Annotated in this window: 51 protein-coding genes, 2 tRNA genes, 2 rRNA genes and 2 pseudogenes; 30 read left to right on the forward strand and 27 right to left on the reverse strand. The window is 70.4% G+C overall.

What is annotated here, in order from left to right:
* Window positions 1-124 precede the first annotated feature (124 nt).
* The 13 genes from H563_RS17105 to H563_RS17770 all read left to right on the forward strand — a co-directional run bounded on the left by H563_RS17105 (window position 125) and on the right by H563_RS17770 (window position 12,159).
* Window positions 125-1,477: an ISL3 family transposase gene (locus H563_RS17105; protein WP_027479097.1), complete on the forward strand. Its 1,353-nt coding sequence runs from the start codon at window positions 125-127 to the stop codon at window positions 1,475-1,477.
* Between the two features lie 175 nt (window positions 1,478-1,652).
* Window positions 1,653-2,654, forward strand: a complete 1,002-nt coding sequence (locus H563_RS16775) for a carbon-nitrogen hydrolase family protein (protein ID WP_022883054.1) — start codon at window positions 1,653-1,655, stop codon at window positions 2,652-2,654.
* Between the two features lie 196 nt (window positions 2,655-2,850).
* Window positions 2,851-3,759 (forward strand): helix-turn-helix domain-containing protein, encoded by a 909-nt coding sequence (locus H563_RS17495; RefSeq protein ID WP_022883055.1) that lies wholly within the window; start codon window positions 2,851-2,853, stop codon window positions 3,757-3,759.
* 256 nt (window positions 3,760-4,015) lie between these two features.
* Window positions 4,016-5,095, forward strand: coding sequence for an ArdC-like ssDNA-binding domain-containing protein (locus tag H563_RS16785; protein WP_081416306.1), 1,080 nt, complete (start codon window positions 4,016-4,018; stop codon window positions 5,093-5,095).
* On the forward strand, window positions 5,095-5,991 hold the full coding sequence (locus H563_RS16790) for a bifunctional DNA primase/polymerase (protein ID WP_033210901.1): 897 nt from the start codon (window positions 5,095-5,097) through the stop codon (window positions 5,989-5,991). Before H563_RS16785 ends, H563_RS16790 begins: the two co-directional genes overlap by 1 nt.
* On the forward strand, window positions 5,988-6,665 hold the full coding sequence (locus H563_RS16795) for a DUF2637 domain-containing protein (RefSeq protein WP_051142758.1): 678 nt from the start codon (window positions 5,988-5,990) through the stop codon (window positions 6,663-6,665). Before H563_RS16790 ends, H563_RS16795 begins: the two co-directional genes overlap by 4 nt.
* Complete coding sequence (locus H563_RS17500) at window positions 6,662-7,102, forward strand: hypothetical protein (protein WP_022883059.1); 441 nt, start codon at window positions 6,662-6,664, stop codon at window positions 7,100-7,102. Before H563_RS16795 ends, H563_RS17500 begins: the two co-directional genes overlap by 4 nt.
* A gap of 80 nt (window positions 7,103-7,182) precedes the next feature.
* Window positions 7,183-8,046 carry a hypothetical protein gene (locus H563_RS0113175; protein WP_022883060.1) on the forward strand — a complete coding sequence of 288 codons (864 nt, stop codon included), beginning with the start codon at window positions 7,183-7,185 and terminating at the stop codon, window positions 8,044-8,046.
* Window positions 8,043-9,122: a ParB/RepB/Spo0J family partition protein gene (locus H563_RS0113180; RefSeq protein WP_022883061.1), complete on the forward strand. Its 1,080-nt coding sequence runs from the start codon at window positions 8,043-8,045 to the stop codon at window positions 9,120-9,122. Before H563_RS0113175 ends, H563_RS0113180 begins: the two co-directional genes overlap by 4 nt.
* Before the next feature lie 73 nt (window positions 9,123-9,195).
* Window positions 9,196-9,894 carry a hypothetical protein gene (locus tag H563_RS0113185; protein ID WP_033210915.1) on the forward strand — a complete coding sequence of 233 codons (699 nt, stop codon included), beginning with the start codon at window positions 9,196-9,198 and terminating at the stop codon, window positions 9,892-9,894.
* Between the two features lie 12 nt (window positions 9,895-9,906).
* Window positions 9,907-11,085 (forward strand): M23 family metallopeptidase, encoded by a 1,179-nt coding sequence (locus H563_RS0113190; protein ID WP_022883063.1) that lies wholly within the window; start codon window positions 9,907-9,909, stop codon window positions 11,083-11,085.
* Window positions 11,085-11,351 (forward strand): DUF6112 family protein, encoded by a 267-nt coding sequence (locus H563_RS0113195; RefSeq protein ID WP_022883064.1) that lies wholly within the window; start codon window positions 11,085-11,087, stop codon window positions 11,349-11,351. The genes H563_RS0113190 and H563_RS0113195 overlap by 1 nt, the downstream gene beginning before the upstream one ends.
* Window positions 11,352-11,445: 94 nt before the next feature.
* Window positions 11,446-12,159, forward strand: coding sequence for an amidase family protein (locus tag H563_RS17770; protein WP_081416307.1), 714 nt, complete (start codon window positions 11,446-11,448; stop codon window positions 12,157-12,159).
* A gap of 22 nt (window positions 12,160-12,181) precedes the next feature.
* Here H563_RS17770 and H563_RS0113205 read toward each other — a convergent pair whose 3' ends face one another.
* The gene (locus H563_RS0113205; protein ID WP_211212396.1) at window positions 12,182-12,592 is read right to left on the reverse strand and encodes a MarR family winged helix-turn-helix transcriptional regulator; all 411 of its coding nucleotides are present in this window, start codon (window positions 12,590-12,592) and stop codon (window positions 12,182-12,184) included.
* A gap of 105 nt (window positions 12,593-12,697) precedes the next feature.
* Here H563_RS0113205 and H563_RS0113210 point away from each other — a divergent pair, with 105 nt between their 5' ends.
* The gene (locus tag H563_RS0113210; RefSeq protein WP_022883067.1) at window positions 12,698-13,072 is read left to right on the forward strand and encodes a VOC family protein; all 375 of its coding nucleotides are present in this window, start codon (window positions 12,698-12,700) and stop codon (window positions 13,070-13,072) included.
* Here the strand turns inward: H563_RS0113210 and H563_RS17110 are convergent.
* The 3 genes and pseudogenes from H563_RS17110 to H563_RS17775 all read right to left on the reverse strand — a co-directional run bounded on the left by H563_RS17110 (window position 13,050) and on the right by H563_RS17775 (window position 14,880).
* A pseudogene (locus tag H563_RS17110) lies at window positions 13,050-13,688 on the reverse strand (MmyB family transcriptional regulator). The gene H563_RS0113210 and the pseudogene H563_RS17110 overlap by 23 nt on opposite strands.
* Window positions 13,689-13,728: 40 nt before the next feature.
* Window positions 13,729-13,944 carry a helix-turn-helix domain-containing protein gene (locus tag H563_RS18345; RefSeq protein ID WP_245556858.1) on the reverse strand — a complete coding sequence of 72 codons (216 nt, stop codon included), beginning with the start codon at window positions 13,942-13,944 and terminating at the stop codon, window positions 13,729-13,731.
* Window positions 13,945-14,015: 71 nt separating this feature from the next.
* Window positions 14,016-14,880 (reverse strand): annotated as a pseudogene (locus tag H563_RS17775) (IS5 family transposase).
* Window positions 14,881-15,360: 480 nt separating this feature from the next.
* Here H563_RS17775 and H563_RS17780 point away from each other — a divergent pair.
* Window positions 15,361-16,291, forward strand: a protein-coding gene (locus H563_RS17780) for an IS5 family transposase (RefSeq protein WP_135012748.1) whose coding sequence is annotated in 2 segments (ribosomal slippage) — window positions 15,361-15,735 and window positions 15,737-16,291 — 930 coding nt in all. Because the reading frame shifts where the segments join, the coding sequence is not laid out codon by codon here.
* On the opposite strand, the gene H563_RS0113240 is transcribed toward H563_RS17780, so the two are convergent.
* Window positions 16,288-16,581, reverse strand: coding sequence for a hypothetical protein (locus H563_RS0113240; RefSeq protein WP_022883068.1), 294 nt, complete (start codon window positions 16,579-16,581; stop codon window positions 16,288-16,290). The genes H563_RS17780 and H563_RS0113240 overlap by 4 nt on opposite strands.
* A gap of 108 nt (window positions 16,582-16,689) precedes the next feature.
* Here H563_RS0113240 and H563_RS0113245 point away from each other — a divergent pair, with 108 nt between their 5' ends.
* The 11 genes from H563_RS0113245 (at window position 16,690) to H563_RS16815 (ending at window position 27,256) form a co-directional block, all read left to right on the forward strand.
* The gene (locus tag H563_RS0113245) at window positions 16,690-16,959 is read left to right on the forward strand and encodes a DUF6112 family protein (protein WP_022883069.1); all 270 of its coding nucleotides are present in this window, start codon (window positions 16,690-16,692) and stop codon (window positions 16,957-16,959) included.
* Window positions 16,960-16,999: 40 nt separating this feature from the next.
* Window positions 17,000-18,490 (forward strand): conjugal transfer protein TrbL, encoded by a 1,491-nt coding sequence (locus H563_RS0113250; protein WP_022883070.1) that lies wholly within the window; start codon window positions 17,000-17,002, stop codon window positions 18,488-18,490.
* 7 nt (window positions 18,491-18,497) lie between these two features.
* Window positions 18,498-19,964 carry an SCO6880 family protein gene (locus H563_RS0113255; protein ID WP_051142759.1) on the forward strand — a complete coding sequence of 489 codons (1,467 nt, stop codon included), beginning with the start codon at window positions 18,498-18,500 and terminating at the stop codon, window positions 19,962-19,964.
* 53 nt (window positions 19,965-20,017) lie between these two features.
* Window positions 20,018-20,845, forward strand: coding sequence for a hypothetical protein (locus tag H563_RS0113260; RefSeq protein ID WP_022883072.1), 828 nt, complete (start codon window positions 20,018-20,020; stop codon window positions 20,843-20,845).
* A 32-nt stretch (window positions 20,846-20,877) separates the two neighbouring features.
* Entirely contained in the window at window positions 20,878-22,389 is a 1,512-nt protein-coding gene (locus H563_RS0113265; RefSeq protein ID WP_022883073.1) for an ATP-binding protein, read from the forward strand.
* Window positions 22,389-22,940: a hypothetical protein gene (locus tag H563_RS0113270; RefSeq protein WP_022883074.1), complete on the forward strand. Its 552-nt coding sequence runs from the start codon at window positions 22,389-22,391 to the stop codon at window positions 22,938-22,940. The genes H563_RS0113265 and H563_RS0113270 overlap by 1 nt, the downstream gene beginning before the upstream one ends.
* Window positions 22,937-24,733 carry a type IV secretory system conjugative DNA transfer family protein gene (locus H563_RS0113275; protein WP_022883075.1) on the forward strand — a complete coding sequence of 599 codons (1,797 nt, stop codon included), beginning with the start codon at window positions 22,937-22,939 and terminating at the stop codon, window positions 24,731-24,733. The genes H563_RS0113270 and H563_RS0113275 overlap by 4 nt, the downstream gene beginning before the upstream one ends.
* A gap of 57 nt (window positions 24,734-24,790) precedes the next feature.
* Window positions 24,791-25,246 carry a single-stranded DNA-binding protein gene (locus tag H563_RS0113280; RefSeq protein WP_022883076.1) on the forward strand — a complete coding sequence of 152 codons (456 nt, stop codon included), beginning with the start codon at window positions 24,791-24,793 and terminating at the stop codon, window positions 25,244-25,246.
* Between the two features lie 15 nt (window positions 25,247-25,261).
* Window positions 25,262-25,834, forward strand: a complete 573-nt coding sequence (locus tag H563_RS0113285) for a hypothetical protein (RefSeq protein ID WP_022883077.1) — start codon at window positions 25,262-25,264, stop codon at window positions 25,832-25,834.
* On the forward strand, window positions 25,831-26,046 hold the full coding sequence (locus tag H563_RS0113290) for a helix-turn-helix transcriptional regulator (protein ID WP_022883078.1): 216 nt from the start codon (window positions 25,831-25,833) through the stop codon (window positions 26,044-26,046). The genes H563_RS0113285 and H563_RS0113290 overlap by 4 nt, the downstream gene beginning before the upstream one ends.
* Before the next feature lie 220 nt (window positions 26,047-26,266).
* Window positions 26,267-27,256, forward strand: coding sequence for a tyrosine-type recombinase/integrase (locus H563_RS16815; RefSeq protein WP_322785842.1), 990 nt, complete (start codon window positions 26,267-26,269; stop codon window positions 27,254-27,256).
* 209 nt (window positions 27,257-27,465) lie between these two features.
* On the opposite strand, the gene H563_RS0113300 is transcribed toward H563_RS16815, so the two are convergent.
* The 4 genes from H563_RS0113300 to H563_RS16820 all read right to left on the reverse strand — a co-directional run bounded on the left by H563_RS0113300 (window position 27,466) and on the right by H563_RS16820 (window position 29,305).
* A tRNA-Pro gene (locus tag H563_RS0113300) sits at window positions 27,466-27,539 on the reverse strand.
* A 20-nt stretch (window positions 27,540-27,559) separates the two neighbouring features.
* Window positions 27,560-27,629 (reverse strand) — tRNA-Pro (locus H563_RS0113305).
* Window positions 27,630-27,723: 94 nt separating this feature from the next.
* Window positions 27,724-28,218 carry a GNAT family N-acetyltransferase gene (locus H563_RS0113310; RefSeq protein WP_027479453.1) on the reverse strand — a complete coding sequence of 165 codons (495 nt, stop codon included), beginning with the start codon at window positions 28,216-28,218 and terminating at the stop codon, window positions 27,724-27,726.
* 40 nt (window positions 28,219-28,258) lie between these two features.
* Complete coding sequence (locus H563_RS16820; protein ID WP_022883081.1) at window positions 28,259-29,305, reverse strand: LacI family DNA-binding transcriptional regulator; 1,047 nt, start codon at window positions 29,303-29,305, stop codon at window positions 28,259-28,261.
* Window positions 29,306-29,405: 100 nt separating this feature from the next.
* Here H563_RS16820 and H563_RS16825 point away from each other — a divergent pair, with 100 nt between their 5' ends.
* The 4 genes from H563_RS16825 to H563_RS0113340 all read left to right on the forward strand — a co-directional run bounded on the left by H563_RS16825 (window position 29,406) and on the right by H563_RS0113340 (window position 33,915).
* A complete protein-coding gene (locus tag H563_RS16825) occupies window positions 29,406-30,416 on the forward strand; it encodes an alpha/beta hydrolase (RefSeq protein ID WP_022883082.1) in 1,011 nt (336 codons plus the stop codon).
* A gap of 109 nt (window positions 30,417-30,525) precedes the next feature.
* On the forward strand, window positions 30,526-31,563 hold the full coding sequence (locus H563_RS16830; protein WP_022883083.1) for an alpha/beta hydrolase fold domain-containing protein: 1,038 nt from the start codon (window positions 30,526-30,528) through the stop codon (window positions 31,561-31,563).
* Window positions 31,553-32,536 carry an alpha/beta hydrolase gene (locus H563_RS16835; RefSeq protein ID WP_022883084.1) on the forward strand — a complete coding sequence of 328 codons (984 nt, stop codon included), beginning with the start codon at window positions 31,553-31,555 and terminating at the stop codon, window positions 32,534-32,536. The genes H563_RS16830 and H563_RS16835 overlap by 11 nt, the downstream gene beginning before the upstream one ends.
* A 32-nt stretch (window positions 32,537-32,568) precedes the next feature.
* Window positions 32,569-33,915, forward strand: a complete 1,347-nt coding sequence (locus H563_RS0113340) for an MFS transporter (protein WP_022883085.1) — start codon at window positions 32,569-32,571, stop codon at window positions 33,913-33,915.
* 44 nt (window positions 33,916-33,959) lie between these two features.
* Here the strand turns inward: H563_RS0113340 and der are convergent, their stop codons facing one another.
* The 18 genes from der to H563_RS0113430 all read right to left on the reverse strand — a co-directional run.
* A complete protein-coding gene (gene der / locus H563_RS0113345; RefSeq protein ID WP_022883086.1) occupies window positions 33,960-35,474 on the reverse strand; it encodes a ribosome biogenesis GTPase Der in 1,515 nt (504 codons plus the stop codon).
* A 14-nt stretch (window positions 35,475-35,488) separates the two neighbouring features.
* The gene (gene cmk, locus H563_RS0113350) at window positions 35,489-36,151 is read right to left on the reverse strand and encodes a (d)CMP kinase (protein WP_022883087.1); all 663 of its coding nucleotides are present in this window, start codon (window positions 36,149-36,151) and stop codon (window positions 35,489-35,491) included.
* Window positions 36,148-37,233, reverse strand: a complete 1,086-nt coding sequence (locus H563_RS0113355; protein WP_022883088.1) for a prephenate dehydrogenase — start codon at window positions 37,231-37,233, stop codon at window positions 36,148-36,150. The genes cmk and H563_RS0113355 overlap by 4 nt, the downstream gene beginning before the upstream one ends.
* Window positions 37,230-38,024 carry a pseudouridine synthase gene (locus H563_RS0113360; RefSeq protein WP_051142761.1) on the reverse strand — a complete coding sequence of 265 codons (795 nt, stop codon included), beginning with the start codon at window positions 38,022-38,024 and terminating at the stop codon, window positions 37,230-37,232. Before H563_RS0113360 ends, H563_RS0113355 begins: the two co-directional genes overlap by 4 nt.
* On the reverse strand, window positions 37,990-38,613 hold the full coding sequence (gene scpB / locus H563_RS0113365; protein ID WP_022883090.1) for an SMC-Scp complex subunit ScpB: 624 nt from the start codon (window positions 38,611-38,613) through the stop codon (window positions 37,990-37,992). The genes H563_RS0113360 and scpB overlap by 35 nt, the downstream gene beginning before the upstream one ends.
* Window positions 38,606-39,430 carry a segregation and condensation protein A gene (locus H563_RS0113370; RefSeq protein WP_022883091.1) on the reverse strand — a complete coding sequence of 275 codons (825 nt, stop codon included), beginning with the start codon at window positions 39,428-39,430 and terminating at the stop codon, window positions 38,606-38,608. Before H563_RS0113370 ends, scpB begins: the two co-directional genes overlap by 8 nt.
* Window positions 39,414-40,238, reverse strand: coding sequence for a ParA family protein (locus H563_RS16840; protein ID WP_022883092.1), 825 nt, complete (start codon window positions 40,236-40,238; stop codon window positions 39,414-39,416). Before H563_RS16840 ends, H563_RS0113370 begins: the two co-directional genes overlap by 17 nt.
* A gap of 40 nt (window positions 40,239-40,278) precedes the next feature.
* Window positions 40,279-41,214 (reverse strand): site-specific tyrosine recombinase XerD, encoded by a 936-nt coding sequence (xerD, locus tag H563_RS0113380; RefSeq protein ID WP_022883093.1) that lies wholly within the window; start codon window positions 41,212-41,214, stop codon window positions 40,279-40,281.
* Window positions 41,184-41,816 carry an NUDIX domain-containing protein gene (locus H563_RS0113385; RefSeq protein ID WP_022883094.1) on the reverse strand — a complete coding sequence of 211 codons (633 nt, stop codon included), beginning with the start codon at window positions 41,814-41,816 and terminating at the stop codon, window positions 41,184-41,186. Before H563_RS0113385 ends, xerD begins: the two co-directional genes overlap by 31 nt.
* A complete protein-coding gene (locus tag H563_RS0113390) occupies window positions 41,809-43,518 on the reverse strand; it encodes a CTP synthase (RefSeq protein WP_022883095.1) in 1,710 nt (569 codons plus the stop codon). The genes H563_RS0113385 and H563_RS0113390 overlap by 8 nt, the downstream gene beginning before the upstream one ends.
* A gap of 35 nt (window positions 43,519-43,553) precedes the next feature.
* Window positions 43,554-45,254, reverse strand: coding sequence for a DNA repair protein RecN (gene recN / locus H563_RS0113395; protein ID WP_022883096.1), 1,701 nt, complete (start codon window positions 45,252-45,254; stop codon window positions 43,554-43,556).
* The gene (locus tag H563_RS0113400; RefSeq protein ID WP_027479459.1) at window positions 45,251-46,156 is read right to left on the reverse strand and encodes an NAD kinase; all 906 of its coding nucleotides are present in this window, start codon (window positions 46,154-46,156) and stop codon (window positions 45,251-45,253) included. The genes recN and H563_RS0113400 overlap by 4 nt, the downstream gene beginning before the upstream one ends.
* Window positions 46,157-46,158: 2 nt before the next feature.
* Window positions 46,159-46,959, reverse strand: a complete 801-nt coding sequence (locus H563_RS0113405; protein WP_022883098.1) for a TlyA family RNA methyltransferase — start codon at window positions 46,957-46,959, stop codon at window positions 46,159-46,161.
* An 8-nt stretch (window positions 46,960-46,967) separates the two neighbouring features.
* Entirely contained in the window at window positions 46,968-47,117 is a 150-nt protein-coding gene (locus H563_RS18160; protein ID WP_169409506.1) for a hypothetical protein, read from the reverse strand.
* Between the two features lie 3 nt (window positions 47,118-47,120).
* Window positions 47,121-48,134, reverse strand: coding sequence for an HAD-IIA family hydrolase (locus H563_RS0113415; RefSeq protein ID WP_027479460.1), 1,014 nt, complete (start codon window positions 48,132-48,134; stop codon window positions 47,121-47,123).
* Window positions 48,109-48,843, reverse strand: coding sequence for a hypothetical protein (locus H563_RS17505; RefSeq protein WP_245556859.1), 735 nt, complete (start codon window positions 48,841-48,843; stop codon window positions 48,109-48,111). The genes H563_RS0113415 and H563_RS17505 overlap by 26 nt, the downstream gene beginning before the upstream one ends.
* Before the next feature lie 657 nt (window positions 48,844-49,500).
* A 5S ribosomal RNA gene (gene rrf / locus H563_RS0113425) occupies window positions 49,501-49,617 on the reverse strand.
* Between the two features lie 102 nt (window positions 49,618-49,719).
* Window positions 49,720-49,853, reverse strand: a 23S ribosomal RNA gene (locus H563_RS0113430); the annotation flags it as partial.

Here is a 49,853-nt window from a genome sequence, read left to right on the forward strand (position 1 = left end):
TGGCTCTTCGGACTTCGGGTGGGGGCTGGGGGTTGTGCCGGGCCGTGGCGTAGTGGTGTGAGGCGGGTCGAGGGCCCGAGGATCGGTAGCGACCAAGCAACCCTTCCCCGGGAGTCCTCGACCCGTGCCCGATGCTACGGGGTGCGCCGCCGCGTGCCCATCTTCTGTTGTCTACTGTGATCGTTGTGATGTGCTCGTCGGTCTCGGCGGGCTTCACGTCATCGCTGCGCAGCGCCGCGGCGATGGGGTGCTCGTCATCGATGTCGAGTCACCGCCGGGGTCGGTGGGGTGCCCGCGATGCGGGCAGGTCGCCGAGTCCAGGGGCCGTAAGACGCTCGTGTTGATCGACGCGCCGATGGGCGCAGGGCCGGTGCGGGTGCGATGGCGCAAGCGCCGGTGGCGTTGCGTCGATGATGCGTGCGCACAGAAGTCGTTCACCGAGCAGGACACTGCCGTTGCTGCTTCGCGGGCGCAGCTCACGGCCCGGGCCCTCTCGTGGGCGGTCGCTCAGATGCGGCGGGAGAACGCCTCGGTGCAAGGCATCGCCCGGCAGCTCGGGGTGTCCTGGAAAACGGTGTGGCGGCACGTCAAGCCGGTGCTGGAGCGCCGCGCAGCGGACGAGTCCCGCTTCACTGGTGTCACCACCCTTGGCGTCGATGAGCACCTCTGGCACCACGTCTCGACCAAGCCGGTCGAAGACGGCGGGCGGGGTCCGAAGGAACTGACCGGGATGGTCGATCTGACCCGTGACGCCAGCGGACGCGTCCGCGCCAGGCTGCTGGACCTCGTGCCCGGTCGTTCCGCGAAGGCCTACGCCGACTGGCTGCAGGAACGCGGCGAGCAGTTCCGCGACCAGGTGCAGATCGCGACGCTGGACCCGTTCGCCGGATACAAGAAGGCCCTCGATGATGAGCTCGACGACGCGGTCGCCGTGCTCGACGCTTTCCATGTCGTCAAGCTCGGCACCCAGGCCGTGGATGAGGTCCGTCGCCGCGTCCAGCAGGACACCCTCGGCCACCGTGGCCGCAGGGGCGACCCGCTCTACGGGATCCGCAACACCCTCCGCGCCGGACGCGAGAACCTCACCGACCGACAGACTCAGCGCCTCGCCGACGCGTTCGCCGGGCGGGAGGAGCACGTCGAGGTCGAGGTCGCCTACGAATGCGCCCAGAAGCTCCGCGACGCTTACCGCCGCGCTGACCTCGCCGAGGGCAAGAAGATCGCCGAGCAGGTGCTCGACTCGTTCCCGTCCTGCCCGATCCCCGAGATCGCCCGCCTCGGCAAGACCCTCACCCGCTGGCGGGACGCGTTCCTGGCCTACTGGACCACAGGTCGCTCATCCAACGGCGGCACCGAGGCCGTGAACGGACTCATCGAACTCGCCCGCCGCGTCGCCCGCGGCTTCCGCAACTACGACAACTACCGACTCAGAATGCTCCTCATCGCCGGCGGCCTCGACCCCACCACCCCCACCTGAAGTCCGAAGAGCCACATAAGTGCGAAAAAAGTTCAGCCTCAAGAGCGTCTCGTGAACGATGAGTTTCCGGCCCCCGGATTCTGCAGAAAGCGCCGACGCGACTGCAGAGTTCGCCTCACGCTGTCCTTCGCCGTGTGCCTACCGTGGTCCCACCCGTTCACGAAAGGAACCGGAGATGACTATCAGAATCGCCGCTGTCCAGGCCGAGCCCGTCTGGCTCGATCTTGCCGCCACCACTGCCAAGACAATACAGATCATCGAAGAGGCGGCGGCGGGCGGGGCCGAGCTCGTCGCGTTCCCCGAGACGTGGCTCCCCGGATACCCGATCTTTCTGTGGGCCTACCCTGTTCCGGAGCAGATGCCGTTCATCGCTCGGTATCACGCGAACTCTCCTAAGGTGGACGGACCGGAGGTCGCCGCGATCAGCGAAGCTGCTCGACGCAATGCCGTCACAGTTGTGCTCGGCCTGAGCGAGAAGGATCATGGGTCGCTGTACATGTCGCAGGCGATCATCGGTCCCGACGGCTCGCTGCTGCAGCATCGGCGCAAGCTAAAGCCAACCCACGCAGAGCGCACCCTGTTCGGCGAAGGTGATGGGTCTGGACTCAGCGTCGTAGACACCACGCTCGGCAAGCTCGGCGCGCTCAATTGTTGGGAACACCTCCAGCCGCTCGTGAAGTTCACAATGTACGCACAGCATGAACAGATCCATGTGGCCGCATGGCCGTGCTTCGGCATATTCGCCGAGCACCCTTCCCTGGGCAGCGAAGCATCGATGGCTGTGAGCCGCACCTATGCGCTTGAAAGCGGTGCGTTCGTCATTGTCTCTACGCAAATCATCAGTGATGAGGGGGCGCGCACGTTCCTCGTTGACGGGGCGCCGTCACAGATCATCGATGGCGGAGGCGGGTTCGCCCGGATATATGGCCCCGAGGGGGCGTTGCGAGCCTCATCGCTCGATCCAACCGTCGAAAGCATCGTCTACTCCGACATCGAACTGGCCGACATCGACCTCGCCAAGAGTTTCGCCGACCCCGTGGGCCACTACAGCCGTCCCGATGTCTTCGCATTCTCTGTCGACCGCAGCAAACGTAGTCCCGCGACGCTCGGAGAGGTCGAAACTACCTCTGCAACTGAACTGCCGAGCGAGATTCTCGCCGTTGACGGATCGCTCTGAGGTCATTCCAATCCGGTTTCGCCTGACTCTTCAGTCGGACCACCGCCTCCAGTACTACACGGCTCGCCGGGCGCTTTCTCGTAATCGCTGAGGAAGCCGGCGTGGTTGGTATGCGCTCGAGGCGGGGTGTACCGCGCACGTGTGTTCGACGCAGGTAGCTCCACCGGAAAGCGCGCCCCTGCGAGGTGACTTGCCGATGCGTATCACCGCGATCGAGATGGTGCGACGGTTGCCGACAGCGCGCGCGTTGTTACCGTTCGCGAAGATCGTCAATGTCGTCGATGGCGTCTGCGAGATCCGGACGAGGGAACGGAACGTGATCTTGCCGACGGGGTCTGCGGTTGCGGTCGGGGCTGGCAGGTGGTGTCAGTTGGTCCCGAAGCCTGAGGTGCGGGCCTGGACGGTGTACGCCGACGATGAACTGTGGCGAAGGCAGATGGAATGCTTTCTGCCGATCAAGCAGCGCCTCGTTCCTGGTCTTCATCCTGATGATTGGGATGGCGCGCCGCTCGTGCTGCACGTTGGGAAAGAGCGCTTACATGCACTGGAGCCGATATGGCGGCAGCTCAGCTTGCTCGATGCGAATCGTCAGCCGTTGGAGTTGGTGACCGCCCGCACGATCGAGTTCGTCGCGCGGTGGGTTGCCGAGGTCGTGCCTGTCTTCCTCGCCCCGGACGCCCGATCAGAAGGTCTCGTGGATGCGTGGCACCCTGTGGATGGTCGCCTGACCGACCCAGTGCTGGTCGGGCATATCGGGAAAGCAGTTCACGTGCTGCGCGCCAGGCTCGCCGAGCCGTGGACGGTGTCGTCGCTGGCGCGGGAGGTCGCACTGTCTCGCACACATCTGACTCGTTTGTTCGCCCGGTACGCGGGTGCACCGCCGATGCGATTTCTCACGGAGGTTCGCGTCACTGAGTTCACCCGACTTATCGAAGAGACCGACATGTCGCTCGCATGCGCGTCTCAAGCGGTGGGCTGGAGTGATCCACGGATAGCCTCGCGATGGTTCCGTCAACGATTCGGCGGTACCCCGTCGCAGTACCGCACTGCCCTGTCCATGCACGTCGAGAGCAGCGCCGCGTCGTTGAACTCGGCAGTCGGCTGACCGCACGTCTCAAGAAACTCGCCAGAACGACCGCGTTCTGCGTGACGCGAACCCTCTTTCCTCCCGGGGTCTCCCGCGTGTCCGCCGAGCAGCGTTAGGACGGGACAGACACGTCGGTTTCAGTGTGGATTCTGGCGGTCGCGCTGCCTGGCCGTCGTCCGCCTGGTCCTTCTGCGTTCCCTGGCGCACCTGATGTTCACGACGGGTCGTCTCGTCCGGTTGGTGACCCGTTGCCGGGAGGAGGTCTGTGGTGGCAATGAACGAGGAGGCGCGGGATGCGCGGGGTGCGAAGCTCGAAGAACTCCATGAGCGGTTGTCGGCTGCCGTCGACCTGCTTGTGTCGGGCGAGGACTGGAAGCGTGCGATCGCGTTCGCTGCCCGGTTCCGGGCGCGGTCGTTCCGCAACACGCTCCTGATCTTCGCCCAGCATCTCGACGCCTACGAGCAGGGCCGGGTCGCTGCCCCGGAGCCGTCGTATGTCGCCGGCTACAAGCAGTGGCAGATGCTGGGTCGTCAGGTGGAGCGGGGTCAGCCGGGGTATGTGATCTTCGCGCCGGTGACGGGCCGGTTCGCGTCGAGCAACCCGGCTGATCCTGAGTCGTGGCGGCGGCTGGGCCGGTTCGAGAAGCCGAAGCCCGGCGAGGCGGTGCGTTCCCGGATGGTCGGCGCGAGGCCCGCCTACGTGTGGGATGTGTCACAGACCAGCGGTGACCCCGTGCCCGAGGGTCCTGCCCCGATGTTGCTGAGAGGCGAGGCTCCTGAAGGGCTGTGGGACGGCCTTGCCTCCTTGGTGGAGGCTGAAGGGTTCACGGTGGTGCGCGTCGCGGATGAGCGGGAGATTCATGGCGCGAACGGCGTCACGGACTATACCAACCGCACGGTGACGGTGCGGTCGAACATGGATGGCGCCGCGCAGGTGAAGACCCTCGCGCACGAACTCGCACACATGAAGTTGCATGGCCCCGACAACCCGAATGCGACGGGGCATCGCGGGATCGGTGAGGTCGAGGCCGAATCGGTGGCGTTGATGATCGGTGCCGCGCACGGCATGGACACCACCGCCTACACGATCCCGTATGTCTCCGGCTGGGCGGGCACGGTGAACGACAAGGACCCGGCTGAGGTCGTGCAGGCCACCGGCGAACGCGTCCGCAAGACCGCAGGCGCGATCCTCGACGCCCTCGACACCGTCCAGGTCGGCACCGGCGACCCGCCCGGCCTGACCCGTGAGTCCGCCGCCCCGTCGCGAGGGGCCGGGACGGAGCGGACAGCTCCGACGCTGGTCGAACCGGCGCGTTCCTCGCGTGCGGCGGATGCCGCGGTGAGAGGGCTGTGATGAGCGTCCCCGGCGTCCTCGCTTCCCTCAGCGGGCTCCCGCTTCCGCAAGCCGCCGCACGGCTCGCGGCGGCGAGCGTGCCGGTGTTCCCGTGCGTGCCTGGTGAGAAGCGTCCACTCACCCGGCATGGGTTCCATGAGGCGAGCGCCGACCTGGCGCAGGTGGCGGCGTGGTGGCATCGCTGGCCGTCCGCGAACATCGGCATCCCCACCGGCACCGCGTCCGGGGTCGATGTCGTAGATGTGGACCGCAAGCCGGACGGGAACGGGTTCGACGCCTTCAGTCGTGCCCGCCGGGCGGGGCTCGTGGACGGGTGGGTGGCGGTGGTGCGCACGCCGTCCGGTGGCGCGCACTTCTACTACCCGGCCGACCCCGACCTGCCGCAGCCGTCGTGGCAGGCCGCCGCGGCACGTGTCGACTTCCGCGGCACCGGCGGGTACGTCATCGTCCCGCCCTCCACCGTCACGACCTTCCGCGGCCCGGCCGGGTACTCGCTTACCGCGGGCGGTGACCGGGAGCCGCGCCCGGTAGATGCGACGGCGTTGCGGGATTTCCTCGATCCGCGTCCCGAGCCCGTCGTGCATCGGGCGCGGGGTCCTGTTCGTTCAGAGGACGCGAGGCGGCTGGCTGACTGGGTGGGCATGCGCGCGGAGGGCGAACGCAACCGTGGCCTGTTCTGGGCCTCCTGCCGCCTCGCGGAGGCGGGCCTGTCGCTGCCGGAGATGGTCGATGCCCTCGCCCCGGCGGGTGAGCGGATCGGGTTGCCGCCGCGGGAGGTCGTCACGACGATCCGCTCCGCCTACCGCACCACCCACCTCCAACCCGCACCATCCAGCGTGGTACGGGACGATGATCTGCGGCGCGTGCCGCGTCTTGCTGGGCAGGTGCTCTCATGAACGCGCAGGCGCCGGCACCTGTGCGGTCGCGGGGTGGCCGGGTGGCGGTGGCGACGGCGGTCGCCGGGACTGTGTTCATCGCCGCAGGTGCGTTCTGGCTCTCCTTCACCGCCCTGGCGGACCTTGCCCGGCGTTCCGGGATCGGGGCAGGGCAGGCGTGGGCGTGGCCGTTGATCGTGGACGGGATCATCGTCGTCGCAACCGTCGCCGTCGTCGCGCTCGCCCGGCAGCGGTCGGCTTGGTATCCGTGGGTGCTGCTCGCTGCGGGTGCACTGGTGTCGGTGACGGCGAATGCGATCCATGCCGTCGTCGCCGCTGACGCCGATGTGCCCGGGGTGTTGGCGGCGGCGGTGGCGGCGGTGCCGCCGCTGGTGCTGCTGGCGATCACGCACCTCACCGTCATCCTCACCCGCCCGGCCTCCGAGCCCGTCCCGCCGCCGCTCGCCGACGAGGAAGAGCCGACGCCGGAGAGCGGTCTGTCCGAGCCACAGGCCGTCATTCCCGCGCCGGCGCCGGAGCAGACACCCGCGTGGGAGGTGGCGGTGCGGCTGCGGGATGCGGAGGGCTGGTCAAACAAGGCGATCGCCCGGCACCTCGGTGTGCACCCCTCCACCGTGGGCCGCTGGTTCGCACGCCCCGAACTCACCACCCGTGACGAACAGGAGACGCCATGAACGACGACCAGCACACGTACGTCGAGCCCACCGCTACGGCGCTGCACGAGCGAGACCGCGACCTTGCTGAGGAGACGTCGCGTGAAAGCGAGACGTCGGCGCTCGCCCAGCACCGCGACCCGTCCCTGACCACACGGGACACGGGGAGGGACGCGGCGAAGCGGCAGCGGCCGGGCGTGGAGTGGGTACGCCCGACAGACCTGATGGCCTTCCGTTCGGCGCGGATGGCCGGGCGGGGTATCGATTTTCAGGCAGAGCTTGCCCGCCGCGCACGCCGTGCGCCCGGCCAGGCGTACCGGGCGACCCGTGACGGGGCACGGTCGGGGGCGTGGTTCGTGAGCGAGCGGGCGCGGCGACTGCCGCCGGTGACCGCGTTCGGTCGCGGTGGCGGGGAGCGGTTCTCACGGGTGTCGGGCTCCGGGATCAGGCTGGGGTAACCGCCATGCACGCCCCCAGCCGATCCGTGAGCACGCCCGCTGGGGAGCGTGTGCGCACCTGCCTGTCAGGAGGTGCTTCCATGCAGACTGCATCAGACCGCGGCAGGCGGAATCGTTTCGACGACTCCGAGGCGCTGCGCGCCCTGCTGAACCGGCTCCACGAAGCGGGCCGTGAGGCGTGGCAGCGTGACCCGGAAGCGGCGGCGCTGATGGAGCACGCCGCGAACAAGTACGCCGCCCTCGCCCGCAAGCACGGCCTCGACCCCTGGGAGGCCGCATCGGCCGCGTTCGAGGCGATGCGGGGAGCGGCGACCCGGCGGGCGGATGACCCGTGGGCGGTGGTGACGCGGGCGGTGCAGGTGACCTGCACCGCCGAGGAACGCGGCAACGGGCTGCTGTGCTCCGTCCATCAGGCCCGTCGCCCGAAGTACTCGGTGTTCCACGACCCGGAGCGGTTCAGCGACCGCGAGAACCCCCTGCCCGACTACCACCCGGCATTCTCCTTCGACCCGTTCACCGACCCCGACGATGATCAGGATGACGAGCGTCCGGTGCACGAGCCGGCGATGAACGTCACCGCCGCGATCGACGACACGATCGCGTTCCTCTCGTGGGTTGGTTGGGAGCCCTCGACCGCCCGGGCCGCGGTCGAGTACATCACCACGAGACTTGCGGAGTCGGTGACGCGGGCCTCAGCATTCGAGGTGCTCCGCCGCGACCGGCAGGCCCGCGCGCTCCTGGACCTCCCAGGTAGGTCGTGGACGGCACTGCTGCAGATCGTGCTCGGAAACCCCGACCCGACCCTCGCGCACACCAACACCGGGCGCGGGTTGCTCGTGCGGCTGCTGATCGGCCAGCCCCTGCGCGCCCTCCTCACCGACGACGACCTCGTGATCGCGGCCGGGCTCGCCGCCCCACTCCTGACAGGGGGCGAGGAGTCATGAGCACGGTGCCGGCGGGACACATCGAACTGGAGCGCGCGGTCGACTCCATCATCGTCGGCCGCCGGCACCGGCAAGACCACGGCGACCTCACGCCCTTGGTTGAGTCGATCCGCCGCAACGGGCTGCTTCAGCCCATCACGATCACCCTCGACGGGCACCTGATCTGCGGGGCGCGGCGCCTAGCGGCGCTGAAACTGCTCGGCGTCAAGACCGTCAACGTCTGGGTCAGGTCCGGGATCTCCGACCGGCTCGGGGAACTCCTCGCCGAACAAGACGAGAACGTCCTGCACAAGCCGCTCACCCAGCTCGAAGCCGCCGCCCTCTACCGCGAGCTCAAGACCCTACTCGCCGAAGACGCCGCCCGCCGCCAGGAGGCCACCCGATTCCATGCCACCGACGACGATGGACAGGACGGTGGTGGCAAGTTGCCACCACCGCAGTTCGAGCACGGCAAGTCCCGCTCGCAGGCAGCGATCATGATCACCGGCCGCGACTCCCACAAGACGCTGGAGCGCATCGGCAGGATCGAAGCCCTCGCGTCCGACGAGTCTCAGCCCGAGTCGGTGCGTCGGCAGGCGGCCGAGGAAGTCGCACGGTTACGGGCCGGTGGGAAGGTCTATCCCTCGCACCTGCGCGTGAATGCCGAACTGTCTCTGGCGGAGCTCGACCTGCTCGCCGCGGACCCTTCCCAGCCCGTCGAGATGCGGGAACGGGCACGGGTTGAGGCGAATGCGGTGCGGGCTGCGGAGCAGGAAGCTCGGGCGGCGGAGCTGGAGCAGCTGGCCAAGGCCGCGCTCGCCCGCGTCAAAGCAGCCAAGGCGGCCGGGAAGAAGAAGCCGGCTCGGCCCGCGCTGACGGCGGTGAAGACCGGGGAGCCGGTACCGTTCCCGCTGACCGCGTTCCTGGCCACCTGGGACGACATGGCCGGATGGTGGACCCACTACGACCCCGCCGACGTCGGCCCCGCTCTCACCGCCGAGCAGTGGGCAGGGTTCGAGGAGACCATCGCCGGGACCATCGCGTTCGCCGATGCCGCACGCACGGCACGGCAGGACCGGGCCGAGCACATCTCCTGAACCCGGTGACGGGCAGCACACCTTCCTGGCAACCACGCATCCGCTGTTGCCGCCCGGGAAGGACCCCGTGCTCATGGACCCCGCCACGTCTAAGGACCGTCGCCGTCACCGCCTGCTGATCGCCGCCACCGCCGGCGGCCTCGCCCTGCTCTTGCTCGTCGGAGTCGGCATCTATGGGCTCGTCCGCGGCCCCGACGCACCGTCGGACCCCGCGCGGAGCGATCGGCCTTCCAGCACCGCGCCCGTAGCACCGGCACCGACACTCGGCGCAGAGCCGGAGCCGCTGGATCAGCACCTTGGGCCGGAGGCGTTCGCCCGAGCGGTCGCAGAGGCGCTGTTCACCTGGGACACGACAACCGGAGTTGCGCCGTCGGACTACGCGCAGGTGCTCGCGGACGCCGCGCACGGCAGCGAGGCCGACGCCTTCGTCGGCGATGTCCGGGCCTACCTGCCGACGAACGATACGTGGGCGCAGCTGGGCACCTACGCGGCTCGGCAGTGGCTGACCATCGACGAGGTGTTCGTCCCCGAGTCGTGGGAGACCGCCGTCGAGCAGGCCGCCCCCGGCCAGATACCCGATGGTACGGTCGCGTACACCATCGAGGGCGCGCGGCACCGGGACGGCATCTTGGGCACCGACCCCGTCGAGGCATCCCGCCCGGTCTCCTTCACCGTGTTCCTCGTCTGCACCCCGCCCACGCCCGGCCGCGGTGCTGGGTCCGGGTCGTGTGAGGTGCTGCGGCTCTCACAGCTCGACAACCCTCTCCGCTGAGCCGAGGCCGAGATGAAGAAACTCGCGCTCCTCGCCCTCACGCTGCTGCTCCTCGGGCCGTCCACGATCCTGCTGGGCGTTGCCACGCTCGGCGGCACGCCTGCGACCGCCACAGTCTGCACACCCGGGGCACTCGCGCTCGGTCCGATCCCGGACTCGCTGACCGCGTCGACCCGTACCGGGGAGACGGTCACGCTGAACCGGCAACAGCTCACCCACGCCGCGACGATCATCACGATCGGAGGACAGACCGCCGGCGTCAGCCGCGAAGGGGTGATTATCGCGCTGATGGCCGCGCTGACCGAGTCGACCCTGCGAATGCTCGCCAACACCAGCGCCTATCCCGAGTCGGCGGAGTACCCCAACGACGGCGACGGCTCGGATCACGACTCGCTCGGGCTGTTCCAGATGCGCCCGGCCAGCGGATGGGGCACCGTCGCAGAGCTCATGGACCCCACCTACCAGGCGCGAGCCTTCTACGGCGGCGAGTCCGGCCCGAACTACCCATCGCCGCGGGGCCTGCTCAATATCCCCGGCTGGCAGCAGATGGACCCCGGCGAAGCCGCCCAAGCCGTCGAAGTCAGCGCCTACCCCGACCGGTACCAGAACTACCAGCCGGTCGCCGAGGCCATCCTCACCGCACTGACTCGGCCTGCTCCTTCCGGCAACGGCGGCGGGGACGAGACGCCCGTCGTCCCCGAGACAACGCGCATCGTCTTCCCTCTCCCCGAGGGCACCTGGGTGCGGACCAGCCCGTTCGGATGGCGCGATGACCCGATCACCGGCGAACGCCGCTTCCACGCAGGCTCCGACTTCGCCGCCGCCGACGGCACCCCCATCTACGCCGTCGCAGATGGCGTAGTCGTGCAAGCCGGATACACCGACGCAGGCGGCGGAGTCATCGTCATCGAACACACCGTCCACGGCGAGCCGGTCGCGTCGATGTACGTGCACATGTGGTCGCACGGCATCCACGTCACAGAAGGCGACACCGTGACCGCAGGCCAGCACATCGGAGACGTCGGCTCCTCCGGCCACTCCACCGGCCCTCACCTCCACCTGCAAATCCACCCCGGCGGCGCAAACGCCGACCCGGTGGACGCCGACGCCTGGCTCACCGACCACGGCGCCGAAGGCATCACCGGCGGCGACACCACACCCGCGCTCTGCACGGCAGGAGGGGGTGCGTGATGGACGTGTTCCCCGACTTCGGCAGCGTCGGCGGCACAGCCAGCCTCCGCGAGATCGTCGGCGCGCTGCTCATGTTCGTCCTCGTCACCGCCGTGCTCATGCTCATCGTCTGCGCCATCACCTGGGCGATCGCCTCCTCCAACGGCAACTACCAGGCAGCGACCAAGGCCCGCGCCGGCCTGCTCGTCTCGGTCGGTGCCGCAGCCCTCGCCGGCGCCGGGGTCGCGTGGCTCAACTTCCTGCTGGACGTCGGCACCCAGCTCTAGGTAATGACCGCCGGCCCAGAAACACCGTTCATCGGACAGACCCGGTTTCTCCCCCGGAGAGTGGAATCCGTCACCCGGACCGCGCGCGTTCAGCGTGCCTCTCACGATCGGGCTGCTCCTGGAAGCTCCGGGAGGCACGGCGGTCGATGACGATTACGTGCAGGCCACGTCGGATGCCGCTGAGGTGCTGTCTGCAATAGGGCATCGTGTCGTGCGTGTGCGGCCCACCGAAGAGGTCAGGAGGGTCGGCTCCGTCTTCGGCGCGATCGCCGGGGCACATCTGGCCAGGCTCCTGAGCGATGGAGAAGACCTCGATCCGGACGTGCTCGAACCGGTGACTGCAGAGGTCGTGCGGGCGGGGCGGAGCATGACAGCCGTCGAACTCCTGCGTGTCCTGACGGAACTGCACGCTCTCAGCTACGCCTTCGCCGATCACTTCTCGGGCGTCGACGTCGTCCTGTCCCCCACGACAGCTCAGCCTCCGCCGCTCATCGGGACGATGAGCACGGACCGCCCCGCAGCGGTGCACTTCGCAGAGCTCTTCTCGGTCTCTCCGTTCGCTGGCATCTTCAACGTCACCGGGGGTGCCGCTCTCTCCGTCCCGTGGGGCCTCGATCCGCGTGGTCTGCCTGTGGGAATCCACCTCGGCGCCGCCATCGGTGACGACGAGCTCATACTCACGCTGGGGGAACAGTTGGAGAACGCTCGCCCCGATCTGACGCGACTGCATCCGCCGGATGCTTGTGGGCCCGGGAATGGGCGACTCCAAACAACACAGGACAGGCCGGCAGACAGAGCCGGCAAGTAGCCCGCCATCGACGCCGAGAAGGTCACCGCGATGACTCTCTGGCAAGTGCATCCCGACATGCGCTGAGCAGTGCGTGGAGCTCGTTGCGCTGCTCCTGCCCGAGGTGCTCGGTCATGGCGCCGACGACGTCCGACACCGCGTTGTCGGCGCGTGCCAGGATTTCGGTTGCCGCGTGAGTGAGCATGGCTCCGCGTTCACGACGCGGGCCGGGCTCGGGGGCCCGCTCAACGAGGCCGTGCCTCTCCAACCCTTGAACGAGCACGTTCATCGACTGGCGCGACACGAAGGTGCGCCGAGCCAGCTCTGATCCGGTGATGCCGGGCTCTTCGTGCAGGTTCCGCAGGCAGGCGTACTGAGAGACGCTGAGCCCGAGTGGACGCAGCACCTCATCCATCCGCTGGTTCAAGACAGCCTGGGTCTCCTTGATCAGCACGCCCAGCTGATCCGGAGACACGTATCCTCCCGACTTCATGTCAACAGTTTGACACACAATCCAGTCAGTGTCAGCATGTTGACACCCCGATGATTGGAGAAACTCATGAACAGCACGACCAGCGGCCCGGACTTCGTCTCGTTTCAGGTGCGCGATCTCGAGGCCTCCGCAGCGTTCTACGAGCACACCGTGGGCATGGTGCGGCTGCCTGCGCCGAACCCGGACGCCGCGGTGTTCTCGGCAGGGGACGCGACCTTCGCAGTGCGCGTCCCATTGCCTGGTGTCGACCTCGACGCCATCCCTCAACCGGGCGCCGGCATCGGCGTCTGGTTTCGCAACGAGGACGCGGCTGGCCTCCACGAGCGCCTGAGCACCCAGGGCGTGGTGATCGTGCAGGGGCCGCTCGAAGGACCGTTCGGCACGCAGTTCTCCTTCCGAGACCCCGACGGCTACATCGTCACGGTGCACTCGAAGGGCTGATCCGCCGGTCGGCGCCGGCCGGTGCGCTCGCGGTCGGCGCCGACGCGAGAAGCCGCAGCGCGTGCTCCGACGGGCTTACCGTCTCAGCGCGGTAGACGAACACCGTCTGTTCGGGGTCGTCGCCGGGCGTGAGCGCCTGATAGGTGATGGTGAGCTCGCCGACGAGCGGATGGCGGTAACTCTTGGTGCCGGCGCTGCGTCGGTGGACGCGGTTGCGCGCCCAGAGGCGTCAGAAGTCGGGGCTGTGGATCGCCAGCTCGCCGACCAGGCGGCCGAGCGCCGGATCATCGGGGTGGTCCCCGGCGTCCATGCGCAGCATCGCGGCGGTATCGGCCGCGACCTGTCCCCCGTCGGCGTACAGGTCTCGTGCATGCGGGTCAAGGAAGACGAACCTGGCCTGGTTGCGCTCGGACACGGGCATGCCCTCGAAGTCCGCGATGAGCAGGCCGGCGAGGCGGTTGTGCGCCAGAACGTCCAGGCGTCGGCCGAGGACGAAGGCCGGTCGCAACGAGGCCTCGAACACGTCCAGGAGCGCCCGTGTCTCCGGATGCAGCCGCTGCGGTTTGTCCGAGCGCGGACGGGCTGGCCGCTGCCTGGCGATGGCGTGCATATGCATGCGCTCGGCGTCGTCGAGCTGAAGCGCTCCGGCGATCGCGTCAAGGACCCTCTGGTGATGCGCTCTTGCTGCGCCCCTGTTCCAGGCGGGTGTAATAGTCGACGCTCACGCCGGCCAGCATCGCGAGCTCCTCCCGCCGCAGCCCCTCCACCCGGCGACGCCCGGCAGCATCGGAGATCCCAGCACGCTCGGGTGTCAGACGACCCCGTGCTGCGCGAAGGAAGTCCGCCAGTCGGGGTTCCGGGTGCTCGGGCATGTCTCCAGTTTCCCAGGTGTCACGGCGGCATGACGACGCGAAGGGTGCCCAATCTGTCCTAGGCCGTGTTGCTAATTCCATTGCAGAGCGGCGGAGAGGCAGATCCCTGCCGCGTATGACCGGGCGGTCTTGTCGTAGCGGGAAGCGAGTCCGCGTCACTGCTTCACGAAGCTGAAGCACCGCTCGACGACGTTGCGGCCCTTGTAGCGCTCCCGTTGGTCATCGCCGAAGTCGATCGGACGGCCCGGCCGCTTGCGACGGTGCGCGATCTGGTCGTCGCGTTCGGGGATCGTGGCCTTGACGCCGCGCTCGCGCAGCCAGGCCCGGTTCTTCTTCGACGGGTAGCCCTTGTCCGCGAGCACCCTGTCCGGTCTTGTGCGCGCGGGCTCCCGGCCGGGGATGTGGATCTCGTCGAGTACGCAGGTGAACATGCTCGTGTCCGCGACCTGCCCGCCAGTGAGGACGAACGCCAGCGCCCGGGCCTTCCCGCCGCAGACGAGATGGATCTTCGTCGTCAAACCACCCCGTGACCGGCCGATCGCGTGGTCAGGAGGCTCTGGCCCGGACTTCTTGTAGTTCGACGGATCCCCCTGTGACCCGGGGCAAGGTCGCGCCATGCTGATGGACACGCGCGATCAAGGAATCCACCGACACGACCCAGTCGATCTCGCCAGCGAGCGACGCCCGCTTCTGCACGTGGGTGAGCAGGTCCTCCCAGACGCCGTCGCTCGCCCACCGGCGGAAGTTCTTGTAGATCGTGTTCCAGCTCCCGAACCGATCGGGCAGGTCTCGCCACGCCGAACCCGTCCGGAACCGCCACGCGGTCGCCTCGACCACTGTGCGCCGATCCACCGGAGGACGGCCCCGTGTCCTCACCGGCGGGAACACGTCCCGGATCAGCTCCCAGACCTCGTCCGTGATGACATCTCGCGACACGACTCAAGAATCACCCGAAGGCTCCACACCCACATTTAGCAACACGGCCAGGCCGTGTTGCTGACGCTGCTGATGAACCAGTGTAGTGTCGCGGCGAGACAGAGGCCGGCGTGGCAGTTGCGGGCGGTCTTGTCTGATCGCAGACCAGGTGATTCTTCGTCGTCAGCCCGCCACGGGAGCGGCCGATCGCGTGATCAGGCGGCTCGTCACGAACTTCTTGCAGTTCGACAGACACCCCGGCGATGCGCGGCAGCGTCGCACCGTGCTGATGCACGCGCACGATCGTGGAGCCGATCGAGATGGCCCAATCCAGGTCTCCGGACTGCTGCGCGAGGACTTGCGTCTCCTCCGGCGCCTGCGCACACACGCCCTGCTCGGACCATCGCGGTCGCTTCGACGACGGTGTGTCGATCCACAGGCGGGCGGCTAGGTAGGGCGTGTCTCCCATATGCATCGTGAGGTTCGCGGCAGTCTGGTGGGGTGAGGTCGACGGGTTCTCGATATCGGGTGTTCACGGATGCGCAGTGGAAGCGGATCGCTCCGCTGTTGCCGTCCAATGCCGGGCGGCGTGGTCACCCGTTCGGTGACGACCGGCGGGTTGTGGAGGGCATCGCGTACCGGTTCCGCACCGGGATCCCGTGGCGTGACTTGCCCCGCGAGCAGTTCGGACCGTGGCAGACGGTGTGGAAGCGGCATCGCCGTTACGCCGGTGACGGGACGTGGGATCGGGTGCTGGCGCAGATGCTCGCCGAGGCCGACGCGGCCGGGAAGATCGACTGGGCGGTGTCAATCGATGCGACGATCGCGCGTGCGCATCAGCATGCGACGAACACCACCCGCCCCGAGCAGGACACAGGGGGCAGGATCGAATCACAAGAATCTGCCCTGGCACGAGATTGAACCGCCCGGTCACGGTATCGGCCGCTCCCGCGGCGGTCTGACCACGAAGATCCACCAGGCCGTCGATGGGCACGGCCGCCCGCTCGCGATGATCGTGACCGGCGGGCAGCGCAACGACGGAGCGATGCTCATCCACGTGCTCGGCGAGATCCAGGTTCCCCGGCTTGGCCCGGGTCGCCCACGAACCCGACCCGACGCCGTGATCGCCGACCGTGCCTACGCGACCGGAGTCATCCGCAGCGAGCTGCGCCGCCGCAAGGTCAAGGCCGTCATTCCCGACAAGCGCGACCAGATCATCGCACGAAAACGGCGCGGGAGTCGCGGCGGTCGCCCGCCCGGGTTCGACGCCACCGCCTACCGCGGTCGCAACGTGATCGAGCGATTCTTCGCACTCGCGAAGCAGTGGCGCGGCATCGCGACCCGCTTCGACAAACTCGCCATCACGTACCGCGCCGGCGTCACCCTCTGCGCCATCCTCACCTGGGTCCGACTATTGGGAGACACGACCTAGCGGCGTCGCCCTTGGGAGGCGAGAAGTTCTCTGGCACGTGCGGCCTCGGCATCCAGGAGATCGTCAGCGTCTCCTAGCTGCTCGATGGTCGCGAGTGCGTCGGTAAGGACGCGGCGCGCTTCGTGCACGTCGTGCGTATGCAGAAGGTCTCCCAGAACGATCATCGCCCGTACCCGCAGCGCGCCGGCCGGAGTCGTGCTGAGCAGGCTCCTCAGGGTCGCCTCTGCGCCGGAGGCGTCACCACGGTCCGCCTGCATCAGCGCCTTCTGAAACACCAGCTCACCGGTCACACCGTTCAGCCTACGAGCAGCGCGCGGGCTTGAGGCCGAAGCCTGCGGGGGTCGCGGGGTGCACCTGACCGTCGAGAACCCCTTCTCGTCACCAGTCAGGAGCACTCCGTGATCGACATCGACCCCAACAGCTCGGGCCTTCCCGGCATCGAGCAACTGCGCATCATCGTCGGCGCCGTCATGACCGTCGGCCTCATCCTCAGCGTCTTGGCCCTGATCATCTCCGCGATCGTGTGGGGCTTCGGCGCCAACTCCTCCAACCCGCACCTCGCCTCGCGCGGGAAGGTCGGCGTGCTCGTCTCATGCGGCGCGGCGATCATCTGCGGTGCCGCGGTGACGCTCATCAACTTCTTCTGGGGCGTCGGACAGGCCGTGTGATGACCACCCGACATGACTCCCGGCCGCGGGGGTGGCTGCGGTGAGCGTCTGCGATGTCCCAGTCATCTCCTCCGTCTGCGAGGCCGTCGGCGAAGGCACCGCCTCCCTGATCGCCGCCCCGTTCGACTGGCTCGCCCAAGCGATGGCTGGTGCCGCCGCGTGGCTGTTCGAGGCGGTCTGGTGGGTCTTCGACACAACGACCCTCGTGGACGTCACCAGCGCCGAGTACGTGGACGTCTACAACGTCCTGTTCGGTGTCGCCGTGTTCATCATGCTCGTGTTCTTCTGCCTCCAGCTCATCACCGGGCTCATCCACCGTGACCCGACCGCCCTGTCCCGTGCCGCGCTCGGCCTCGCCAAGAGCGTGCTCGGATCGTTCCTGGTCATCACGCTGACCGCTCTGCTGCTGGAAGTGACGGACCAGGTCGCGGTCGGGATCGTGCAAGCGACCGGCATCACGATGGAAGACATGGGGACCCAGATCGGGCTCCTCGCCGCCGGGCTGGCCACCATCAACATCACCGCTCCCGGAGTCGGCGCGATCATCACGATCTTCCTCGCCGGGCTTGCCATCTCGGCGGCGGCGATCGTGTGGTTCTCCCTCCTGATCCGCAAGGCCCTGCTGCTGGTCGCGATCGTGTTCGGGCCGGTCGCCCTCGCGGGGGCGACGTGGGATGCGACCAAGGGCTGGTTCGCCAAATGGGCGACGTTCGTCATCGCCCTGATCTTCTCCAAGCTCGTGCTCGTCGTGATCTTCCTCGTCGCGATCGGGCAGGTGTCTGCCCCGATCGAGGCCGACCTTGCCTCCATCTCGGATCCGATCGCGGGGGTGGTGTTGATGTTCATCGCCGCGTTCGCCCCGTACATCACGTACAAGTTCCTGTCGTTCGTCGGGTTCGACATGTATCACGCGATGAGTTCGGAGCAGGAGGCGAAGTCGGCGCTGAACCGGCCCGTGCCGGTGCCGTCTGCGCCGAAGGCTGACTCGGCCAAGAAGGTGCTCGACGGCGGCTCCGATCCCGGTGGCACGCCCCCGAGCGGAGGCGGCTCAGCACCGCCTCCCACCTCGTCTGCGGCACCCGCCAGCGCAGGAGCCGGGGCTGCAGGGACCGGGGCTGCCGCATCCTCGACCGGAGCGGGGGCCGGAACCGGGGCGAGTGCGGGAGCCGGAGCCGGGACCGCAGGTGCAGCGGGTGCAGGTGCTGCCGCCGGGCCTGTGGGTGCTGCGGTCGTCGTCGGCGGTGCGGTGGTGAAGGGTGCGGCGACCGCCGGCCCGAGGGCTGGCAATGCGGTCGGTGGAGCGGCCGACGGTCAGGCCGGTGCGGCCGCGGAGCAGGCATCCCCGCCGCCGGTTCCGCCGTCGCAAGGCACCCAGCCCTCTCGTTCCGCACCGTCGACGCCGCCCCCGACCGCACCGTCCTCGGCACCGCCGTCCGGACCGTCCACCGGTTCGGCGGAGTCCTCGCCTGCGCCGCGGCGCCGGTCGGACCCGCCGCCTCCGCCGTCGTCCAAGCCGACCGGGAAGGGGTGACCTGCGAATGTCTGCGAACACGCATACGCACAGTGACTATCCGTTGGCTCCGGTGCAGTTCTCCCGTCTGACCAAGCGCGGGATCATGCTGGGCCTGTCGCTGCCGCAGCTCATCGTGCTCGGCGTCGCCGTGCTGACGGTCGTGTTCTCCCTCTACCTCGGCGGCGGATTGGCCTTCGCCTGGACCGCCCCGGTCTGGGCGGCCTGCGCGCTGTTGGCGGTGGTCCCGGCGGGTGGGCGGAAGGTGATCGAGTGGGTGCCTATCCTCGCCCGCTGGGTGGCGCGCACGTATCTGGGTCAGCTCATCTACCGGCGCCGCGTCATCAAGCCGAGACCTGCCGGGACGCTCGCGCTTCCGGGTGATGCGGCACCGTTGCGGGAATGGGAGGACCCCGAGACCGGGGCGGCGATGATCCACGACCCGCACGCTCAGACCCTCACCGCCATCCTCGGCATCTCCCACCCCGCGTTCGTGCTCCTCGATCCGGGCGAGCAGCAGCGCAGGGTCTCCGGCTGGGGGCGGGTGCTGGCTGCCGCGTGCCGGTCGGGGCGAATCGCCCGCATCCAAGTTTCCGAGCGGACGCTCCCGGACTCGGGCACGGGTTTGGCGGAGTGGTGGCGCACGCACGGCACCGATGACGGCTCCTGGGCCGCGACCACCTACGCCGAGCTGATCGACCGCGCCGGGCCCGCCGGGGAGCGTCATGCAACCACGATCAGCCTGGCGCTGGACATGAAGGCCGCGAGCCGGCAGATCAGGACGTCCGGCGGCGGGATGCGCGGCGCTGCCGCGGTGCTCCGCCAGGAGATGACCACCCTCACGACAGCGCTGCGCGCCGCCGAGCTCACCTCAACCGGATGGCTCACGCCCGGCGAGGTCGCCGTCATCCTGCGTTCGGCGTACGACCCGGCCGCCGCGCCCGCGCTAGAACGGCATGGCGACCTCGGGCGGGATCTGGCGACGGCGGGCCCGGTGGCGGTGACCGAGACGTGGGACCGGTTGCGCTCGGACAGTGCGTTCCATGCGGTGTTGTGGATCAGTGAGTGGCCCCGCTCGCAGGTCTACCCAGGGTTCCTCGCGCCGCTCGTGCTGTCCAACGGCATCCTCCGCACGCTCGCCCTCCACTACAGCCCGGTACGGGCAGACCAGGCGGCGCGGGACCTGCGGAAGAAGAAGACCGAGCTCATCAGCGACGCCGCGCAGCGGCGCAAGATCGGGCAGATCGAAGACGCCGCCGCCAGCGCGGAGCTCGACGACGTGCTCCAACAGGAGGCGGACCTGACCGCCGGGCACGGCGTCCTGCGCGTCTCCGGCCTCATCTCCGTCTCCGCGCCGACCCTCGATGACCTCGACGCTGCGGTCGCCGCGGTCGAGCAGGCCGCGATCCAAGCCTCCTGCGAGACCCGCCGCCTCGTCGGCCAGCAAGCCCAAGCCTTCACCGCCGCCGCGCTGCCACTGTGCCGGTCCGTCTGAGCCCGACGCACCTACCCACCAACCATCACATTTTCTCCCGAGGAGCACCGCTCATGCCCACCTTCGATGACCCTGTAGCGGACGCCACGGAGGCGTCTGCCGCGTTGCGGGGCCTGGCTCACGCGACCCGCCAGTTCGCCGACCCGGTCGACACGTATCCGGTGATCGGCGACCTGCTCTCCAGCGTGCGGTCGCTGCGGCAGGTGCTCGACCAGCTCGCCGCCGCTCACATCGCCTCCCGGGCTCGCGCGCACGATGACGCCGGGAGCCAGGCAGCGGGTGCGACGTCGGCCCTCGCCGCTGCGGACGAGCTTCACCAGGCCGGAACGCTCCTCGCCAGTGTGGAAGCGCGGCTGGATGCCGCCTCCCAGCACTCCGGCCGCATCGCCTGGCACCCCACACCCGCCGCCTCGGAGGCGCCCGGAGCGCGGTGGATCAGTGTCGTGTTCCTCCAAGGCCCAGAGGCCGATGAGGTGCTGGACCTGATCGGCCGAGAGGGCACGGATGCGGCGATCGAGCACCTGGCCGGGTTCGACTACGGCGAGGAGACCGTGCAGGCCGCGCTCGAGAACGGCTACGTCTACGACGAACCCCCACGCGGCACGCTCGACAAGGTCGCGACCCGCGACGTCTACACCCTCACCTACAACTCTCCCTTCGGGCACGTCTCGCTGCTGCGCGAGCACGGCGCCCTGCCCGACCCCGCACTCCTCGGCATCGACACCCCGACCCCTGCCGTCCAGAAGCCCGCATCGCGTCCAGTCGGCAACGCCGTTGCCGCGGCGATCCAGCGGCGTCCGGCGCCGCCCGCTGACAAGACGGACTGGTTCACCCGGCAACCCGGTGCTGCTTCCGTGCAGGGGCGGGGGTTGGCGCTGTGACCGGGAAGGAGGAGAGCCGTCTACACACGGCCGTGCTCGTCGGCCCCGAAGGCGAGCGCCGCCGGGCCCGCAAGGCCCGCAAGAAAGCGGCGACCCGCATCGAGACCACCGCCCGCGAGACACGCAAGGCTGAGGCGAAGGCTCGGTGGGAGGCGGAGCAGGCCGAACGACGCGCGACGACCTACCTGCCCGTCGCTGGTGAGCCGGGCCCTGCGGCGTTGCGCACGCCGAGCAGGTTCCGGCTTCCCAAGCACCAGGACACGAGTGCGACGTTGGCTGGGCAGTATCCGTTCCTGGCCGAAGGCGGCCTCGGGTCGGAGGGGATCTTCGTCGGGCAGGACCTCTACTCCGGCGGGTCGTTCGTGTACGACCCGTGGGTGCTGTACCGGCGCGGGATCATCACCGCCCCCAACGTCGTCCTGGCCGGAATCGTCGGCTCCGGCAAGTCGAGCCTGGCAAAGTCGCTCTACACGCGCTCGCTCCCGTTCGGGCGGCGCGTCTACGTTCCCGGTGACCCGAAGGGCGAGCATACCGCCGTCGCCGAAGCGGTCGGCGGGCGCGCGATCATCCTCGGCCACGGCCTGCCCAACCGTCTCAACCCCCTCGATGAAGGTCACAGGCCGTCCGCGGTGTCGGATGCGGAGTGGGCGATGCAGGTCGCATCCCGTCGTCGCGATCTCATCGGTGCTCTCGCGGAGACGGTGCTGGACCGGGCGTTGTCTCCGTTGGAGCACACCGCGATCGACCTCGCCCTCCAAGACGCCGTCCGATCGTCGGAGGTGCCGATCCTCCCGATGGTCGTCGACCGCGTCTTGGCCCCCAACAGAACCGACGACGCGGACAGGCGGCTGGCAGAGGACGGACGGCTCGTCGGTCACGCCCTACGGCGTCTCGTGGCCGGGGACCTGCAAGGGTTGTTCGACGGCCCGTCCACGGTGAGGTTCGATCCGTCGCTGCCGATGGTGTCGCTCGACCTCAGCCGGGTCGCGGAGAACAGCACCTTGATCTCGGTGCTGATGACGTGCTCGTCGGCGTGGATGGAGTCGGCTCTGTCCGACCCGAACGGCGGGCAACGCTGGGTGATCTACGACGAAGCCTGGCGCCTGATGGCCTACCCGTCCCTGCTGCGACGCATGGACGCCCAGTGGAGGCTCGCGCGGCACTTCGGGATCGCGAACATGCTGACCTTCCACAAGCTCTCCGACCTCGACAACGTCGGCGACTCCGGCTCCGCCATGCGCGCCCTCGCGTCCTCGCTGCTCGCGAACGCCGAGACCAGGATCGTCTACCGGCAGGAGGCCGACCAGCTCGGCTCCACCGCAACAGCGCTCGGCCTCACCGGTACCGAGCAGAAGCTGCTTCCCGGTCTCGGCACGGGGCAGGGGCTGTGGCGGATCAAGGACCGCTCCTTCGTCGTGCAGCACCAGCTTCATCCCGCGGAGCTCGCCGCGTTCGACACCACCAGCCGCATGACCGCGGAAACTCGCAGGTTCACGAATCGTGACGAGCGTTCAGGAGTCCCGGACGCACGGGAGGACGCCTGATGCCCCGGCCACGCTATAAGCGCGCCACCGCCTCCGCGTCGGTGCGCCGCGACGAGGACAGCACGGTGCCGGTCGTTCTCCCGCAGGTCATCATCACGATCACCGGCGCCGGCCGCATGACGGTCACCGTCGACGGGCTACCGTTCGAGCCGGAGCCGTTCGCGCCGCCGTGGCAGCGAGAGGACTTCGCCCGCGTGCTCGACCAGCTCACCGAACAACGCCGCTCTCCGGTGCGGGTCGAGGTTCGCGAGGCGGACGGCAGCGCGTTCACCGACATCATCACCCCGACCAGACGCCGCCGCCCCGAACCCGACCCCGCACCGGAGCCGGCGGCCGGGCGTGCGGCGCCCGAGCTCGTGGCGCTCCACGGGGAAGGGTTCGTGCCGGGCGAGGACGTGGCGATCGCCGTCGTCATCGCCCACAGCGATGCCGCACCTGACGGCACAGTTCGCGGCCCGATGACAGCAGACCAGCTCGCGGCGAGCCCGACCCGCGAGGTGATCCTGCTCGGCCGCGTCTCCGGGAAGCTCACGAACGGGCACCCGCAATGAGCACCCCGCGGCCTGCGGGGTCGCTCGGGGATGAGCTGAGCAACCTTGGCATAGGCCTCCTCATCGGCGCCGCGATCCTCGCCGCCATCCTCCGCGGCGCAGGCTCCGTCGCCGCATGGATCACCGGGGCTGGGCAACCCGAAGGCGGCATCGAATCCGGACTCGGCGTGCTGCTCAACCCCGGGGATCCGGCTGACGCACTCGACGCACCCGGCCTGAATGTCGTGGCGTACTGGGTAACCGCTGGCGTCCTCATCCTCGCCGCGAGTGCGGGCGCGTGGTGGGCGTGGCGGTTCTTCCGCGAGCACGGGCGCCAGGTGAAGAACGATCCCTACCGCATCCCCGGGATCGCCACCCGCACTGAGGTCACCAAGTCCGCCTCCGAGGGCGCGTTGCTGCGCCGGGCTGGGCACCTGCGGCCTTCGCTCGACAAGCCCTCGCCGGAGGATGTCGGCTACCGGATCGGCACCTCGCGCGGGAAGACCGTGTGGGCGTCCGTCGAAGACTCCATCTTGCTGATCGGGCCGCCCCGCTCCGGCAAGGGCGCGCACATCGTCATCAACGCCATCCTCGACGCGCCCGGCGCGGTCGTGACCACGAGCACCCGGCCGGACAACCTCACCGCGACGCTCCGCGCCCGTGAGCGGGTCGGGCCGGTCGCGGTGTTCGATCCGCAGCATCTGGCCGATGGCGTCCCCGTGGGCCTCAGGTGGTCGCCCATCCGCGGGTGCGAGGACCCGCTGACCGCGATGATCCGCGCCACCGGCCTCGCCGCCGGCACCGGCCTGTCCGCCGGCGGGGTCGAGGGCGGCGGGTTCTGGGAGGGCAAGACGAGAACCGCGCTCCAAGCCTTGCTCCACGCCGCCGCCCTCGACCGGCGCCCGCCCGGCGAGTTGTTCCGGTGGACCCTCGACCCGTCCGCCGCCGCGGACGCTGTGGCGATCCTGACCGCGAACCCGAACGCTGCGACCGGGTGGGCCGAGTCGTTGCAGGCGATGATCGACTCCGACCCCCGCACCCGTGACTCCATCTGGCAAGGCGTCTCCCTCGCCCTCGCCGCCCTCGCAGACCCCCGCGTCCTCGACGCAGTATCGCCACGCGAGGGTGAGGACTTCGACCCCGAAGCGTTCCTCCAAGCCCGCGGCACGCTCTACCTGCTGGCGACCGGCGCCGGCGCCAACAACTCCGCGGCGCTGGTGGCGGCGTTTGTGGAGGACGTCGTGGAAGCCGCGCGCCGCATCGCCGCCCGCAGCGCCGGAGCGCGCCTCGACCCGCCGCTGCTGCTCGCCCTCGATGAGGTCGGCAACCTCGCGCCTTTGCCGTCGCTGCCGACGTTGATGGCGGAGGGCGGTGGCACGGGGATCACGACGATGCCGGTGTTGCAGTCGCTCGCGCAGGCGCGGGAGAAGTGGTCGGAGAATGCGGCCGGTGCGATCTGGGACGCGAGCATCGTCAAGATCATCCTCGGCGGGGCCTCGAACTCGAAGGACCTGCACGACCTGACCACCCTCATCGGTGAACGTGACGAGGTCACCGACTCCACCACGGTCGGAGACCACGGCTCCCGCTCCGCTCAACGCTCCATCCGCCGGGTACCGATCATGCCGCCCGACACGATCAGGACGCTGCCCTTCGGGACAGCGCTCGTGCTGCTGCGCTCCGCGCCGCCCATCGTCACCCGGATGCGGACCTGGACCGACCGGCCCGACGCGAAAGCGCTGCGCGCCGACCGGGCAGGAATCGAAGCGCTACTGCAACGCAGTCCGTTGGAGAAGCCGGGCGCACCTGTCTGACACAAGGGCGGCCCCGGCCGTGGGGCCGCCCATCGATGTCAGAAAGAGGACAGTCCGATGGCTCTCCACACGCAGGAATCCCTCTCCGGGTTCATCGCCTCCGACCCACAGCTCACCTACACCGAGCGCGGCGACGCCCGCCTGTACGTCAAGATCGGCCAGGAACACTACCGCCGTGAGGACGACGGGTCGTTCACGCAGACCGAGACAACCTTCCACGACCTCGTCGCGTTCAGCAAGACCGCTGAACGCGCCCACGCTCGCCTCGCCAAGGGCGACAAGTTCGTCGCCGAGGGCTACGTCCGCGAATACGACCGGACCACCCCCGACGGTGAGGTCGTCAAGGCTGAGGAGTTCGTGGCGAAGAAGCTCGGCCACGACCTCGCCCGCACCCGCTACGAGGTCGACCGGACCCGCCGTCAGGCCGCCGTCGCGCAGGAGGCCGCGGGTCAGTCGGTCGATGCCGAGGCGCGCCGCGAAGCCAGCAGCACCGCACCAGCGCTCGGACTCTGACCGGCGGTGACCACAATGAACGAGAACGACACCGCCCCCGAGGCCGACGAGCCTGACCTCGATGAGACGCCCGAGGAGTTCGACGGGCCGCTGATCCCGGAGCCGCCGCACCCGATCAACTGGAACCTGCTGACCGCCGACGAGGCCGAAGCCGAGTGGCTGGAGCTCAACAAGTGGGTCAACTGGCTCCGCACGACATATGGTCTGCCCGCATCGGTGGTGCCGCCGTTCTGGCACCGCCACCCCGAACTCGTCTGGGAGCTCTCGGCCCTGCACCTGCACTGGCTGGCCGCCTACGACAGCGAGCAGAACGCGTCCGCGCCGCTGGGCTGGCACCGCGACTTCGCCGACGCCAGACAGCGGCTCAGGGATTGGGTCGCCGCCTGCGGCACTCGGCTCGACCGCGACCGCCCCACCCGGCAGACCGTCTGGCCCGGCGAGGATCCGGCAGAGCCCGTCGAGGACCGGATCATCGCCAACCGCGACGAGGACTTCGTGCAGTTCGTCCTCGACGACGTCGCCGCCCGCAAGCAGGCCGAGGACGAGTTCTACGCCGGCCTTGACCCCGCCACCGGGGAGCTGCCATGAACGAACCGGAATTGACGGTCACGGTGTCACCGCTGATGGACAGCCGCGAGATCGCCGCCTACCTCAAAGTGTCGGAGTCGACGCTGTCCCGATGGCGGTCAGCCGGGCAGGGGCCGCCGTTCCTGCGATTGGGCGGTATCGCGCGATACCGGATCGAGGCAGTCGACGCGTGGCTGGCCGGTCTGGAACACGACGATGCCGCGGAAGGCTGAGCCTCTCCCGCAAGCACAGCCCAAGCCCGTCCCTCCGGTCGGCGTGAAGATCTCCACCGACCTCGAACGCCGCTCCTACGGCATCCGAGCCCGCGCCCGCTGGACCGATCCCATCAGCAAGCGCCGCATCACCCGTTCGGAGATCGTCCCGGACGAGGCTGCCGCGCACAGGTTCTTCGAGTCGCTGCGGCAGTCCTCCGTGAAGGGAATGGACGTGTCCATGACGCTCACCGAGTTCGTCACCGCGATCGGCGACCGGTGGGCGCGGGGGCTGGACCCGACCTCCACCGGGGAGACCTACGGGTACGGGCTCAAGCTCCGCGTGCTGCCCGCCCTCGGGCACCTGCCCGTGACACAGATCACCGCAGGCATGATCGACCGCACGATCGACGCCTGGGAGAAACGCCACGGGGCGTCAACGATCAAGAACTCCATCGCCCCGCTCGTGCGCGTCCTCGACGAGGCAGTCCGCGACGGGCTCATCCCGATCAACCCTGCGAAGAACCGCGCCAAGCGCAGCCTGAACCGCAACGCCTTCCGAACCCAGCCCGCCGAGCAAGCCTCGCCCCGCGCGCACGCCATCCCCGACATGGGCACCCTGACAAAGCTCGCGGACGCCTGCGGAAAGATCCACCAGTCCTACTCGGACTTCGTGATGCTCGCCGCGCTCCTCGCCGCGCGTTCCTCCGAAGTGTCAGGCCTGCAGGCCGGCGACGTCCGCTTCGACAAGAACATCGTCGTCATCGCCCGGCAGACCTACCCCGGCAAGGGCGGCCTCGTCACCAAACAGACCAAGGGCCGCAAGGAGCGACGCGTCCCGATCCTCGACCCGCTGCGGCCGATCCTCGAACGGCTCACCGAAGGCAAGCAGCCGGAAGAGCGTCTGCTCGTCGGCCCGAAAGGCGGCGCGCTCACCACCGCCACCGTCAGGGACGCCACGAACTGGGACCAGATCGTCAAGGATCTCGGGCTGCCCGATCTCACCCGCCACGGGCTCCGCCACACCGGAGCCACCTGGATGGCCGACGCTGGCATCCCGCTGCACGTCCTCCAGGACATCCTCGGCCACGCTTCCGTCGAGACAACCCGCGGATACCTCCACCCCGACGACCGCCACCTGGCCTCCGCCGCGGAGCAGGCCAACGCCTTCCTCGCCCGATCCGCCAAAGCCAGCGGGACCGGTCGGCGCGGGGCGTCGAGGTCCCTGTGACCGGGAGCCCGGAGCCCGGATCAGGCGCTCTGGTCCCCTTTTGGTCCCCTTATCCACAGGCGACGAACTCCAGAGAGCCAGATCCGCCCTCCGGCCCCTCGGAGCCAGCATCAGCACCTCGGCGAGGGGACCAGAGGGGGACCAACGAAAACCCGTCACCAGACATGACGAAGCCCCGATGAAAATGGCTTCTCATCAGGGCTTTTCCGTCGGGATGACAGGATTTGAACCTGCGACCCCCTGACCCCCAGTCAGGTGCGCTACCAAGCTGCGCCACATCCCGTGGCATCAATATTCAGTTCTTCGGGCCGACCGGAGCGGGTAAACCCCTTGACCCCCAGTCAGGTGCGCTACCAAACTGCGCCACAGCCCGTCGCCCGCGGCGCTCGCGCCCGGACAACCTGATCATCATAACGTGCGGCGCGGGTGGCCGACGAATCGGCCCGGTGCCGCGGCCGCGGCATCCGTCACACCTGCGCCAACGCGGTCAGCGCGTCGCCGTCGACGCGCATCACGTCGATCTCGTCGAGCTCGCGCGCGCCCATCTTCTTGTAGAGACGGATGGCCCGGTCATTGGTCCGAAGCACCCACCACTCGAACCGGCCGCAGCCCCGCTCGATGGCGAGCCGCGCGAGGTGGCCGAGCAGCGACCGCCCGACTCCGCCGCTGCGGTGCTCGGGCGCGACGTACAGGTCTTCGAGGTGCAGGGTCGGCCGCCCGACGACGGTGCTGTAGGCGAAGTAGTAGACGGCGAAGCCGATCGGCCGGCCGCCCCTCTCGGCGATCACGGCATCGGCGACGGGCCGGGCGCCGAAGAGCGCCTCCCGCAGATCCTCGGAGGTGGCGACGACGTCGTCCGGGAAGTCCTCGTCGTGCGCGAGGGAGACGACGAAGTCGTGCAGCTGCTCCACGTCGTCCTCGGTCGCCGGGCGGAAGGTCACTGGGGTGATGGCATCCGTCATGTGCATCGACCCTACCGGGCGCGGATGTGCGCGGCATCCGCTAACGGCGGCCGGCGTCCCGCTCCAGCGCACCGACCCGCGGTGCGGCCGTGGTCTCGCGCACCACCAGCTCGACGGGGAGAGGCCCGGGGTTCGGCCGCGGGCCGCGGCCCTCCATCAGGCCGAGCAGCAGTTCGGCGGCCGCGCGCCCCGATTCCTCGAACGGCTGCCGCACCGTGGTCAGGCCGAGCCCCGCAGCGAGCGGCCCGTCGTCGTAGCCGACCAGCGACAGCTCGTCGGGCACGCGCACGCCGGCCCGGCGCAGGGCGACGAGCGTGCGGGAGGCGAGCTCGTCGTGGCTGGCGAACACCGCCGTGGCGCCGGTAGCGAGCACCGACGCGGCGAGCGCGTCATCGGATGCGGCATCCGTCGGCGCCTCGACCGGCACGACACCCCCCGGCCGCCCCGCGCTCTCGAAGGCGCCGATCAGTCCGCCGGCGCGCTCCATACCGGCCGACACGTAGTCGAGGGAGCGCTGCGGGTCGTGCACGAAGGCGACCTTCTCGTGCCCGAGCTCGAGCAGGTGCCGTGCCACCAGCCGCCCGCCCTCGTGGTCGTCGACGAGCACCGACGGGGTCTGCGGGTCGCTCGCGTCGAGCAGCACCACCGGAGGACCCCAATCGGCGAGCTTGGCCCCGCCCTCGCGCGACAGCGGCACGCCCATGACGATGATCCCGTCGACGCCGGCGCGGATGGGCAGCGCGTCGAGCAGCGGCGCCTCGGCGCTCTGGGCGGACTCGAGGTCGTACACCATCACGTCGATGCCGGTGTCGCGCAGCCGGTCGAGGATGCCGGTGAGTCGGCGGGAGTAGCTCGAGTAGCTCGTGAACGGCGCGGCGACGGCGATGCCGACCGGCCGCCCTCCGGTGCGTGCGCGCCAGGCGCCATCGGGGCGGTACCCGAGCGCCCTGGCGACCTCGACGATCTTCTTGCGGGTCGACTCGCTCACGCGGTGGGGGTGGTTGATGGCGAGGCTGACCGTCGAGATGCTGACCCCGGCGCGCTCGGCGATCGTGTAGATCGTCGCGCGGGAGCTGTTCCCGGCCACCGGCGCCTCCTTTCCCGCAAGGCCGAGACTACACTCGGCAGCGGCTGCTCGAAGTACTTCGAACGGCACCGTATGCCAGCCGACTCGACGAGGAGTCCAGATGCCCCGCGCCGCCCGCGTCAACCCGCTCACCGACCCGTTCATCGTGGCCGCGAACCGGCTGCTCTCCGATCTGGCCCGGCCGCAGCCGAAGGATCCCGTGGCGCGGCGCCGCCAGGCCGCCGAGCTCAGCGAGCAGTCGGTGCGCCGGCTCGGAATCGAGCGCGCCGAGGTCGCGACCGAGGACCACGTGATCCCGGTGCCGGGCCACCCGGATGCGCGGCTGCGCGTCTACTGGCCGACGGCCGTGCGCCCCGAGCCCGGGGCCGGGCTGCCCGTGCTCGTCTACTTCTTCGGCGGCGGCTGGACGATCGGCGGCATCGACGACGTCGGCTGGGATGCGACCGAGCGGCGCCGCGCGGTCGCATCCGGCGCCATCATCGTGGCGGGCGAATACTCGCTCGCGCCCGAAGTGCGCTTCCCCGCCCAGCCCGAGCAGTGCTGGTCGGTGCTGGAGTGGGCGCACCGGCACGCCGTCGAGCTCGGCGGCGATCCGGAGCGCCTCGCGATCGGCGGGGCCTCCTCCGGCGGCAATCTCGCCGCGGCGGCCACACTGCTCAACCGGCAGCGCGCCGACCTGCCCATCCGGCTGCAGCTGCTCGAGGCCCCCGCGGTCGACCTCACGATGAAGCACGCCGACACCCGCGGGCTCAAGATCGGAGTGCCGGACGCGATCCTGCGCCGCCTCGGCGGCATGCTGGTCGACCAGTACCTGGGCAAGGGCAACAAGCGCGCCCGCCTCGACCCGATCGCCTCTCCCCTGCGGGCGCCGTCGCACGCCGGGCTGCCCGAGGCGATCATCTACACCGCCGAGCTCGACCCGCTGCGCGGCGACGGCGAGGCGTACTTCCGCGCCCTCGCCGCCGCCGGGGTGAAGGCCACCTGCGTGCGCTACATCGGCCAGACCCACACCTCCGGCGGGCTGATCGGGCACGTGCCGGCCGCCGACCACCTCGAGCGCGACGTCGTCACCGCGCTGCGCTCGCTGGCGGCAGCCCCGGCCCGGGTGTGAGCGCGCTCTTCCGGTCGCGCCCGCGATGCGCTAACGTCCACCCCGTCATCGAAGTACTTCGACGGCGCGCCCGACCAGGCCGCCGAGCCCGACGGATTCAAAGGAGAACATGAGCGAGCACACGACCGAGGCCGCCCCGGCCGCCCACGCCGGGCTGCGGCTCGAGCCCGGCGTCCTCGACTGGCTCTCCCGCATCGACGAGCTCATCGCCGCGGACGCCCGGTTCCGCTCCCCCGACCTCGCCGAGCAGCGCGCCGCCGCCCTCGACCTCTCCGACGCCCTCGCCCGTGACTTCACCGCGCCGGCGCCCACGGGCGTGAGCATCGACGAGCTCGAGCTCGACTCCGGTGAACGGATGCTTCGCCTCCGCCGCTACCGACCCGCCGCACTCCCCTCGGGCCCGGCCCCCACGCAGGTGTTCCTGCACGGCGGCGGCTTCGTGAAGGGCTCTCCCCGCGAGCTGCAGAACGATCGCATCCTCGCCGCCCGAGCAAGCGAGGCAGGAGTCCAGATCCTCTCGCTGACCTACCGGCTGGCGCCCGAGCATCCGTACCCGGCGGCGCGCGACGACCTGACCCTCGCGCTCGAGGCGATCCTCGCCGACCCGGCCGCCCTCGGCGTCGACGCGCGCCGCCTCGGGGTGGGCGGCAACTCGGCCGGCGCCTCGATCGCCGCCTCGGCCGCCCTGAAGTGGTGCGCGGAGGGACGGGCGCCGCTCGCCCACCTCTGCCTCGAGGTTCCGGCGGTCGCAATCCGGGACTTCGGTGAGTCGTACCGGCTCTACGGCAGCGGCTTCGGGCTCGACGACATCGACCAGCTCACCGCGCTCATCCTGCCCCCGGGCGCCGCCGACGAGTACGCCTCGCCGCTGGCTTATCTGCGCGGGCGGCGGCAGCCGGTTCCCGGCTTCCCGCCGGCGCTCGTGATGACCGCCGAGTACGACCCGCTGCGCGACACCGGCGAGGCCTTCGCCCACGAACTCGAGCGCCTCGGGCACGCCGTCACGCTGTACCGCGGCGAGGGTCAGCTGCACGGCTCCTCGAGCCTCAGCGCCCGCACCGACGGCGCCCGGCTCTGGCAGCGCCATTGCGCCGACGCCCTGCGCGTCGCGTACGCCACCGACGAGGAGGGCGAGCATGCCGCTTGACCCCGCCGTCGCCGCCCGGCTCGCCCGGTTCCGAGCCGCGGCGCAGACGCCCGCACCGCCGCCGTCCTCCCCGCAGGAGCGCCGCGCCCGCGCGCTGGCCGCCGAGACGGCCGCGTGGCGAGCGCTCGGCGTCGAGGCGCGCGACGTCGACGTGGTCGACGTCGTGGTGCCCGTGCCGCACCCCGCCGCCCCCGACGTGCGGGTGCGGCTCTACCGCCCGCCGGGTCGCACGGATGCGCTGCCCGGCGTGCTCCAATTCTTCGGCGGCGCGTTCCGGCAGGGGGGTCTGCATCAGCCGGTCGCAGACTGGCAGTACAGGGAACGCGCCGCCGAAGGCGGCGTCGTCGTCATCGGCGTCGACTACGCGCTCGCCCCCGAGCACCGCTACCCGGCGGCCGTCGAGCAGGGCGTCGCCGTGCTCGAGTGGGCCCGCGAGCACGGCGCCGAGCACGGCATCGACCCCGAGCGCCTCGCCCTCGGCGGCCAGTCCTCCGGGGGCAACCTCGCGGCGTGCACCGCCCTGCGCAACCGCGATCGCGCCGGCGTGCCGGTGGCCTTCCAGCTGCTCGAGGTGCCCGTGCTCGACCTCACCACGGGGCACATGAGCTTCGAGCTGCTCGACGAGGTGGGCATCCCCCGCGCCTTCGTCGAAGCCGACCATGCGAGCATCCGTGACGACTACTTCGGCCCCGGCAACCCGCCCGACCCCGACGCGTCGCCACTGTTGGCGCGCTCGCTCGCCGGTCTGCCGCCCACCTACCTCATGCTCGCCGAGTACGACGTGCTGCGCGGCGACGGCGAGGCCTTCCACGCGCGCCTCCGCGCTGAGGGCGTGCCCTCGAGCGCGACCGTCGCGCTCGGCCAGACCCACGAGAGCATGGGCGACCCCACGCAGCTCGCCTCCCGGCACTGGCAGGCGACGGTCGTCGCCCTGCTGCGCACCCTCCACCCCGCGGCCGTGCCCGCGGGCTGACCCCGCCACCCCACCGACAGGAGCCGACGACGATGTCCGCACCACTCAACCCCGAAACCGCCGCAGAAGGCGCGGCGGCCGCCGAACAGGTCATCGACCCCGCCGCGGCACCCGGCCTCGAGCCCGACCTCGACCCCACCGGCGACCGGATCCTGGGGCAGAAGCAGGGCCGCTGGTTCCTGCCGATCTTCGTGCTCGCCTGGTTCGGCGCCAATCTGTGCGGGAACACCATCGGCGGCGCGTCGATCCCCCGCGCGCTGGCGGTGATGGACAACGCCACCAAGAGCTCAAACCTCGCCATCGTGGCGGGAATCGGCGGCGTGGTCGTCATGATCATCACCCCGCTGTTCGGCCGGCTGTCCGACCGCACCCGCTCGCGCTTCGGCATCCGCCGGCCGTGGATGCTCTGGGGCACGGTCGTCGCCGCGGTGGGCATCGTGATCCTTGCCCTCAGCACCAACCTGCCGATGGTGATCCTCGGCTGGTGCGTCAGCCAGGTCGGCTTCGGCGCGGTCGCGATGGCGCAGCACGCGCTGCTGGCCGATCAGATCCCCAAGCGCATCCGCGCCCGGGTCGCGGCGGCCGCAAGCGTGGCGGCGGGGGTCGCGACCATCGTCGGCACGCAGCTCGTCGCGCTCACCGCCAACTCGTCGCAGTGGCTGTGGTTCGTGGTGCCCGGAGCGATCGGCATCGCGTTCGAGCTGCTGCTGCTCGTCGGGCTGCGTGACATCGTGCGCACCGGCCACACCTTCGAGCCGCTCGACCTCAAGGCGATCCTGTCCTCCTACTGGCTGAGCCCGTCGAAGTACCGCGACTTCGCCTTCGCCTGGTTCTGCCGTCTGTTCTTCACGATCTCGATGATCGCGATGTCGGTGTACCTGCTGTACTTCATCACCGATCACCTGGGCGTTCCGCTCAGCCGCGCGTCGGGTGTGCAGGCACAGGCCGTGATGTGGAACTTCGTCGGCCTCCTCGTCTCGACCGTCCTGTTCGCGTGGATCTCCGACAAGACGGGCCGTCGCAAGGTCATCGTCTGGGTCTCGTGCGCCGTCGCCGCGGGCGGTCTGCTGTTGGCCATCGCGGCGCCGGGTGAGCAGATCTTCCTGATCTCCGCCCTGATCATCGGGGTCGGGAACGGGGCGTACTCCTCCGTCGACGTCGCGATGATGACCGAGGTGCTGCCCGACTTCAAGAACGCCGGCAAGGACCTCGGCGTGGTCGCCCTGTCGTACCAGCTGCCGCAGATCATCGTGCCGGTGATGGCGGTGCCGATCCTCGCGATCGGCGGCGGCGACAACTACGCGGCGCTGTGGATCGCCGCGATCATCGCCGCCGTGCTCGGCGCCATCGCCGTGCTGCCGGTGCGCAAAGTGCGGTAGACGACGGATGCCTCGTGCCGAGGCATCCGAAATCGCCGTCGCTCTTAGCGGCTGCGCCGCTCGCGGACGCGCATATTGAGCACGATCGGGGTGCCCTCGAAGCCGTACAGCTCGCGCAGCCGGCGCTGGATGTAGCGGCGGTAGCCGGGGTCGAGGAATCCGGTCGTGAACAGCACGAACGTCGGCGGCCGGGTCGAGGCCTGGGTGCCGAAGAGGATGCGCGACTGCTTGCCGCCGCGCAGCGGGTGCGGGTGCGCGGCGACCAGCTCGGCGAGGAAGGCGTTGAACTTGCCGGTGGGGATGCGCGTGTCCCACGACTCGAGCGCGGTCTCGAGAGCGGGCACGAGGCGCTCCAGGTGCCGCCCCGTCTTGGCCGAGATGTTGACCCGCGGTGCCCAGTCGACGTGGGCGAGGTCCTGCTCGATCTCGCGCTCCAGGTAGCGCCGGCGCTCGTCGTCGAGCAGGTCCCACTTGTTGAAGGCGAGCACGAGGGCGCGGCCCGACTCGAGCACGAGGTCGATGATGCGCACGTCCTGCTCGCTGATCGGCTGGCTCACGTCGAGCACGACGACGGCGACCTCGGCCTTCTCGAGCGCCGTCGAGGTGCGCAGCGACGCGTAGAAGTCGGCGCCCTGCTGCAGGTGCACGCGGCGGCGGATGCCGGCGGTGTCGACGAAGCGCCACACCTTTCCGCCCAGCTCGATCTGCTCGTCGACGGGGTCGCGGGTGGTGCCGGCGAGGTCGTTGACGACCACGCGCTCCTCCCCCGCGGCCTTGTTCAGCAGCGACGACTTGCCCACGTTCGGCCGGCCGACGATGGCGACGCGGCGCGGGCCGCCGACCTCCTGCTTGGCGACGGCCGAGACCTCGGGCAGCTTGCCGACGACCAGGTCGAGCAGGTCGGCGACGCCGCGGCCGTGCAGCGCCGAGACGGGGTGCGGCTCGCCGAGGCCGAGCGACCACAGGTCGGCCGCACCCGGCTCGAGGCGCGCGTCGTCGACCTTGTTCGCCACGAGGTAGACGGGCTTCTTGGTCTTGCGCAGCAGGCGCACGACGTGCTCGTCGGTGCTCGTCGCGCCGACGTTGGCGTCGACGACGAACATGACGGCGTCGCACAGCTCGATCGCGACCTCGGCCTGCGCGGCGACGGATGCGTCGATGCCGCGCGCGTCCGGCTCCCAGCCGCCCGTGTCGACGATGGTGAACCGGCGTCCGAGCCACTCGGCCTGGTAGGAGACGCGGTCGCGGGTGACCCCCGGCGTGTCCTCGACGACGGCCTCGCGGCGGCCGAGGATGCGGTTCACGAGAGCCGACTTGCCCACGTTCGGGCGGCCGACGATCGCGACCACCGGCAGCGCCGGCAGGTAGGTGATCTCGTCCGGGTTCTCGCTGGCCGCCTCCAGCACGGCGCGGTCTTCGTCGTCGAGGTCGTATTCCTCGAGGCCGCTGCGCAGGGCGGCGCTGCGCCGCTCGGCCGCGACCTCGTCGACGTCGGCGAGGCGCTCGGCCAGATCGTCGGAGCCGACCGCGTCGGCGTCGAACTCGTCGGTGTCGGCCATGGGTGTTCTCGTTTCTACAGGCGGGAGTGGATGACGTCGATGACCGCGTCGACGGTCTGGTCGAAGTCGAGCTCGGTGGAGTCGACGGTCGTGACGCCCTCCGCGGCGTTCATGAAGTCGACGATGTGGGAATCCGCGCGGTCGCGCTGCCGCAACTGCTCGCCGACCGTGTGGGCGGAGTGCCCGGCGAGTTCGGCGGAGCGACGCCCCATTCTAACTTCCTCGCTCGCGGTGAGCAGAATGCGCACCGCGGCGTCCGGAGCGACCACCGTCGTGATGTCCCGCCCCTCGATGACGATGCCCGGCCGCGTCGTGCTCGCCGCCATGCGGCGGAAGATCTCGGTCAGATGGGCGCGCACCGCCGGCACCTTGGCCACGTGGCTGACCACGGCGGTCACCTCGGGCTCGCGGATCGCCGCGGTCACGTCGGTGTCGCCGACGGCCACGTAGAAGTCGTCGGGGTCCGTCGACTCGGCGAGCGAGAACGACGGCAGGGCGGTGGCGACGGATGCCTCGTCGGTGAGCTCCACCCCCTGCTTCGCTGCATGCCACGCGAACGCCCGATACGCCGCCCCGGTGTCGAGGTAGGCGAAACCCAGCTTGCGCGCGACGGCCTTGCTGACCGACGACTTCCCGCTCCCGGCGGGTCCGTCCACGGCGATCACGGCTGCCGTCATCCGGCGATCCTCCATCCTCGGGCGGTGAGGTCGTCGACCGCCCGTTGTTGTGCGTCGGGCAGCACGGCGAGCTCGGCGATGCCGATCTCGGCGCCCGGGGAGTGCTCGAGGCGCAGGTCCTCGATGTTGATGCCGAGCTCGCCGAGCTCGCCGAACAGCCGGCCGAGCTCGCCCGGCTTGTCGTCGACGAGCACGACGATGCTCGAGAAGCGGCGATCCTGGCCGTGCTTGCCGGGGATGCGCGCGACGCCGGCGTTCCCGCCGGCGAGGGTCTCGGCGACGGCACGCCTGGCCCCGGGCGCCTCGACGTCGTCGAGGGCGGCGATCACCGTGTCCAGGTCGGCGCGGTAGCCGCGCAGGATCTCGGCCACCTTCGGGGCGTTCGCCGCGAGGATCTGCACCCACAGCTCCGGCTCGCTCGCGGCGACCCTGGTCACGTCGCGCAGTCCCCCGCCCGCGAGCGACAGCGCCGCATCCGTCGCCGCCGTGAGCCGGCGCGCCATGAGCGTCGCGACGAGCTGCGGGGTGTGGGAGACGAGCGCGACCGCGTCGTCGTGCGCCGCGGTGTCGAGTTCGACGGGGATCGCCCCGAGGTCGAGGGCGAGCGCCTCGACGAGCGAGACGCTCGAGCGTGAGAGCCCGGGCCGCGGACAGACCACCCAGGGCCGGCCGAGGAACAGGTCGGCGCGGGCCGAGATCGCGCCTCCGCGCTCGCGCCCGGCGAGCGGATGCGAGCCGACGTAGCGATCGAGCGCGGCCCCCGCGGCCTCGAGCTCGGCGAGCGGGGCCGCCTTCACACTGGCGACGTCGGTGACGACGGCTGCGGGGAACGCCGCGAGCTCCGCGGCGACCACCTGCGCGACCGAGTCGGGCGGAACCGCGACGACGATCAGCGTCGGGGCGTCGTCGGGCCGCGCCATCCGCCCCGCCCCGTAGTCGACTGCCAGCCGCACCGCGGCCGGCGACGCGTCCGCGAGCGCGACGTCGACGCCGCGCCCGCTCAGCCCGAGCCCGACGGATGCGCCGAGCAGGCCGGAGCCGACGACGCGCACCGTTCCGGTCACGCGGGAAGCCTGGGTCACAGCTGGTCCTTCACCTGATCCGCCGAGCGTGCGAGGGTCAGCAGTCGGCCGACCTCCACCTTAGTGAGGTCGCGGGTCTGGCCCGGGCGCAGGCTGCCCAGGTGCAGCGGGCCGAAGCTGCGCCGCACCAGCTCGGTGACCGGGTGGCCGACCTCGGCGAGCATGCGCCGCACGATGCGGTTGCGGCCCGAGTGCAGGGTGAGCTCGACGAGCGAGGCGTCGGGGCCGGCGCCGCCCGCGACCAGCTTGGCGCGGTCGGCGCGGATCGGCCCGTCCTCGAGTTCCACGCCGCTCTTCAGCCGCTGCAGCGTCTGCGGCGTCACGGTGCCCTCGACCTTGGCGATGTAGGTCTTCTCGACGCCGAAGGACGGGTGGGCGAGCACCTGGGCGAGCTGGCCGTCGTTCGTCAGCACGAGCAGGCCGGAGGTGTCGTAGTCGAGCCGGCCGACGTTGAACAGCCGCTCGGGGTAGTCCTTGGTGAACTCGGTCAGGTCGCGCCGGCCGCGGTCGTCGGCGAGCGAGCTGATCACCTTGGTGGGCTTGTTGAGCATCACGTAGCGCTTGCTCGCGTCGAGTTGCACGGCCACGCCGTCAACCTCGAGCTGGTCGCGCTCGGGGTCGATGCGCGAACCGAGCTCGCGCACCACCTGGCCGTTGACCCGAACCCGGCCGGCCACGATCAGCTCCTCGCTCGCGCGGCGGCTCGCCACGCCGGCGGCGGCCATGACCTTCTGCAGCCGCTCGCGCCCCGCGTCGTCAGTGGAGGTCACCGTCGAATCCTTCCGTTCCATCGGCGAGCAGCGGCGCGATCGGCGGCAGCTCGTCGAGCGAGTTGATGCCGAGCTGGGTGAGCAGCAGCTCGGTCGTGCCGTAGTTCACCGCTCCGGTCTCCGGGTCGGCCGACACCTCGGTGATCAGGCCGCGCCCGAGCAGGGTGCGCACCACCGAGTCGACGTTCACCGCGCGGATCGAGGCGATCTGCCCGCGCGTGATCGGCTGGCGGTAGGCGATCACGGCGAGGGTCTCGAGCGCCGCCTGGGACAGCTTCGTCGGGTTCTGCGTCACGACGAAGTCGGCGACCACGGGGTCGTAGTCGGCGCGCACGTAGATCCGCCATCCGCCGCCGACCTCGCGCAGTTCGAAACCGCGGCGCACCCGCCCGGTCGCCTCGTCCTCGCCGTCGTAGTCGGCCTTCAGCGCCTCGATCGCCTGCCGCACGGCGGCGACCGGCGCGCCGAGAGCGGTGGCGAGGCTCACCAGCGACTGCGGCTCGTCGGCGACGATCAAGATCGCCTCGAGCGCGCGTCTCACATCGAGCGGCCGAGCGGATGCGGCATCCGTCGCCGTCTCGTCGGTGTCGGTCTGCGGCGCGTCAGCCATCGTAATCAGCTCCCAGGTTGGCGAGGTTCTCTTCCGACCAGCTCACGGCCGACCACTGCACGGTCAGCTCGCCGAGCGGCTCGAGCTGCTCGAAGTGGACCGCCGCGTGCCGGTACAGCTCCAGGATCGCAAGGAAGCGCGCGATCACCACGCCCTTCTGCTCGACGCCGGCGACCAGCTCGCGGAAGCTCATGGGCCGCCCCTGCCGCAGCAGCGCGACGACGGTCGCTGCCTGCTCGCGGATGCTGACGAGCGGCGCGTGCAGGTGGTCGAGTCCGACGACCGGCAGCTGCTTGGGCGTGAGGGCGAGCAGCGCCAGCGCGGCGAAGTCGTCGACGCTGAGCGTCCACACGAGCTCCGGGGTGCGGGCGCGGTACTTCTCCTCGAGCCGCACCGTGCGGGCGTGCCGGCTGCCCTCGGCGTCGAGGCGCTGCCCGAACCACGCGGAGGCCTCTTTGAACGCCCGGTACTGCAGCAGCCGGGCGAAGAGCAGGTCGCGCGCCTCGAGCAGGGCGACGTCTTCGGCGTCGACCAGTTCGCCCTGCGGCAGCAGGCCGGCCACCTTGAGGTCGAGCAGGGTCGCCGCGACGACCAGGAACTCGCTGGCCTGGTCGAGTTCTTCGGCCAGGTCGATGCCGCGCAGGTAGGCGAGGAACTCGTCGGTGACCCTGCTCAGCGAGATCTCGGTGATGTCGAGCTCGTGCTTGCCGATCAGCGACAGCAGCAGGTCGAACGGCCCCTCGAAGTTGTCCAGCGCCACCCGGAACGAGGGCGCCTCGCCCTCGAGCGCGTCGAGTGGCTCAGGCGGCGGCGCCACGCGCGACGAGCTCCCGGGCGAGGCGGCGGTACGCCTGCGCCGCCGGATGGTCGGGGGCGAACTGGGTGATGGGCGAGCCGGCGACGGAGGCGTCGGGGAACTTCACGGTGCGCGTGATCACGGTGTCGAGCACCTTGTCGCCGAACGCCTCCACGACCCGCTCGTACACCTCGCGGGCGTGCAGCGTGCGCTGGTCGAACATCGTCACGAGGATGCCGTCGAGTTCGAGCGCGGGGTTCAGCCGGTCGCGCACCTTCTCGACCGTCTCGATCAGCAGCGCGACGCCGCGCAGCGCGAAGTACTCGCTCTCCAGCGGGATGAGCACGCCGTGCGCCGCGGTGAGCGCGTTCACGGTGAGGATGCCGAGCGACGGCTGGCAGTCGATCAGCACGACGTCGTAGTCGTCGCTGACCTTGCGCAGCACGCGGGCGAGTGCCTGCTCGCGCGCGACCTCGTTGACGAGGTGCACCTCGGCGGCCGACAGGTCGATGTTGGCGGGGATCACGTCGAGACCGTCGACCTTGGTGTGCTGGATCGCCTCGCGCGGGTCGAGCCTGCTCGACAGCAGCAGGTCGTAGATGGTGGTGGCCTCGTGGATGTTCACGGCGAGTCCGGCCGACAGCGCCCCCTGCGGGTCGAAGTCGATCGCGAGCACCCGGCGGCCGTACTCGGCCAGCGCCGCCCCGAGGCTGATGGTGGTCGTCGTCTTGCCGACGCCGCCCTTCTGGTTGCAGAGCGAGACGATGCGCGCGGGACCGTGCTGCTTCAGCGGTGCGGGGACCGGGAAGTCGGTCGTCGTGCGATCCACCCTCGTGACGCTCCTCGTTGCTCGCTCGGACTGCTCAACCTTACCGCGCCCTCGGATGCGCCTGTGTGTACACGTCCCGCAGGGTGTCGGCGGTGACGAGGGTGTACAGCTGGGTGGTCGCGACCGACGCGTGACCGAGCAGTTCCTGCACCACGCGCACGTCGGCGCCGCCCTCGAGCAGGTGCGTCGCGAAGCTGTGCCGCAGCGTGTGCGGCGAGATCTCGGCCTTGAGCCCCGCCCGATCCGCGGCGCGCTTGATGATCAGCCACGCGTTCTGCCGGCTCACCCGCTGCCCGCGCACGCCGAGGAACAGCGCCGGCGTCGCCGGCCCGCGCGCCGACAGCAGCGGCCGGGCCCGCACCAGGTAGGCGTCGAGCGCCTCGCGGGCGTAGCTGCCCAACGGCACGACGCGCTGCTTGTCGCCCTTGCCGGTCAGGCGCACGATCTCGCGGTCCACGATGTCGTCGACGTCGAGGTCGACGGCCTCGGACACGCGGGCGCCGGTGGCGTAGAGCAGCTCGAGCAGCGCCCGGTCGCGCAGCGCCACGATGTCGTCACCCGAGGCGGTCTCGATGAGCGCCGCGACGTCGGCCCGCGAGATCGCCTTGGGCAGGCGGGAGGGCCGCTTGGGCGGGCGCAGCTCGCGCGACGCATCCGTCGTCGTCTTGCCCTCGTCGGCGAGGAAGCGGTGCAGCCCGCGCACCGTGGACAGCATGCGGGCGACGGATGCCGCCGTCAGCGGCCGCTCGCTGCGGGTGCCCAGGTGCCGGGCGTAGTCGGCGAGGGTCGCGGGCGTCACCGCGTCGAGCGTCGTCACGCCCTGCTGCGCGAGCCAGTCCAGGTAGGTGGCGAGGTCGCGCCGGTAGGAGGCGACGGTGTTCTTGGACAGGCCGCGCTCCAGGGCGACGTGCCGCAGGAACGCGTCGACGTCGCGCTCGGGTGCGCTCAGCCGGCGAACCGCGGATGCCTCGACCACGGCTCCTCCGGGTCGCCGAGGCTCTCCCAGCCCCGCTCGCGCGCGATCTTCGCCGCCATCGCCCCGATCGCGAGCGACGGGTTCTGCAGGCGCCGGGCGAGCACGCCGTCCACGACCTCGTCCAGGTCGACCCACGCGACCTCGATGTCCGCCTCCTCCTCGGTGCGCGCGAACGCCGCCCCGGTCGCATTGATCCCGCGCGCGAGGTAGATGCGGATCAACTCGCTGCTGCTGCCCGGGGAGGAGCAGAACTCGGCCAGCACATTCCATTCGGCCGCGGTCAGGTCCGCCTCTTCGGCCAGCTCGCGCTGCGCCGCGGCGAGCGGGCTCTCGCCGGCGACGTCGAGCAGCCCGGCGGGTATCTCCCACTCCCGCTGCCGGATGGGGTGCCGGTACTGCCGGATCAGCAGCACCCGCCCCTGCTCGTCGAGGGCCAGCACGGCGACGGCGCCGGTGTGCGCGATGAATTCGCGCACCAGGGTGTGCTCGTTGTACTCGAAGGTCTCGCGGCGCACATCCCAGATGCGCCCCTCGTAGACGACCTCCGACCCGGTCACGGCCGGCCGGGCCGGCTCGTCGGCGATGAGCTCCGGGTCAGGCAACGTTCTCGTCCTCTTCGACGGGGAAGAGGCGCGTGGACTCCTGCCGCTCCAGTGCCGCGCCGACGAGGCCGCGGAACAGCGGGTTGGCGCGGTTCGGCCGGCTGCGCAGCTCGGGGTGCGCCTGCGTGGCCACGTAGAACGGATGCACGTCCCGCGGCAGCTCAACGTACTCGACCAGGTGCCCATCGGGCGAGAGCCCCGAGAACACCAGCCCCGCGGCGGCGATCTGGTCGCGGTACTTGTTGTTGACCTCGTACCGGTGCCGGTGCCGCTCGCTGGCCTCGCTCGACCCGTACAGCTCGGCGACGATCGACCCCTCGGCGAGCTTGGCCGGGTAGAGCCCGAGGCGCATGGTCCCGCCGAGGTCGCCGCCGGCGATGATCTCCACCTGCTCCGCCATGGTGGCGATGACGGGGAACTCGGTCTCGGGGTCGAATTCGCTCGAGGAGGCCCCGGGCAGCCCGGCGACGTTGCGGGCGTATTCGATCACCATGCACTGCAGCCCCAGGCACAGGCCGAGGGCGGGGATGCCGTTCTCGCGGGCGAAGCGCAGGGCGCCGAGCTTGCCCTCGATGCCGCGGATGCCGAAGCCGCCGGGCACGCACACGCCGTCGACGTCCGACAGCTGCTTGACGGCGCCCTCGGGCGTCTCGCAGGAGTCGGAGGGAACCCAGCGCACGTTGACCTTGGCGTGGTGGGCGAAGCCGCCGGCCTTGAGCGCCTCCGAGACCGACAGGTACGCGTCGGGCAGGTCGATGTACTTGCCGACGAGGGCGATGGTGACCTCGCTCTTCGGCTCGTGCACGACCTTCAGCAGCTCGTCCCAGCTCCTCCGGTCCGGCTCGCCCGCCTTGGCTCCCAGGTCGAGCTGCTCGACGATGTACGTGTCGAGGCCCTGCTCGTTCAGCATGCCGGGGATGTCGTAGATGCTCGGCACGTCGACCGCGTTCACGACGGCGTCCTCGTCGACGTCGCACATCAGCGCGATCTTCTTCTTGTTCGAGTCGGAGACGGGCCGGTCGCTGCGCAGCACCAGCGCGTCGGGCTGGATGCCCATGGAGCGCAGCATCGCGACCGAGTGCTGGGTGGGCTTGGTCTTCTGCTCGCCGGAGGCGTTCATGAACGGCACCAGCGACACGTGCACGAAGAAGCAGTTCTTCCGCCCGAGCTCGTGGCGGATCTGCCGAGCCGCCTCGATGAACGGCTGCGACTCGATGTCGCCGACCGTGCCGCCCACCTCGGTGATGATCACGTCGGGCTGCGGGTCGGCGGCGGCCTGCAGACGCATCCGCCGCTTGATCTCGTCGGAGATGTGCGGGATCACCTGCACGGTGTCGCCGAGGTACTCGCCGCGGCGCTCCTTGGCGATGACCTGCGAGTAGATCTGGCCGGTGGTGACGTTGGCGGCCTGAGACAGGTTCACGTCGAGGAAGCGCTCGTAGTGGCCGATGTCGAGGTCGGTCTCGGCCCCGTCGTCGGTGACGAACACCTCGCCGTGCTGGAACGGATTCATCGTCCCCGGGTCCACATTGAGGTAGGGGTCGAGCTTCTGCATCACGACGTGCAGGCCCCGCGAGGTGAGCAGATTGCCCAGGCTCGCCGCGGTGAGCCCCTTGCCCAAAGAAGAGACGACACCACCTGTCACGAAGATGTGCTTGGTCGTGTCGCCTGAGTTCGAGCTGCCCGCGTCTGAAGATTCCACCACGGGCTTTTATCCTATCAACCTTCGCGGCGCGCTCACGGATGCGCCATGCCGATGAGCTCGCGGGCGTGTTCGAGCCCCGTGCGGGAGTCGGGAAGCCCCGACAGCAGCCGTGCCATCTCCGCGATCCGCTCCTGGCCGTCCAGCTTCCGCACGCTCGAGGAGGTCACCGAGCCGTCGGTGCCCTTGACCACCGTGAGGTGGTTGCCGGCGAACGCGGCGACCTGGGCGAGGTGGGTGACGACGATCACCTGCGCGCTCTCCGCCAGCCGCGCCAGGCGCCGCCCGATCTCGATCGCCGCCGCGCCGCCCACCCCGGCGTCGATCTCGTCGAAGACGAAGGTCGGCACGGGGTCGGTGCCGGCCAGCACCACCTCGATGGCGAGCATGACGCGCGACAGCTCGCCGCCGGAGGCTCCCCGGCCGAGCGGCCGCGGCTCGCTGCCGGGATGCGGCTGAAGCAGGATCGCGACCTGGTCCTGTCCACTCGCCCCGAGCTCGCCGCGGTCCGTCACCTCGACGACCACGCGCGCGTCGGGCATGGCGAGCGCGGCGAGTTCGGCGGTGACCTCGGTTCCGAGCCGCTCGGCGGCCTCGCGGCGCGCCGCCGTGAGGGCGTCCGCCTTCTCCTGCGCGAGCGCCTCGTCGGCCGCCACCTGCGCCGTGAGCGCGTCGATGCGCTCGGCGTCTCCGTCGAGCTCGAGCAGGCGGGTGCTGCCGGTCTCGAGCGTGGCCAGCACCTCGTCGAGGCTCGGACCGTACTTGCGCATCAGGGTGCCGAGCGTCGCCCGGCGCTCCTGCAGCAGCTCGAGGTCGCGGGCGCCGTGGGCGTCGAGGCCGGCGAGGTACGACGAGAGCTGCGCGGCGGCTTCCCCGACGTGGACCTCGGCGGTCTGCAGCAAGTCGGCGAGCGCGGCGAGCGCGGGGTCGTGGCGGGCGGCCGCTTCGAGGCCGCGCCGCGCCGCGGAGACCAGGGCGAGCGCGTCGGGCCCGTCGCCCTCCTCCGCCGAGAGTTGCTCGCGCGCCGAGGCTGCGGCCAGGCGCAGCGTTTCCGCGTTGGTCAGCCGCTCGACCTGCTCGGCGAGTTCCTCGTCCTCGCCGGGGCGCGGTGCGGCCTCCTCGATCTCGGCGAGTGCCACGCGCAGGTCGTCGGCCTCGCGGGCGCGCCGGTCCCGGTCGGCGACGATCGCGTCGAGTTCCTCGCGCGCCCGGCGCCAGCGGTCGTACACCTCCCGGTACTCGGCAAGCAGCGCGGCGAAGCCGGGGCCCGCGAAGCGGTCGAGGGCGTCGCGCTGCGCGCCGGTCGAGCGCAGCCGGATCTGGTCCGACTGCCCGTGCACGACCACGAGACGCTCGCCCAGTTCGGCGAGCACGGTGGCCGGGGCGCTGCGCCCGCCGGCGTACGCCCGGCTGCGACCCTCGGACGAGACCGAGCGGCTGATCACCAGCTCGGCGTCCCCGCCGCCGATCGGGTCGACGTCGCCTCCGGCCTCGCGCACCCGCTCGGCGACCTCGCCGTCGGCCGGCACCCGCCAGCGTCCCTCCGCCCAGGCCTGCTCGGCGCCGCGGCGCACGGAGCCGCTGTCGGCGCGCTGGCCGAGAAGCAGGCCGAGCGCCGAGACGACCATCGTCTTGCCTGCGCCGGTCTCGCCCGTGATCGCCGTGAAGCCGGGGCCGAGCGGCAGGGTTGCTTCGTCGATGACCCCGAGGCTCTTGATCGAGATCTCTTCGATCACGCGGGCCCCCGCCAGCCGACCACGGGCAGGTTGAACTTGCGCACGAGCCGGTCGGTGAAGCGCGCCCGGTGCAGGCGCGCCATGCGCACGGGGGTCGGCGACTTCCTGACCACCACCCGGGCGCCGGGCTTCAACTCGACCGAGCGCCGGCCGTCGCACCACAGGATGCCGCCGGCCTGCCCCCTCTCCAGCAGCTCGACGGCGATCGCCGAGTCGGGCGTCACGACGAGCGGCTTCGTGAACAGCGCATGCGCCGAGATCGGGGTGAACAGCAGCGCGTCGAGCGTGGGCCACACGATCGGGCCGCCGGCGGAGAACGAATACGCCGTGGAACCGGTGGGCGTCGACATGACGACCCCGTCGCAGCCGAAGCTGGAGAGCGGGCGGCGGTCGACCTCGACCATCACCTCGATCATCCGCTCTCGGCTCGCCTTCTCGACGCTGGCCTCGTTGAGCGCCCAGTCCTCGTAGACGACCTGGTCGCCGTACTTGACGCGCACCGTCAGCGTCATCCGCTCCTCGACCTGGTAGTCGCCGGCGAGCACCCGGGCGACCGCGTGCGACAGGTCGTCGCGCTCGCTCTCGGCGAGGAACCCGACGTGCCCGAGGTTGACGCCCAGGATCGGGGCGTCCGTGCCGCGCACGATCTCGGCGGCGCGCAGGATCGTCCCGTCGCCGCCGAGCACGATCGCGAGCTCGAGCGCGTCGGCGTCCACGTCCTCCCCGAGCACGGCGAGTCCCTCGAGGTCGGGAGCGTAGTCGCGCAGGTCCTTGCACTCGTCGGTGCTCAGTACGGGCACGACGCCCGACTCCGTGAGCTGGCGGCACACCTCCACGCCCGCTTCGAGCGAGTCGTCGCGCCCGGTGTGCGAGACGACCAGGATGTGCCGCGTCCTCGTCATCTTCACGCTCCCACCATCGTCGATATGCGCTGCACCCATTCTGTCGGATGCTTGCCCCTTGGCGCCGACAGCCAGGCGATGTACTCGCGATTGCCGCGCGTGCCGGCGATCGGCGACGGGATCAGGCCGGCCGTCCCGAGGCCGATGTCCCACGCCGTCCACAGCACGCCGGCCACCGCGTCGGCGCGCAGAGCGGCATCGCGTACGATCCCTTCCTTGACCCCGGTGCGCCCGACCTCGAATTGCGGCTTCACCAGCAGTACGAAGTCCGCGTCGTCCGAGACGCTCGACCGCACCGCGGGAAGCACGTGCTTCAGCGAGATGAACGACACGTCCCCGACGACCAGCCGCGGCGCATCCCTCACCCCCGACACCCGCGCGAGTACGCCGGCCGTCAGCTCGCGCGCATTGACGCCTTCGACGTTCACCACTCTCGGATCCCCCGCGACCGGTGCGGCGAGCTGGCCGTGGCCGACGTCGAGTGCGATGACGCGCGCTGCGCCCCGCTCGAGCAGCACCTGCGTGAAGCCGCCAGTGGACGCACCGACGTCGAGCGCGAGTTTCCCCGCGGGCTCGACGTCGAACGCGTCGAGCGCGGCCAGCAGTTTGTGCGCGGCCCGGCTCACATAGTGATCGGATGCCTCGACCTCGATCACGCTCGCATCGTCGACGGCAGCCGACGGCTTCAGCACAGGCACGCCGTCCACGCGCACGCGCCCCTGCGCGATGAGCTTGGCCGCGACGTTGCGCGAGCGGGCCAGTCCGCGGGCCGCCACGGCGGCGTCGAGTCGCGTCGGCGTCATCGCGAGGCTCAGCCGCGGCCGCCCTGTCGATCGGCGGCGTCGAGCGTCTCGCGCAGTTCGTCGTGCAGGTGGTTGTACGCCTCCGCCCGCTCCGCGAGCGGCTGGTCCTCGATCAACTTCAGTCGCGAGACCAGGGCGTCCTCTCGTTCCTCAGGCACGCCTCAACGGTACAGCCGCTCGGGCACGTCGAGGGCGTAGATCGCCAGGCCGGAGTCCCAGATGACCCGGCATGCCGCGCGCAGCAGGTTCAGCGGGGACCCCTCCCGTACGACCTCGACGCGGTGTCCGTTCAGCCGCACTGCCGCGTCGCCGACCGTGATCTGGCCCCCGCGCCCCTCCTCGGCTTCCGGGTACGGCTCGTGCAGCCCCCGAAGGTCCTCCAGGATGAAGTCGGGCCGCTCCTCCGGCCCTGCCGCCAGCAGCTGCTTCGCACCGTCGACCCCCGTCAGCACGTGCACGGACGCGATGCCGGCCCGGTTCGCGCCGGCGATGTCGGTGTCGAGACGGTCGCCGATGAAGATCGGATGCTTGGCGCGGAACCGCGCCGTCGCCTCCTCGAAGATCGGCGTCTCCGGCTTGCCTGCGACCAGAGGCAGACGTCCGACGGCCGTGTGCACCGCGGAGACCAGCGTGCCGTTCCCCGGAGCCAGGCCGCGCGACGTCGGAAGCGTCCAATCCGTGTTCGTCGCGATCCAGGGGATCCCGTCGTCGCCCGTGCCGAGGGCGTACGCCGCCTCGGCCAGCTGCGACCAGCCGACCTCGGGTGCGAATCCCTGGATCACCGCGGCCGGGTCGTCGTCGGCGGAGTCGACGATCTGGAACCCGGCGGCCGCGACCACGCTGGTGAGGCCCTCGCCGCCGACAACGAGCACCCGGGAGCCGGCCGGCACCTGCTGGGCGAGCAGGCGCACCGCGGCCTGCGGGGAGGTGACCACGTCGCTGGCGGCGACGTCGAGGCCGAATCCACGTAGCTGGCCGGCAACCGCCTCGTCGGTGCGCGACGCGTTGTTGGTGATGTAGCCGAGGCGTGCTCCTTGCGCCGCTCGGTTCAAGCTCTCGACGGCGTGCGGAATCGCGTCCGCGCCCTTGTAGACGACGCCGTCGAGGTCGGCGAGCACGACGTCCACGTCGTCGAGCACTCGCCGACCGCTATTCCGCATCCGGAACAACGCCATCGGATCCTTCGTCCTCCTCATCGAGCTCGATGATCTCCACTGTTTCGTGCTCGTCGTCCGCCTCCGCTTCCGCGAGAGCGGCTTCCGCGTGCTCGGCGCGCTGCCACCATAGTCGCGCGTCCTCCGCACGACCGAGTTCGTCCAGCACATCGGCGTATGCGCGGAAGAGAGCCGGAGACCACGGATAGGCCACCTTCGGGTCCAGCTGCGGGACTTCGAGCTCGGCGAGTGCCAGTTCCGGCTGGCCGAGGTCGAGCCGCGCGCCCGACATCGCGATCGCCAGTGACGCCTGCACGGCGTTCGGGAGCGTCGTGCGGTCCACGGAACGGCCGAGTTCGAGGGCGCGCTCCGGCCGCCCGACACCCCGCTCGCTGTCGACCATCAACGGCAGTTGATCGTCTCGTCCCGAGATCCGCCGGTAGGTGCGCAGTTCCCGCAATGCGAGCGCGAAATCGCCCTTCGCGTACGCCGTGATCGCGACGGTCTCGCGCACGATAGCCACTCGGCCGGCCCGGCGCTCCGCCGACATGGCGTGGCGATGCGCGAGCTCCGGGTCCTCGTCGATCAGCCGCGCCGCCATCACAAGGTGACGCGCGACGATCTCGGCGTTGTCCTTCGCCAACGTCTTCAACTCGACCCGCGCAGCGCCATCCAGGTCGCGCGGCGTCACATCATCGGGCAGTTCCGGGTCGTCGTGACGCGGCCGCACCGATCGCAACTCACGCGCACGGATTTCGTCCGGAGTGAGCTCACGACGCTCCGGACGACGCGCGTCGCGGTCACCTCGGGCCGGTCTGCCATCGCGGGTCCAGAGCCGTGGTGAGCCATCCCGCCGGTCGCTCTGTCCCGCTCGAGGCGCGCCGCCTTCTCCCCGCCCGCGACGCCGTTCCCCCTGCCGGAACGTGCGGCCGCCCTCTTGCGGCGAACGCTCCCCGTCGCGGGGTCGATCACCGTCTGTACGGGCCCGGTCCCCCTGCCAGGCCGGGCGAGAATCGGACCGCCTGGGGCGTTCCTTGTCTTGCCACCGCTGGCTGCCACGTCGCTCGCCACCGTTGCTACGACGCGGCCGGAACCCGTCGCCCTCGCCGCCGCTCCGCGCGCGCTCGCCCTGCGGGCGCCCGCGGCCGTAAGCGCGACCGCCCCCATCACGCGAACTGCGGGAGGGACGCCCGCTGCGTTCATCGCTCGGCTCGCGGCGCCTGCCGCCGTCTGCGGGCGAACGCTGACTCCGCTCGCGATTGTTCTCTTCTTCGGGGCCTGAGCCGTCGCTCACGCTCTCTCCTCACGCTGCTGTGACCTTGTCGGCCACTAAGGCCATTAAAGCGAAATGGCCATCCGCGTGGCGGATGGCCATTTCTCAATGGGTGTTCGGCGGTGTCCTACTCTCCCACAGGGTCGCCCCTGCAGTACCATCGGCGCTGGGAGTCTTAGCTTCCGGGTTCGGAATGTGTCCGGGCGTTTCCCTCCCGCTATGGCCGCCGAAACTCTGTCGACCTTTACGGTTGGCTTGCACTGTGTTGTTGTGGTTTGCCGTTCGTATGTCGGGAACCACACGGTGGACGCGAGCAACACGACTGTGTGTTGTGTTGGTAAGTTGTCGGCTTATTAGTACCGGTCAGCTGCGACAGTCTTTCGTCCTGTCTTCCACATCCGGCCTATCAACCCAGTCGTCTGGCTGGGAGCCTCTCCCCACAAGGGGATGGAAATCTCATCTCGAGG

The sequence above is a fragment of the Gryllotalpicola ginsengisoli DSM 22003 genome (assembly GCF_000419445.1).
Lineage (GTDB): Bacteria > Actinomycetota > Actinomycetes > Actinomycetales > Microbacteriaceae > Gryllotalpicola > Gryllotalpicola ginsengisoli.

Excerpts from the sequence above, each read along its gene's own strand:
- H563_RS0113185 (WP_033210915.1), top strand. The coding sequence starts at position 9,196 with ATGGACCCCGCCACGTCTAAGGACCGTCGCCGTCACCGCCTGCTGATC.
- H563_RS0113360 (WP_051142761.1), bottom strand. The coding sequence starts at position 38,024 with ATGGAACGGAAGGATTCGACGGTGACCTCCACTGACGACGCGGGGCGC.
- H563_RS0113180 (WP_022883061.1), top strand. The coding sequence starts at position 8,043 with ATGAGCACGGTGCCGGCGGGACACATCGAACTGGAGCGCGCGGTCGAC.
- H563_RS16790 (WP_033210901.1), top strand. The coding sequence starts at position 5,095 with ATGAGCGTCCCCGGCGTCCTCGCTTCCCTCAGCGGGCTCCCGCTTCCG.
- H563_RS17500 (WP_022883059.1), top strand. The coding sequence starts at position 6,662 with ATGAACGACGACCAGCACACGTACGTCGAGCCCACCGCTACGGCGCTG.
- H563_RS0113415 (WP_027479460.1), bottom strand. The coding sequence starts at position 48,134 with ATGGCGTTGTTCCGGATGCGGAATAGCGGTCGGCGAGTGCTCGACGAC.
- H563_RS16815 (WP_322785842.1), top strand. The coding sequence starts at position 26,267 with ATGACGCTCACCGAGTTCGTCACCGCGATCGGCGACCGGTGGGCGCGG.
- H563_RS0113290 (WP_022883078.1), top strand. The coding sequence starts at position 25,831 with ATGAACGAACCGGAATTGACGGTCACGGTGTCACCGCTGATGGACAGC.
- H563_RS0113340 (WP_022883085.1), top strand. The coding sequence starts at position 32,569 with ATGTCCGCACCACTCAACCCCGAAACCGCCGCAGAAGGCGCGGCGGCC.
- H563_RS0113405 (WP_022883098.1), bottom strand. The coding sequence starts at position 46,959 with ATGACGCCGACGCGACTCGACGCCGCCGTGGCGGCCCGCGGACTGGCC.
- H563_RS0113275 (WP_022883075.1), top strand. The coding sequence starts at position 22,937 with ATGAGCACCCCGCGGCCTGCGGGGTCGCTCGGGGATGAGCTGAGCAAC.
- H563_RS16795 (WP_051142758.1), top strand. The coding sequence starts at position 5,988 with ATGAACGCGCAGGCGCCGGCACCTGTGCGGTCGCGGGGTGGCCGGGTG.
- H563_RS18345 (WP_245556858.1), bottom strand. The coding sequence starts at position 13,944 with ATGCCCGAGCACCCGGAACCCCGACTGGCGGACTTCCTTCGCGCAGCA.
- H563_RS0113280 (WP_022883076.1), top strand. The coding sequence starts at position 24,791 with ATGGCTCTCCACACGCAGGAATCCCTCTCCGGGTTCATCGCCTCCGAC.
- cmk (WP_022883087.1), bottom strand. The coding sequence starts at position 36,151 with ATGACGGCAGCCGTGATCGCCGTGGACGGACCCGCCGGGAGCGGGAAG.
- H563_RS0113270 (WP_022883074.1), top strand. The coding sequence starts at position 22,389 with ATGCCCCGGCCACGCTATAAGCGCGCCACCGCCTCCGCGTCGGTGCGC.
- der (WP_022883086.1), bottom strand. The coding sequence starts at position 35,474 with ATGGCCGACACCGACGAGTTCGACGCCGACGCGGTCGGCTCCGACGAT.
- H563_RS0113255 (WP_051142759.1), top strand. The coding sequence starts at position 18,498 with ATGTCTGCGAACACGCATACGCACAGTGACTATCCGTTGGCTCCGGTG.
- scpB (WP_022883090.1), bottom strand. The coding sequence starts at position 38,613 with ATGGCTGACGCGCCGCAGACCGACACCGACGAGACGGCGACGGATGCC.
- H563_RS16785 (WP_081416306.1), top strand. The coding sequence starts at position 4,016 with ATGAACGAGGAGGCGCGGGATGCGCGGGGTGCGAAGCTCGAAGAACTC.
- H563_RS0113285 (WP_022883077.1), top strand. The coding sequence starts at position 25,262 with ATGAACGAGAACGACACCGCCCCCGAGGCCGACGAGCCTGACCTCGAT.
- H563_RS0113260 (WP_022883072.1), top strand. The coding sequence starts at position 20,018 with ATGCCCACCTTCGATGACCCTGTAGCGGACGCCACGGAGGCGTCTGCC.
- H563_RS16825 (WP_022883082.1), top strand. The coding sequence starts at position 29,406 with ATGCCCCGCGCCGCCCGCGTCAACCCGCTCACCGACCCGTTCATCGTG.
- H563_RS16835 (WP_022883084.1), top strand. The coding sequence starts at position 31,553 with ATGCCGCTTGACCCCGCCGTCGCCGCCCGGCTCGCCCGGTTCCGAGCC.
- H563_RS16830 (WP_022883083.1), top strand. The coding sequence starts at position 30,526 with ATGAGCGAGCACACGACCGAGGCCGCCCCGGCCGCCCACGCCGGGCTG.
- H563_RS0113175 (WP_022883060.1), top strand. The coding sequence starts at position 7,183 with ATGCAGACTGCATCAGACCGCGGCAGGCGGAATCGTTTCGACGACTCC.
- H563_RS0113210 (WP_022883067.1), top strand. The coding sequence starts at position 12,698 with ATGAACAGCACGACCAGCGGCCCGGACTTCGTCTCGTTTCAGGTGCGC.
- H563_RS0113190 (WP_022883063.1), top strand. The coding sequence starts at position 9,907 with ATGAAGAAACTCGCGCTCCTCGCCCTCACGCTGCTGCTCCTCGGGCCG.
- H563_RS17495 (WP_022883055.1), top strand. The coding sequence starts at position 2,851 with ATGCGTATCACCGCGATCGAGATGGTGCGACGGTTGCCGACAGCGCGC.
- H563_RS0113195 (WP_022883064.1), top strand. The coding sequence starts at position 11,085 with ATGGACGTGTTCCCCGACTTCGGCAGCGTCGGCGGCACAGCCAGCCTC.
- H563_RS0113400 (WP_027479459.1), bottom strand. The coding sequence starts at position 46,156 with ATGACGAGGACGCGGCACATCCTGGTCGTCTCGCACACCGGGCGCGAC.
- H563_RS0113310 (WP_027479453.1), bottom strand. The coding sequence starts at position 28,218 with ATGACGGATGCCATCACCCCAGTGACCTTCCGCCCGGCGACCGAGGAC.
- H563_RS16775 (WP_022883054.1), top strand. The coding sequence starts at position 1,653 with ATGACTATCAGAATCGCCGCTGTCCAGGCCGAGCCCGTCTGGCTCGAT.